Origin of the sequence: Methanobacterium formicicum DSM 3637, assembly GCF_000302455.1 — an archaeon.
GTDB lineage: Archaea > Methanobacteriota > Methanobacteria > Methanobacteriales > Methanobacteriaceae > Methanobacterium > Methanobacterium formicicum_A.
In genome coordinates, this window is record NZ_AMPO01000001.1 from 65,001 (window position 1) to 122,671 (window position 57,671).

Sequence of the window (57,671 nt, forward strand, 5' to 3'; positions counted from 1 at the left end):
TCGCCAAAGGTGCTCTACGAGAATTCCTGCCTGGCGGAGAAAGGGACTTAATCATCCCTGCTTTATAAGCAGATTGATAAAAAACCTAGAACAATGTGGATTAATATCCACAATCTTATTTTATTTTTTTAGATTAATTTTAGTTTTATTTCAGCATTTAAGCAAAATTCTTTCTTTAAAATGAATAATCATTTCAATAGAATTACGTTTTTTTATGTAATTAAATCAAATTTTAATGTAATTAAACCAAAGCTTATTATTTCAAAGTTTATTATTTCAACACCACTTCTCAACCTGAACACAACATTTATAACCCATGGTAACCACTGGTTATTAATATAAATAATGGTTATATTTTTTAAAATCATATAAAACATGTTTTTGAGGTGAGGATTTATGATAGTTAAAGAATGGTGCATGTACTGCGGGGAATGTGCAGGGGTTTGCCCCCGGAACCTCATTCAGGTACGAGAACTAACACTGGAATTCAACAACGAAGAATGTAACAATTGTAAGATTTGTATTCAGGTATGTCCGGTTAAGGCCCTGGAGGAAGAGGTGGTTTAATGTTGGAAACAGATATTCTAATCATAGGAGCTGGGCCTGCCGGCTCCATGGCAGCCAAACACGCAGCTTTAAACGGAGCAAAAGTACTCCTGGTCGATAAAAAATCAGAAATTGGTGCTCCTAAAAGATGTGCAGAAGGAGTATCCAAAGATGGACTAAAGAGGTTAGGAGTAACTCCAAATCCTAGATGGATAGCCAGTGACATTAACAAAGTGCGTCTGGTTTCACCCAATGGAACCGACGTACTGCTGGACGAAGATAAGGTTAAATTATCTGAGGTGGGTTATGTTCTGGAGAGAAAAGTCTTCGACAAACACCTGGCCATGGATGCAGCCCGTGCCGGTGCCCAGATCATGGTTAAAACCATAGCCACTGGCATGAGCAAAGAAAATGATGGGATCGTTGTCCAGCTGGAACACATGGGAACTCCCTTTGAAATAAAAGCCAGAATAGTCATAGGTGCCGATGGCCCAGAATCAAGAGTAGGTAGATGGGCCGGTCTTAAAACCGGTTTAAAACCAGGTAACATGGAATCATGCGCCCAGTTTGAAATGGTGGGCGTGGATATGAAACAACCTGGCTGCCTCGAACTCATATTTGGAAGCATAGCTCCGGGCGGTTACGCCTGGATATTCCCAAAAGGCGAAGATATAGCCAACGTGGGTTTAGGAATTATCAGCAACAAAACCGATAAAACAGCTTACCAGCACCTTCTGGAATTTGTGGACAAATACCCCGGGACCCAGAATGCCCAGCCTGTGGAACTGAATGTGGGTGGTGACCCGGTGGGAGGACTCCACAAAGAATTAATCACTGACAACGTCCTCATCACTGGAGACGCAGCAGGAATGGTAAATCCCCTTGATGGTGGAGGTATCATCAGTGGAATGACCGGAGGACGTATAGCAGGTGAGGTGGCTGCACAGGCCATTGCAGATGGAGATTACTCTAAAAAGAACCTTAAAGAATACCAGAAACGCTGCCAAAAAGAGATAGGGGACTCATTTAAGAAATATCTTAAGGCCAAAGAGTATCTCTTAAGCCTTTCTGATAAAGAGCTGGATTCCATTGCAGATGCCTTCAATGAAAGTGATTTTGACCGGATAAGCCCTACTGATCTGTTAAAAGTGCTGGTTAAGGTATCCCCCAAAGCAATGCTCAAGTTAGGTAAATTATTCTAATTAATTCCATTACCTAACTTTTTTGAAGAATTCTAAGGGCAGATGTAAGTGTGAATGGTTACGGTGATGTCAATTGTCAATCAAAGAAATAAGAAAACGTGAAAAAAAACAGCGACGTGACTATATCCTCAACGTGGCGGAAGAATTATTCTTCTCCAGAGGTTATGATGATGTCTCCATGAACCAGATTGCCCAGGATGTTGGCCTTAACAAAGCCACCCTTTACCTCTATTTTAAAAATAAGGAATCACTTTATTTTGCCATTGTACTTCGAGGAGTTCGAATTTTCAAGGAAATTCTCAAAAACAGGGTTGAAGTTGGAGTAACCGGGATAGACAAACTTGAAGAAGCAGGCCGTGCTTACTTTGCATTTTATAAGGATTACCCTGATTACCACGACGCTTACCTTTACTATAAATCAAAAAGGTTCCAAAACAGTGCCGATGAATATGCAATTCAAATAGAATCTGTTACTGCAAACATTATGATAATCATCTGTAATGCCATCCAGGAAGGGATTGGAGATGGAACTGTACGTGAAGGTGTTAAACCCATTGAGGTAGCTGTTTTTGTGGCGATAACTGCAGAAAGGATTGTGGGATTGGGCCCAACCACTTTAAAAGTACTGGAAAGTCAGGGCATTACTCATGAACAGTTCATTGAGGACTCCATGGACCTGTGGAAGCACATGGTTATGGAGACCATCAGGAAATAACCGATTTTCGCACCTATTGTATCCCCCAAGAGAGGTTTATACTTAATTATTAAAGTTCTAAAAACAAAACTATCATTAGTGTGATTAGTATACCTTTAAACTGATTATATTTAAGTTAGGTGAGATTCAATGTCAACAGCGGCCAGGAGGATGCGAGAGAAGGAACAGAGAAAACAGTCCATCATTGACGCTGCTGAGAAGTTATTTTTCACCAAAGGTTATGATAACGTTTCCATGAACGATATCGCCAAAGAAGTGGAGTTGAACCGAGCGACACTTTATATCTATTTTAAAAATAAAGAAGCACTATGTTTTGCAGTTATTTTACGTGGAGTTAAAATACTGAATGAAATGGTTAAAAATAACGTGAAATCAGCAATCGATACTCAAAAAATCAATGCTATGGGGAAATCATATTACACATTCTTCAGTTTATATCCCCAATACTTTGAGGTTTATACTTATTTTCAATCAGGAAGATTTGGATCAGATGTTGTTGGTTTAAGACGTCCCGCATGGGATGATGTAAGGGAAATAACCCGGTTGCAAAAAGAAATATTTGATATGCTTCATCTGGCCATAAAAAATGGAATTAAAATGGGGAAATTCTCTTCCAAACTTGATTCTTTATACGCAACCTTTTTGGTAATGAATGCCCTGGATACTATTTTAAACCCCCCTCCAATGATAATGAAGGAACTCAAAGATAGAGAAATTAATTTATATGAATTTGAAGCAGATTTCATGTATTTTGTTAATGAATTACTAAAAAACAAAGAATCATAAATATTTTTTTCTTTTTAAGCATTAATTTATTGTTTATATCATTAAATTACTTTTTCGAGTATTATTATTTTCATATTTATGACCCTACACCTATTTTCAAATAATTTAAAGGCTTTTTAACAAATTTATCCTTATCGGGTAGTTTATTTCCTTATCCTGTAGTTTAGTTCTTTATCGGGTAGTTAGTTCTAGGAAATTCAGTTCTAGATAATTCCAATAGATCATTGATCTTAACCGCAAAGTTTATATTTAATAATAACACCATGTTATTAAATAACAGACTGTTATAAAATTACGATGTGTTACAAAATAACAGCCTGTTGTAATATATGAATCAGAATTTCAGGAAAAAGTCATAAAAATGACAAAAAGCTCCCCCATCTGGAGGAAGAATAATATGCCTAAGGTTAAGGTTAATGATATAAACATCTATTACAAAATACACGGAGAAGGAGAACCTTTTATAGTAATCTGGGGAATAGGGGGAGAGATACTCCAGTTTACTCATCAACTGACTAACCTGATGAGTAAAAAATATAAGATTATTCTTTTTGACAGTAGAGGCACCGGCAGAACCGACAAACCAGACCATCCATATTCTATTGAGATGATGGCTGAAGACACTGTAATACTTATGGATGTACTTGGTGTCAAAAGTGCCCACATATTAGGAATATCCATGGGGTCACGTATTGCACTGTCAATTGCAGCGAAATACCCTGAAAAAGTGAAAAGTTTAATTTTAAACGTTGCTGCTGCCAGGTCCCCCCATAAAGATGACCCACAACCTGCAATTTCCTACAAACGTTTACACACTGCAATGACTCAACCAGGATTTCTGGACACTGTGAGTGAACATCCTCCCACCGTTGAATCATTTTTAAGACAGTTTAAGGCACTTAAAAATTTTGATGGTCGAAAAAGCTGGGAAAAATTACATCACCCACCCTCATAGTCAACAGCACCAAAGACGCGTCCACACCAGTAAAATTTGCCAGCGAACTTTCTAATGGGATAACTAATTCCAGATTGATCTTGGTTGAAGAGGACCACTTATTCATCAGGAACAAACCAGATTTACTGCTCAAACCTGTTAGAGAATTTTTAGAAGAAATTGAAAATAATGAAGGTTAATTAACATCTTTCAATTAAAAAGGAGAAGAATATTATGTCCGTGGTAAAAGATGATAGTAATACTGCCCATAACGGAGCAGAACACAATGTTTGCAATGATGATGTCTCTCGACATATCCGTAAAGTTAATAATCTTGAACGAGTTTATTTCTGGACTCCTTACAGTAATGTGTCACTGATTACAAGGATTAATGGTGATATTTCCCCAGAAAAACTGCGTTTGGCAATAAACACTGCTTGTAAAATGCACCCACTTCTTGGTGCCAAGATAGTGTTTGATGAGGATAACAATGCATGGTTTTCATCGGACAATGTTCCCCAACCTCCTTTTAAAATAATTCAACGAGTTTCAAACATACAATGGTTTGACAAATTCCAGCATGAAATCACCATACCTTTTGATTTGGAGAAAGGCCCAATGATAAGGTTTATGTTAATACATTCAGAGAAAGTTTCTGAATTAGTTATAATATGTAACCACTGCATTTGTGATGGTATGTCACTGACCTATTTGGTTCGGGATGTGCTCAATTACTGCGTGAATCCTGAAAAAGAGATTGAAATGATTCCCCCACAGAATATGATTGATTTTTTTCCAAAAAAAGGTTTTTCGATTTCCTCCATTATGATGCGTCTTTTCATATCTCAAGCTAATAGAAAATGGAAAAAAAAACCTTATACTTTTGAATATGAAGATTCTGTTGCCCTACAGAATACATACTGGGATAAAAATAGATTTAACACGGTTCTTCTGGAACTTGACCCCAACCAGACCAGAGGTCTTTCAAACAGATGCCGAGAAAATGGGGTAACAGTTGGATCTGCTGTCACCACCGCATTCATTGCAGCACGTGAAGAAATTAATGGGCCGTTTAAAAAGAATCAGAAACAAATCTGGATCCCATTTGACCTACGCAGACATGCCAAGGAAGAAATAGGGGATGTATTTTGCCTCTGTGTAGGAGCACCAAGTTTTTCCTATACATATAACTCCAAAAAACCATTCTGGGAGAATGTTTCCATATTACATGAAGAAATCCATAAAAGGGTGGAAAAATTGGATTCTGAGGCCCTTGAAGTTCTGAACTTTCACCCCACACTCACCGATGCATTATCATCTTTTGCACCATTTGCAAAGGTTGTTCCAGAGGCCTATACTCAGACCGAGAATTTAAAACAGTTTTTAAACGATGAAAAGAACATTGCTTTTTCATTTGCAAAAAAAGCAGAGCACATGGTACCCGGCACGATTGCATCAAATCTAGGCAGGCTGAACATACCCGAGATTTACGGGGACCTTAAAATTGATCAAATGATTTTTCTCCCGGTAATGAGCAATTCTGTTCCATTAACCATGGGAGGAGTCAGTATAGGTGATAAATTGGTATTTTCACTTATTTATCCTGAGCCAAAAAACAGTGCTGGTTCGGTGACCCTGGAGATGATCCAGATACGCAACAAAGCACTGGAATGCCTTGGATTCCCAGATAAAATCAGCAAAATTGCTTTTTGATTAAGATCATGTTATTTAGCTCAGTTATTCTAATTAAAATATGAAATTAGGTGGAAATTTGCAGGTAGAACAAATTTTAGGTGGAAAAATGCCAAAAAATGATAATTACGTGGTTTTAGAAAAATTTGCTCTGGATTTAGGGGTTACCTCTACAAAGATCATCCCTGCTGAAAAAGTAGTAGTCGAAGATAGAGTACGCCTCAAGTGCATGGTCTGTCCTTACTATGGGAAGAACCTGAAATGTCCCCCCTATACTCCAAGCATAGAGGAATTCAAGAGGATGCTGAATGATTACAGTACTGCCATGATTGTTAAGCTCAAACCTCCGGAAATATCCGGAAAAATAGAAAAATATGAGCAAATAAAAGGAGAAAAATCTCGGCTGTGGAATCAGGACTTAAACAATTTATCACCCACAATATGGGCAGATATATCCAATATTTACAAAACCATGTTAACTGATTTACTGGAAATCGAAAGAGCAGCCTTCAATCAGGGATATTCCTTTGCTATAGCATTTTTTGGTGGAAAATGCCTGTTATGTGAAAATTGTGACCTGGATAATGGTTGCCAGAACGCGTTGATGGCACGTTTTTCAGCTGAAGCCATGGGCATCAATGTGTTGAAAACAGCAGAAAATGTAGGAATAGAACTTAAGTTTCCAAGTGAGGGCAATCGAACCCCAATAACTCCAATTGGCTTATTACTAATAGATTAATGAGAATTAATGATTTATGACGAATTAATGATGTGACCAATGAGGGTGATTTCATGAGTGAAATTGTTTTGAATACAGATTACGTGGAAAAAGTATTGGAAGAGAATAGTTACGTTCCAGACGATACCATCGTTAACGTGGTGTTTCTGGCATTATCACTTAAAAAACCCATTCTAATTGAAGGTCCTCCCGGAACTGGTAAAACTGAGCTTTCCAAGGCCGTGTCAAGGGCATTTATGAGGGATTTTTTTAGGGTGCAGTGTTACGAAGGTATAACTTTTGAACAGATCATAGGAGAATGGAACTACCAAAAACAGTTACTGCATCTTGAAATGTCAAAAATAAAGGATAATCAGCAGGATAATGTGGAGAATGATGTTTTTCAGGGAGATTTTTTCATTAAAAGACCACTTCTTTCTGCATTCATGAACGATAAATCCTCGGTTATCCTGATTGACGAGATTGATAAGGCAGATGAAGAGGTGGAGAGTTTTCTTCTGCAAGCACTGGGGGAAAAACAGATCACAGTGAATGATCTGGGGACATTTGATCTTAAAAATGATCTTCTGGTGATTTTGACTTCGAACTCCCAGCGGCAGCTACTGGATGAGACCAAAGATCGTTGCCTCTATCTCTATATTGATTATCCCTCCTTCAAAAGAGAGGTGGAGATCGTGAAGACTCATTTACCGGATGCTTCCCCCCATTTAGTGGAAGATGTGGTTCATGCTATGCAGAAGATCCGGAGGATGAACCTCACAAAAATACCCTCCATCCGGGCCACTGTAGACTGGATTAAAGGCGTGATTATGTTTGATGGAAATAAATTAAACGAAGATTCCCTTAAAAAAACCATCAACGTGGTCATAAAAAACGAAGAAGACCGGGAAAAAGTTTTGGAATCATTCTATAAGTGAAAATTTCTTTGAGTGAAAAAGTGAAAAAAAATGAAAAAAGATCTCATTAGATTCTCAGGAATTCTAAGGGAAAATGGAATTCCTGCCAGTCTTAGATGTACCATGAGTGCTTATGAAGCCATTCCACTAATTGAAGAAGGTAATGGAGATTTAAAAGAAGCATTTGCATCAATTTATCTTAAAGACCATCTTAAAAGGAAAAAATTTGACGAAATTTACGAATCATTTTTTGAAGGGAAAGGAGATGTTCCCCAAGGCAATATCCATAAAACTCAGATTGATTCTAAAAATAGAACACAATCCCAATACCGTGCAACCACTAACCCGGATGAATCTTTCCACTCTAAAACCAAGTACATCCCATTTGCACACAGCATGGAACACATTAAAGATAGTCTTGATGATGATATAAAATTGGACTACATCGAAAATACCATGGGAGGAAGCAGTGATGAGAATTCTAAAAGTAATGCAGATAATAATTCACTTAAACGCAACCTTACGGAGTTAAATTCACTAGACCCAAAATTAATAGATTTATGCCAGAAATTAGGGAGAAAAATAGCCACCAAAAGATCAAGACGACTCAAACAATCAAAAAAACAAAAACCGGATATCAGACGGACCATCCGGAAAAATATGAAACATGGCGGGACCCTTCTGGAGATGGTGAAAAGCAAACCCCCTATAAAAAAGCACAACCATTACTTCTTAAACGATGTCAGCATTTCCTGTGACTGGATCAGTCTCTGGTTCTTCTGTATGGTATACGCAGCCCAACATTCTTTTAGCAATCTAAGGGCTTTTGAATTTGACAATAAAACCACAGAAATATCAGCTGCCCTCCAGGAAGACGAAGTGATCAATGCTTTTCTTAAAGTCCTGGAGATCAGGAAGCAAAATCAGATGATCCAAGGCAAATCCAATATGTTCACTGCCTTTGAAGGATTTCTCAGCCAGTCCAATTTAAACAACAGATCTTATGTTATAATTTTAAGTGACTGCAGGGACTGGGCTGGACCAAAACATGACAATCCATCCATGAAAACTGGACTTTTAACAAAATACGGACGTAAACCATTGAGTGCGGATCTGATTAAAGAAATGTCAAGAAATTCCAAAAAAGTTATAATCCTAAATCCTGAACCGAAAGCAAAATGGAATGTGGCAGATAGCTGTGTTTCATATTATGAAGATGCTGGTGCAGATTGCTTTGAGGTGAGGGATTTAGAACAACTGGAAAGCATTGTAAGCCAAATTTAACTGCTATATTTGATGGCAAAACATAATAAATTCCATTCACAATCGGTTAATTAAGAAGTTAAAACTGAGTTTTACGGGGTAAATTTAAATTACAAGTTAAAAGTAAGTTTATAACATGTCTACCTCAGACCGCAATGTGCGTAAAAAAGAAAAACGGCGAAACGAAATAATCAACGCCGCCGAGACTCTTTTCTTCTCCAAAGGTTATGAAAACGTTTCTTTGGATGAGATTGCCCGAAAGGTTGATTTAGGTAGATCCACCCTTTATCTATACTTTGAGAATAAAGAAGAACTATTTTTTGCAATTGTACTTCGAGGAACTATTATTTTATATTCATTGATTGAAGAAGAAACTCAGAAAGTAAAAATAGGTGTTGAAAAACTTGCTGCCTTCAGAAAAGCCTATTACACATTTGCAAAAACATATCCTGACTATTTGAAGAGTTATAATTATTTTCTCTCTGGAAGATTTGATCTTTCCAACATAAATATAAATAATAAACATAAAATTGGACAGATTGAGCACAGTAAATACTATTTAGAGTATAAAAAACTCATTGAGGATACTAATAGCTTAGCTAATTTTCCAATACCTAAATTCACCACAGGAGAGTACCTTAAGGAAATCCTAAATTTACGCAGCGACATGTTAAATATACTCTGTGACGCCATTAAACATGGAATAAATGAAGGAAACATCCGTTCTGATGTTAATCCTGTTGAGGCAACTGCACTCTTGACACTAATAGCCAATAGTTTGGATAATATGCCACCGGACTTGAGTAATTTGCTTGAAAGCCAGAATATCAGTCATGATCAATTTTTAATGGATGTTGGGGACTTTATAGGTTATATGGTTAGCAGTAAAGTTAGTAAAAAGCTAGAATAAACTTTAATTTTCTTTAATATCTTTCTCTTTAGTTTTTTTCAAGGAAGGGAAAACTATTTATATATAATGACACCATGTCATTAAATGACATTATGTCATTTTATCAAAGGTGAAGATTTATGGAAAAAAATCAAATTAAGGCCAATAGAGAAGGGCCCAGCCAAATGGCAGAAGGCATTGCCATGCAGAGATTTGGAGAATCATCCAAAGGGGAAAATGAGCGTATCTGTTACGATCCGTATGCTATACATTTCATTAGGCCAGAAATAATAGAATTTGGAAAGAAACACCCGGAAGAAGCAAAAAAACTTATTGAAAATACTGAACGCCTTTTTCCAGGATTAAGTAGTTCAATAATGGCCAGAGTCAGATATTTCGATGATTTCGTTAAAAAATCAGTAGCAGATGGCCTGAAACAGTTAGTCATACTTGGTGCTGGCTATGATACACGAGCATATCGAATTGAAGAATTAAAAAAGAATGTGAATATCTTTGAAATGGATCACCCCAACACTCAGGGTTTTAAAATAGAAAAAATCAAGGAAATATTCGGTTCTACTCCCGAAAATGTAGTTTATGTGCCAGTAGATTTTGAAAAAGAGAAAATTGGCGAAAAATTATTTGAAAATGGATTTATTAGTTCAAAAAAGACTCTTTTTATATTAGAAGGCCTGGTTATGTACATCCCTCCAGAATCTGTTGCAGAAATATTTTCATTCATAACTGAAAATTCAGCCAAAGGAAGTGGGGTTATTTTCGATTATTATCCTCAATCAGTAATTGATGGGACCTGTAAGCTGGAAATAGGACAAAACATCAGGAATCATCTGATAAAAATAGGAGAACCATTACAATTTGGAATCAAAGAAGGAGAGATCGAAAATTTCCTTAAGGAATTTGGATTTTCCAGTATCGAAAACGTGACCAGTGAAGACTATAAAAAAGCATATTTCCAAGGTAAAAATGAAAACAGAGATGTATGTGAGCTTTTATACTTTGCCCATGCAGTGGTTTAAACTAGATTATAATTTAAAAACATCGGGGAATGTATCTTAAAAGATCTGTAGCAGAAAAATTAAAGCCATATTCTCCTACTGCCATATCCCCCGCCCTTCCATTAATGTACGCCCCTAAAAAAGCTGCTTCAAATGCATTTTGACCCTGGGCAAGTAGTGCACCTATTAAACCAGCCAAACAATCCCCAGTTCCACCTACACTCATCCCGGGATTTCCAGTGCTGTTCAATTTAAGTTTGTCATTACCAGCTATGATATCCACTGCTCCCTTTAAAATTACCGTGGTATCAGACTCTCTTGAAACCTCACCAACCACCTTAATTTTATCCTGCAGATCCTGAGGAGCGGTTATGCCTGAAAATTCACGAAACTCTCCGGCATGGGGTGTGATTACAGTTTCATAGATTCTACGGGGTAAAACTCCAGGACCCAACATTTTCAGAGCATCAGCATCTATTACCATTGGTTTTTCAATTTCAACTGCCAGATCATTAACTGCTATAGCAGTTTCCTCTTCTCTCCCTATTCCACAACCCAGTACTACTGAATCAAAGTTTTCTGAGAGTTTAATCAACTCCTCAGTGTCTTTGGGATTAATAAAATCATCTGATAATCCATGGACAATCAAATCAGGAGAGTAAGATCTGATGACCGATGACAACTGTTGTGGACAGGCTACAACCGCCAAATCTGCACCTGCAGCAAGCGATGACAGGGCTGCTAGAGCCGGTGCACCAGAATACTCTTTACTTCCCCCAATTATCAGAACTTTTCCATTTTGACCCTTATGAGATTTTTGATCCCTTTTTTCAATACGCAGAAGATCGCCAGGTCCTGTGAATAATTCTGCTTCTTTGGGGATTCCAATGTCAAAAAGTTCAATACTCCCAACATAATCCACACTGGCAATGTTCAAGCCCACCTTAACCTTATGAAAGGTCACAGTTACATCAGCATGAACCGCCTTATCCGCAACCATACCTGAACCTGGATCAACACCGGTAGGCACATCCACTGCTACAGTGAATCCTTCGGACTGGTTGATTATATCCACTGCAGTAGATATCGGCTCACGGAGATTTCCCCTGACACCGGTGCCCAGAAGAGCATCAACTATCACTTCTGCATCTGTTTTGCGGAGATATGAAGAGTCCTTAACAATATTAAGTGATAGTGGGTTAGTTCCATTACTCATTCTCTCCAGAACTTCCCAGTTCAGCCTGGTTTCGGGTGATTTGATAAGGGCAGGGTCGGATAAAAATAATACTTCAACTTCAAAACCATGGTTTATGAGGTACCTGGCAGCTACAAATCCATCACCACCATTTCCCCCATTTCCAGCAAATATTGCCACTTTACAAGGGTTCCTGTTATTGATAATTCTTCTGGCCAGGCAGCTTCCAGCATTTTCCATTAGAGAGGTTTGTGGAATGCCCATGGCCTCAGAGTTGGCATCTGCAACCATCATATCCTTAGGAGTCATGTTATCACTAGTTATAATTATAAGAAAGATGATATTTAACCATACCCATAACATTTAGGGATTCCAGATAGTAAAAATCATTAAAATTGATTATAATAAAACTAAAATTGATTAAAATAAATAATGGTTGCATCACGGTGATGACTTGCAGACCCCTAGCCCTTCAATTCCCATAGTTCCTTCAATTCCTTTTTCAGTAATTAAATATCCAATAATTGCTGTGGTGGGATTGTTAATCTATGGAATAATCGGATCAACTGTTATAATGCAACTTGACCCCATAAATGCCGTTTATTTCACGGTTATCACCACTGCCACTGTAGGTTATGGTGATATAAGCCCACATTCACCCTTACAAAAATTTTTCGTAATCACCCTGGTACTGGGAGGAGCCAGTTTAATTGCTTATGCCTTTACTTTAATAATTATGGTGGTTTCCATGACTGTAGAAGATATTACATCAGGAGCAAGACACAGGCGGATGTTAAAATCCGTTAAAAATCATTTCGTCCTTTGCGGCTACGGGAGAGTAGGTAGCGCAGTTCATAACGAACTGTTAAAAAGAAAACAAGACGTTGTTATCATTGAAAAGGATCAAAAAATCGTTGAACAGGAGCTCTGGGAGGAACCGGATGTTCTTGCTATTCCAGGTGATGCAACCGACGAAAATATAATGAAAGATGCTGGTATTGAAAGGGCCAGGGGAGTTATAATAACCACCGGTGAAGATGTGGATAACCTTTTCATAACCCTCACTGCCCGAGAAATACACCCTGAAATATGGATCGTCACTCGAGCCAGCAAAAAAGTAAATATCAAACGATTATATCGTTCAGGGGCTAATAAAGTCATTTCACCCGAAAGTAGTGGTGCTGAAGACATATACTTCGCAGCTATCCAACCAACCATCATGAAGATCACCATGATGCATGATGTGAGACAAATCAGGAAAGAAGCTGAAATAATCTTAAAACACGGCTGCACCCTTGAAAACATCGAGTATCACCTACCAGAATTCAAAGAACCCCTGGCCAGGAAAATTGGGGTAAGTGAGATGGACCAGCTAGACCATTTTCTGGATAGTCTGGATAAATCCCCTGAAAGAAAAAAATCCTTAGAGCGGATTTATGAATCAGTAAGTGGCATACACTCCCACTGGATATCAGGACCGGATAAAGAAACCCTGGAAAAAGTGGCAGAAGATCTTAAGAAGGAAGGTTTGCTTTTGGGTGTGGACCTTGATGAAGAAGAAATTAAGGAAGTGGCTCGTAAGTACGGGAGATTGGTGGAAGTGGTTATCAAACCAGAAATAAAGATCACCGAAAGCCACGATGTCCGGGATATTAGGGAAGAAGCAGAGATCATCTTAAAACACGGCTGCACCCTTGAAGATATAGAATACTATTTACCCGGATTTCACGAACCCTTAAAAAGGAAAGTTGAGTTAAAAGACACTCAGGAGATGGATAGATTCCTTAAACGATTAGAGGAAGATTCTGCCAGGATGGAAGCCATGGAACGGCTTTACATTCTTTCAGGCGGGGGAATACACTCCCACCGCATAACTGGCCCTGACACTAAAAGCCTTAGTAATGTGGAAAGAGAGCTTAAGAGGAAAGGGTTCCTTTTAGGAGTTAATCTAAGTCAGGAAGAGATTTTCCAAAAGATCAAAGAATATGGAAGGGTGAGTGAACTTTTACTCAGACACGAGCCCGGTGTTACCACTGACAAGAAGATTATAATCAGTAATGGGGGAAGAATACTGGATTCAAAACACTACCTTCCAGGTTTAGAACAGGTTGTCACGAGGAAACTCTACCTAAAAGATAATGATGACCTTAAAAGATGTGAAGAGGAGTATAAGAAACCAGATGCCAGAAGATCATTAGATGCTCTGTCTCATATCTCTCGAAATATACACTCCCACACTGTCTCTGCCGCGGATGTTAAAACCATTAAAAAGATTATAAAAATGCTGGATAAATCAGGTTTACTTTTAGGGGCGGATCTGCCTGAAAAAGAAATTTGGGAGATAGTAGAAAGTGCAGAACCGGCTGGTTTCTGTATAGAATAAATATTTCGATGCAGAACAAAAATAGTACGAATAAAAAAACCCCTTAATGATCCCAAATCACATAAGGAACACGTGATTAATATCAAAATGAATGTTTAAGAATTTAAAGTGTTTATTGAAGTTGTTTGAATTGAAAGGTTAATTAAATTTGTTTAATAAAAAAATAAAGGGAAAAATCCCTTTAAACTATATTTTCAGGTTAATTAGAACAGATCTTGCAGGCTTATTTTGAAAGCGCCCAGGTCTCCACCGAAGTTACCTGCACTCATTTTCAGAACACCAGGAACCTGTACTGCTGCTTCTATACCTGCTTTCATGGCTGCTTTGACTGCTTCTTCATCCACACCATCAATAACGATTTCGTAAACTCCGTCTACGTTGGTGGGGATCTGGCATCCTTCCACATCATCCTTGAGGGTTACACACATTTTCTCGTTGGTGGATGCACCCAGGAATTTGTACTTGTTGGAGCCTACTTTGGAACCTGATGCAACTATTCCTCCAGGGAATGGTGTGATGGTTCCAGGAATTGATTCTATGGCATTTACAACTGCTTCTGCAGCCAGTAATCCTGATGCCGGAGTATCAGCCATTATAAATAAGTTTCCTCCAGCAACACCGGATTTGATTCCCAGTTCTTCTTCTACCAGGAAGTCGCCAGCCATGAGTGGGATGGAGTGTATGGTTCTTCCATCAATTTCAGTAACTTTCTCATAACCGTCACCGTAGAATTTGAGTTTTTTACCGGTGGTCATTTTTTCATCAGGGTCTTCCATGGCATCGAAAACTGCGGTGGTTGCTGCGGTGAGGATGCACATTCCCACACGTTCCAGTAATTCGTGGTCCAGTTTCTTCTTGCTCATGTTACAGATCATGATGATGTAACCCGGCCTGCCATCAGGGGTTTCTTCTGGTGGGACGTAACAGTCAATTCCTGCCTCTGCTGGGCAACCAATTACTGATGTTCCGTATCCAGTGGCTTCAGTAGCTGCGATCTTCGCCAGTTTTTTGGTTGCTGCGGTTACCAGCAGTCGGGATACCTGTATACCGAATGCTTCTGCAAAAGTGTCTTGTATTTCTACTCCGTTTATTTCCATGATAATCACCGACTTGATCTAGTGCTGGAGGTTTTATATATTTTTCCATTTGTTCTTAGGACAATACAGCTGATTTAAAAGATTTTAAGAGTAAAAATAGTTTGAATTTGACATATACCCTAGTTAAACCAATTCCAGACTATAATAAATCATATATTAATTACTTACCCGCAATGAGATAGCATGTTGATGTGTCCACAGGATAGGTTACAGTTTTTTAGTCATTTTATCCACTGCATCGGCACCGAAGTAGGGTAAAACTGCCACTCCTAAAATGGTAGTCATCCAGAAGGATATCAACCGTTCCACCAGAGTGGCGGCCGCACTAATCGATGCAGGTATGCCTGCGTAGGAGTAGAGGAGGATCATCATACCATCCACAGCACCTAAACCCCCTGGAAGTAATGGAATCATTCCTATAAGGGTGGAAATGACAAAAACTGCTGCTATGATCTCCAGAGGCGCGTTTATATTTAATGCCAGGAATACAACGTAAACCCGCATGATTTCAAGGCCCCATATTACAAAAGAAATTGGTATTCCATAGAGGAGAACCTTACGATCAGTGATCATAACTCTCATACTATCTTGAAACCCTCCAACCGCATTAATAGCCCTTTGTTCTACTCGATTGTGCATTTTACTGGAAATTCTTTTTAAAATATTTAAAAACCATCGCACAGCCCTGTCACCAAATTCACGGTTTATGGACATGTAAAGTGCCAGGAAGAAAACAACTATCAATATTATAAGGCCTATTACCAAGGTGATAACCATCCACTGGGGTAGGTTTATGTACAAGATAGCGGTTATTATGGTTATTATGGCTAGAGCTATGAAAGGAAAAGTATCAAGGCCTCTATCAGCAATAACCGTTGCAAAAGCATTTTCAAATGGTGACTGTGAATATTTACTGAGTAAATATGCCCTTACTGGTTCTCCACCCCCTCTTCCACTGGGGGTGATGTTGTTAATGGCCAGCCCCACCATGAGCATCGGGAGGAGGTGTCTTCGTTTAATGGATATATCCAGTGAAGAAGTGGTAATTGACCATCTTTCAGTCCAGAGACCGTATATAGCCAGTTGAATGATAACTGCCAGTGCCAAATACCATGGATTGGACTGTTGAAGGGCAGTTTCAATCTTTTCCGGGCCGATAAATAGCACCATTAAAGCCAGTACTCCAACACCTGCCAGCATCAGAATCAGCGTCTTATGCTTCATACCGATTCACCCGTTGTGCATTAATTTTTATCAACCATCACCACTCCACTGGATACAGATTTAACTAAATTAATAAGCATAAATTTCAGTGAATAAACGAAATCATAGCTTATAGCGAATTTATTTTTTTAAATTAAATTATGATACCAAATTACTGTCAAGTGAATCACTACAATCCAGTAATAATTGAATCAATTATTAAATCTGAATCGACTGCAATACACAGGAATCCACTAGTCTATTAAAATAACTATTTAAACTTTTAAAATGGATTAAAGTTGCACTGTTTCCCAGCTGAGATCAATGGTGTTCAGGAGTATCACTGTTTTCACCCCAGATACATATCCACAGGTTTCACCGGGATTGATAATCATTGTTTCGCCCTCTTCTACTTCCATTTGATGAGTGTGGCCACGTATAACCAGGTCATATTTTCGGCTTTCGGTTAAGGCATCCACCAGTGCTTGGTTTGTTCCATGGATTACCGCTATTTTTCTACCATCAACTTCTAATTCCTTGAAATCTTCCAGTGCACATAGTTTTGCATATGCTGCCCTTAATCCGCGCCTTTCACCATCGTTATTACCAAAAATTGCCTCTAATGGAGCTTGAAGTTTTTCAAATTCTCTTGATGTGAATGGAGCTATGAGATCACCAGCATGTACCACCATGTCAACCTTTGACTGGTTAAATACTTCCACTGCAGCCCTGATTGCTTTCAGATGGTCATGGCTGTCTGACATTATACCTATCATTTTCATCCCTCAAAACAATAACATCAAATGAAAAATCAGTTAATTAAAATCATTATAAGGTTAGGTTTGGAGATCATATATAACTTTCCATAAATGATAAAAATGGAAAATAAACCATCATCGCCAATTATTAACTTTTTTAGTTGATATTAAATTTAAATTAATTTTTTTAGGGAAAAATTCAATGTCTCGATAAGTTTAAAGAAATAACTTTAACTATTTAACATTAAAAATTGTAATAGTTATTACCCTTAATGTTTGGGCTCAATTTTCTCAGAGATTAAACTCATTTTCCATTATTTATTAAGAAAAATCGATTTATAACCTATTTTAAGCTCATTATTTACAAAAAAGTGATTCTCACTACTTTTTTATGATTTCCCCCATTTATTAATCATTACACCCTTCATATTATTTTATTAGACACTTGGACACATTATATTAATGAACAAATGAGTATTCAATCAAAGTACCGGAGGTTTTAAAAATGGATTTATTTACCCTTATCATAATTGGAATAGTGATATTAATTGTACTGGGACTTTCCATACGGATCGTGAACCAGTACGAAAGAGGAGTTGTTTTTAGATTAGGAAAGGTTATTGGTGTCAGAGATCCAGGACTTCGCATTATAATTCCACTGGTAGACCGGATGGTTAAACCATCACTGCAGATCGTTACCATGCCTATCCCTTCCCAGAAGATCATAACCCAGGACAACATATCCATTGATGTGGCAGCAGTAGCTTACTTCAAGGTGATAGATGCTTACAAGGCAGTGGTTGAAATTGAAAATTACAACCGTGCAGTTAACCAGATATCACAGACCACTGTTCGTAGTGTGGTGGGACAGTTCACCCTGGATGAGGTGCTCTCAGAAACACCAAAAATCAACCAGAAGATACAGGAAATCATAGACGGCCACAGTGAACCATGGGGTATTAAAGTTACCAACGTGGAGATCAAAGATATTAAATTACCCGACAGCATGCAAAGAGCCATTGCACTCCAGGCAGAGGCTGAAAGGGAGAAAAGGGCTAAGATTATATCTGCTGAAGGTGAATACTTGGCTGCAGGTAAACTGGGAGAAGCTGCAGACATCATCACTGAACACCCTGTGGCATTGCAGTTGAGGATCATGCAGGTTTTAAGTAACATTGCTGCAGAGAAAAACTCCACCATAGTGTTCCCAGCCCAGTTACTTAACAGTATAAGGGATATTAAAGATTTCCTGGGATCTGAACTGGAAGTCATGGAAAAAGATAAGAAATAATCCAATTAGCGAAATGGATATTTTTAACTGCCCCTCCTGTATCAAGAGTGATCCAATGTGAGTGATCTTGATGATCACTGGCAGTAAGTCCATTTTCTCCTTTTTATATTTTCCATGGAAAGCACATAATACACAACCCCATCTGAACATCCCAATATTTTTTTATTAAAGCCATGAAACCTTTTCATAAGAATACACTTCATATGAATATTTTTTTTAAATTTTAAACCATTTAAAGACAATTTAATTCTAAATCTGTCCTTAGTGAGATTTATATATAAGATTGACCATCTTCTGATTATATGAGAAATTATCTGGGGAAGAAGGATCTAATTTTAATTGCCAATCCTTTAGGAATGATAATGCAGGGCACCGGCATAGTAGTACTCATACCCATAATAATAGCCCTAATCTATGGTGAAAATGACTACGTTGGTTTTTTAGCCTTCGGAGCCTTTTCAATTTTAGTAGGAGCATTCTTAAGAAGGTTACCTGCTAATTTTAACCTGTTAAAACTCAAACACGGGATGATCATTGCATCCCTGGCCTGGCTTTGGGCCGCCCTTATTGGTAGTTTCTGTTTGATGTATTCAACCAACATAGATTTTTTGAATGCTTATTTTGAAAGTATGTCTGCCTGGAGTGGAAGTGGATTCACCATTTACGCCAACGTGGAAATCCTACCCAAATCAATCCTATTTTTAAGGAGCCTTATGCAGTGGGTTGGTGGGCTTGGAGTTGTTATTGTGGTCATAGGAGTTTTAATACGACCCGGAACTGCAGCAGCCCGATTATATAAATCAGAAGCACGTGAAGAAAAAATAAAACCCAGTATAACCGGTACCGTGAAAACTATCTGGTGGATATACCTTTTATACACCATTTTAGGTATTGTGCTCTACGTGATCGTGGGGATGAACCTGTTCGATGCCATTAACAATACCTTCACCAACCTTTCCACCGGAGGTATGTCCATTAAAAATGATAGTATTGGGGCCTATGGCAGCAATGCCATCTATATTGTAACCATGTTCCTGATGATTCTGGGAGGTACCAGCTTCCTGGTGCATTACAAAGCATTGAAGGGACGGGTTATTGACGTGTTTCACGATATCCAGTTCCAAGCAATGATAATTATAATTAGTGTATTTTACATTCTTTTAATTGTTAACGCTCACTTTACATCCATGGATTCTGCCTTTTTTGTAATATCCGCCCTTAGCTGTACAGGATCAAATATTCAACCAATAAGCACCATGATCAACTGGTCAGACTATGCCAAGGTGATTATTTTAGCCGCTATGATCATTGGAATGTCCGCCGGTTCCACCACCGGAGCCCTTAAACTGATAAGGGTAGTTACCCTGGTTAAAGGACTTTACTGGGAGATAAAAAAAATATTATCACCCCAAGGTTCAATCATCCCCCGTAAGATTAGTGGAAAACCCGTGGGAGATGTGGAAATCAGGGAAGCTGGAAGTTACACATTCATATACCTGTTTTTTATGTTTATAAGCTGGTTGGTGCTTATGAGTTATGGTTACGGTGGGATTGATTCATTGTTTGAAGTTGCATCAGCCCAGGGAAATGTGGGACTTTCCATGGGGATAGTATCTTACAACATGCCAGATGTTGCAGAACTTTTCATGATATTCAACATGTGGATTGGTCGAATTGAAATTATACCCGCACTGGTACTGTTAAAAGGCTTATGGGATGTTTTTAAGGGATAACTTTTTAAAGAATAATACAGTTTTAAAAGATAATACAATTTTAAAAGGATAATACAGAATATCTAATGGATAACTGATCTATGAGATTTTTTAGGATTAATAACCTGGGAAAGGTAGTATTATGGATTTTTTCACTCACTTCATCGTGCCCTTTGCTATTTTGACCCTTCTCAAGGTCAAAGGTTTTACTGTTAAAGACCGGCTTTCAGGGGGTTTTGGAGGGATATCTGTTGATTTTGATGTGATTTTCTTTGCAGTTGGTTTCCTGGCCCCTGAACTTTTCATTTTCACCCACAGAGGAATCACCCATAGTTTCATCTTTGGACTTGTAACTGCCATCATATTCATTTACATCATCTCTAGACCCTCTATAAATGGTTTTATCAGCCATTTAATCCGAAGAGATATTAAAATCAAATTCAATAAGCGAAACGTGATATTAGCATATTTTGGAGTTCTCACTCATCTTTTCCTGGACTTTCTGACCACCGGAGGCATACCCCTATTTTATCCATTTTCCCTGACCCGTTACAGTGCCAATCTTTATTATTATACTGATCTGGTCACTGCAATTGTTGCCCTGGCTGTTCTCATCATTCTTTACCTGCGTCTGGATCCCAAATACAAAAAAATTGCCCTGGTGGGATTTATGATTATGCTTATCTCCTTTGGTGGGATTCGTGCCGATGCAAAAATGGATACCCTCCAGAGTCAGACCCTGAGTGATGGTTACAATCAGATAACTGCTTATCCCACCTCAGACATGTTCACCTGGACTGTGGTGGAAAGTGACGGAGGTAATAAATATAAGGTTTTCACCTACAACACCCTGCAAAAAGAGTCTTCCAATTTAAGAGAGGTTAACAACCTCACCGTTAATAACGGGAGCTATGAATCTGCACAGGAGGCCATAAAATATGCAAATACCCTCCCTGAGGTGGAAAAGTTCCACTGGAATTTTCCTCATGCAACCATAAACGCGACTAAGACTGATTCTGGGTGGAATTTGACCTACTCTGATCTTATCGGGAACCATTATGAGCCTGGTGAGTTATCAGTGGTTGTATCTTAAAAATAATAAAAAAATATAATTCAGAAATGTTACATTAATTTAAGGATAATTATACCAATCTAATTCTCTAAGTATACCAATTTCTTTTAAAAATAAATTTTATTTTGAAATAAATCCTTAATAATATCCTGTTGACATTTCACGGGCCAGTTGAACATGGCGGGACCCATCATCTACAGCCGGACCATGGCCCGGTAAAAGATAGTGTATATCAAGTTTACTGAGTCTTTCCAGGGATTTTCTCATGTCATCCATATTTCCGCCCAGATCCACACGGCCAAAACCCCCACCAGAAAACACTGTGTCCCCTGAGATCAGGGTTTCACCATCATAGAGGCATATACTGCCCGAGGTATGACCAGGGGTGAGTAACACTTCAAAATCATGAATTTTATCCCCTTCATTTAGTTTACGGCTTACTTCCATTTTTTCCATGGTCTTTCCAAACATGGTGGCCAGAAGAACATCTTCATCCCCTTCTTCTAAGGCCCGTGCATCATTTGGGTGCATGGCCACTTCCAGATTCAGGTAACGATTGCCACCTATATGATCGTAGTGGTTGTGGGTGTTCACAATAAGGGATAGATCATCAACACTTGATCCTGCTTCTTTAATGGATTTTAAGATGTAATCCATGTTCTGACCGGTTCCAGTATCCACGATGATATCTTCAAATACATAGACATTGGAGTCATTTCCCCTTCCTTCAATTACAATGATGTCATTGATTTTAGGCAACAGCTTCACATCCTGATAATATTTTATCCTGATATAATGTTTGAGATGTTAAAATGGTTTTTAAGACAGTTAATAGAAAAAAAGTGAATGGGGTCACCGGGATTTGAACCCAGATCCTAGGATTTCTCTTGTCTCAGTACTCCAATCGATCATCATCCGATTGTATATACCTAACGTCAGAGCGCGCGTTTCTTCAAAGACAACTGGAGTCCCAGATGATAGCCAGATTACACTATGACCCCTATGGATTGGCCTTCTTAAAAGACCTTTTAAATGATTTAAAGCCAAGGGAGAGATTTGAACTCCCGTGTAATGGATCTGCAGTCCACCGCTTCGCCTCTAAGCTACCTTGGCGCATTAGATACGTATTGTATTGTTGCTATTTAAACCTTACGGAGGAAACTGTTCAACAATGGAAAACTGGCCGGTTACTAAAATGCTCAGAAAAGGTTGTAATTTAATTAATTTCAATTAACAACATCCTATTGTCAATAACAGAAATATTTTCAAAAATTTAGCTTATATTCCCTATTAATTAAATGAGATCATGAAAAAAAATTATAATTTGGAAACATTTGTGGTTAAGATGGAGTTATGATAATTTCTTTGGCTGTGGTTTGGGGTGGGTAGGAATCAACGAAGGGTCCGGTGAACATTACTGCCACGTTATCACCAGTTTTTAGATCGGTTGAAGAGGCATTTTCACGTTGGTTTCCATTCTTTTTGACCACTACTGTTTCTTTGTTGATTTTAACAGATAAATTATGGGTTTGGCTATTTCCACTGATCAATCCTTCAACTAAAATAGAATCCTGAGTGTTATTTTCATCCTGAGGATCAGCGTGACATATACCTATTATTTTACCATTCATATCGGCTTTTTCTCCGCCAGTTGCAAACATAACCCCGTATACGACCCCCATCATTAACACGACTAATATTGCAAATAAGGTTATGATCTTCATCTTCTCAAATCCTATTCTTTGACGATTACTGGCACCTTATCCCAGTTCTAAGAAATGTATAAGTTAATTCTACTATAAATGATTTATTACTCATCATCCACTTTCTAGGTTATCAAAAAACTTATTAACATTTCCAGAGATAGAAATAATTCGCATAGGAGGTTCCATCATGACAATAATCCTGGATCCAGTAACTATTTTGAACCTATTTTTCTGCATAATAATTGTTGGCTTAGGTTACTGGGAATATCGTAAAAAAGAGAGTTTAATTGCCCTATATATAGCCATAACTTTTTGTCTGTTTGGTATAGCTCATTTAGGTATCATACTAGGAGTTAAGAGCTCTAATATTTTCCTTCTGACCATTAGATCCCTTGCTTACCTGGTGATTATATACGCACTTTATAAAACTGCATTAGGACACTGGAATAAAGAATAAATCCCTGAAATGATATAATCGGAATGATATAATAATAAATCCAGTTAAATGTTATAATAATATTTTCTAGTTCAATTCGCTCTTAAACTTTAAAAACCATATTTTTAATCAAATCAACCACGACCAAAACCCAGCAAAACAATCAACAACAACCGTAGTTTACCAATCCACCAAATCTCCTTGTCAATCTAATCTATTCAATTGGACATATTCTGTGTGTAATTCATTCTCAAACTTTTCATATTTTTTCAGGGTGATATCAAAGAGTTCATCAAATACAGGAGGTAATTCACGGTCCAGCACGTCCAGTCCTTCTTCGGTGATGCCACCCCGGGTTGCCACCTTGGTGATAACATCCTCAAATGTCATATCAGTTTTCTGGAGAAGTTTGGCTGTTCCGTAGAGTGTTTCTATAACCATTTCCTCCGCCTCTTTTTGGGTGAAAAGACCTTCTTTTAAGGCAGATTCGGTAAATTTCATCAGGATTGATGATATGAATGCAGGGGCAGAGCTAGTTAAATTAGCTCCCAGTCCAAACTGGTCTTCTTTGACTATTTTTATTTCTCCAATGGCTTTGAAGGTTTGTTCAACAAACTCAGCATCAACGTCTTCCACCTGCTTATTATGGGCTACCAGAGAGATTCCTTCCCCCACTTCAGAGGTTAAACTGGGAATTACCTTACTTATCCTTCCTGGAAAAATCTTTTCAACATTTTCCATGGTTAAACCCGCAGCAATGTAAATGATGTGGGTTTTATGCGAGAGATGATCCTTTATTTCTTCCAGTAATTCTTTAACCCTGCCTGTATTAACGAATATGAATAGTTTCTGTGATTTTCGTGCTACAGTTACGTTGTCTGGAGCTATTTCCACCAGGGGATATGATTCCTTTAAATCTTTTAATTTATGGGGGGTGCGGGTGGTGATAATGAGGTCAGATTCTGCTAAAACTCCAGATGAAAGGATACCTCTGATGATCATACTTCCCATGGCACCGTAGCCAATGCATCCAATTTTTTCCATGTATTTTCTTCCCTTTTTTCGATTAATTTATTAAATGGAATGTTGATTCACTTTCTTTTAATTAATCCATTAATTCTAAATCTATGATTTGATTATAATTTTTAATTCTATGATTTCATATTAATCTATGATTTGTAAACTTAATTAAAAAAAATAATATTCAATTATGGCCAGTTTTCAGTTGATACCTGGATTTATTGTTTCATTCCCCCGTAGATGGAAAATATTCCATACTTGTAATAACAATCCACACGGGAGAATCCAACTGATTCCAGTGCATCTAACTGGATTTTCAGTGTGTCAGGGTGATTGTCGGGGTTATCCTTGTACTGTTCTGGTAAATATTCAAAACTCTTCTTGGTATTAAGTTTATCCTGGTTTTCGCGTATCCATTCACTCCAAAGTACACGATACCACTGTTCCAGTTCATCTACCGGGGCTTTTACAGTTTCAATATTCAAAAAGAATCCCCCTGATTTCAGATGGTTATATATGTACTGGAAAAGTGATTTTTTTTCTTCAGTAGAAATATGGTGAATAGCCAGGGAGGAAACAACCAGATCAAATTCATCGGGTAGGAGATTTTTATCCTGTGATCCATTATTCTGCGATTCATTATCTTGGGATTTTATATCATGCGATCCATTCTCCAGCAATTCCTGAAATGTTTTATGTATGAAATTCATCCCTTCATAGTTTTCTAGGTTTTCCCTGGCATTTTTAAGCATTTCCAGTGATCCATCCACCAGAGTGGCATTGATTTTATTATCTTCCTTTAATAACTCCAGGGTAATTGCTGCATTACCACATCCAAGATCCAAAATCTTAACTGGCTTTTGTGATCCATTGTTGCCTAAAAAATACCTATAAAATGATTTTAAGATTTCAAATAGCCTTTTTCGTTCCAGTATATAGATATCTGCATTTTCCATGAATTCCTGTGCATGTTCTCTTTCAGACCATTCTGATTTCTCAAATTTGCTCATGTTAATCGCCTTCTACATTATTAGAATATGATGAATCAGAGATATGAACTTTGATCTAGTTTATCGAAAAATGATAATTAATGGAAACATCTTGATTAAAAATATTTAGATCTTGATTTAATAATTAATGGAAAAATTAGAAATCTAACAGAAAGGGCATTTTAAAAAAATGATTAAAATACTAAAAAAATGAGGATTTAACCTGATGATTAACTGATTTGTAGCCATTTGTTAGTCATAATCTACTTTTTAGCCGTTCCCTTAAAGAAATTATAGAAAAAGGTTCCAGATGGTTCTGCAGACCTGTGCAGGTCCTGAATTCCTTTATCCCATGTTTCTGGAGTTATAAATCCAGAATCGATGGACTGGTCTTTAACGCCCTCCACCATAGCAATTATGGTCTTTTTAATGAATCCATCCACCAGTTCTCCTTTGCTTTCATCCACATAAACCACCCGTGGGTCTATCTGTATATCTTCAAAACCAGCTTCATTTAAGAGGGGGTAAAGTTCCCTTCCCATTAATGGATTGCAGTTTAAGTCTGTTTGAACCTTGATAAGACATTGCCATGCTTTAACTGCCTCTTCAGTTTCAGGATGAAAATAACATGACCCATGGTCCCCTTCAATAACTGTGATGGAACCTCCTTTTTTGAGGACCCTCTTCAAACTCAATAGAGCCCCTACCGGGTTCGGGAGATGTTCCAGAACAAAGCATATAAACACATGATCAAAGGTTTCATCTTCATATGGGAGTTCCATGATGTCTGCAGTTTGGAACTGGACGTTTGAAATTCCTTCACTTTGAATTAAAGCTTTAGCATGATTTAGGGATGGTTTTGATATGTCTACCGAAGTTATCTCTGCCTGAGGACTGTTTCTAGCCAGGGTTATGGTCTGAGCACCCACACCACAGCCAGCTTCCAACACTCTACTCCCTTCAGGATAACTGGTGTCGTGGTGCATGAGGGGAGCCAGTGTTTTTGCCTGATCAACCAGTCTTACTGCTTCTCTTTCTGAATAGCCATGAACGTAATCATCTCTCATTTGAAATAACCTCTGAAAAATTACCTCTCATTAAATAACATCTAAATAATTACCTCTCGAATTAATTTGATATCTGAAATATCTCCAGAATAATTATAGTTCTACAATAATTTAACGTTGGGGTACTATTTAAAACTTCATAGGATAAATCTGTACATTTAATGGTGGATAATCAAAAAAAAGAAAATCTAAAAAAGACCAAATCTAATGACCAAATTTAACAAAAGAAGTCATGATAAGAGAATTCAATAAAAAAAAATCATTTATCAGTTTAATCAGCTAAAGGGTAGTAGGGATAATGTTCATGACCTCATCAACACTCTTTGAGGTACTTAATACATTTACAACCCGTTTATCTGGTTTAGAAAATATATGTGAATAATCAACTTCTCCTTCTTCTAGGGCATAGAAAGCCAGTTTCTCTTTATCCATGGAAAACTGGGCATCCACATCTGCACGGTTTCAACGGGAATCCAATCTGAACCATTCACCACTTAAGTAAACTGCGTTTAAATCATGAAGAACCAAACCATCTTCATGAGTCAGTGTCTGATAACAGAATCCAGTTGGGATCTCCATGAATCTTAAAAGAGCAGCTAATAAATTTGATTTTGCAAAACATAAGCCATGACCTTTTTTTAAAACATCTGATGCCCGGCAGGTCACTTCATCACTTCCATATCCAGAAAGTGGTCAATTTCATCCCTTACAAAGTGATAAATAGTTTTTGCTATTTCAACCTTTTCCAGACCATGGGCCAGTTCACTAGCTTTCAACTGAATTTCGGGATTATCGTAATCCACTACTTCTGAAAGTTCCAGATAATCATTTAAATCATCTTTTTGTATTAAATAAAGCATTTTAAGTACCCATATCATTTAATATTCATATTCAATTTTTCTCATATTATTGTTTACAAACCACCTAAAATTCTATACCATTATCTAAACAATCCACTGAAGATTCATTAACATCATTTAAACATCCCATTGAAGATTCTGTACCTGAGATAGATGATATCATCCTTAATTTTCTCCACACCCTCCAGAGATAATTTGATGGGAGTTTCTTCCCTAGTAAGAGTCTCTCCCCCCTCCAATTTCGATTCCTGAAAAATGGAATTGATTGCAGTTCCACCCACCAGTTCAGGGTGTATCAGGAGGTGTAATTCATCCACCAAGCCCTTCCGGAGTAATATTCCATTTAAAACGCCACCACTATCGACTCTTACCTTTTTAACCCCAAATTTGGTGTTGAGTTCTTCCAGGGCATTTTCTAGGTCCACGTGCTGGTACCCTACCACCAGATAATGTATGTAACGTTCATCTAAGAAGTCCAGGTACTCTTGAGGTGTGGATCTGCTGCATAATACCAGAACATCCTTGATATAGGGCATTTTTAAAATTTCATTCCAGACACGAATCTGTCCTCGGCTATCTGGAACTACCAGTAAAGGCATATCATCCTCAGGATCCCTCACCCTTGGTTGGAAGGCATCCTCCGATTCTGGAAGTGTTTCTCCGGGTTTGACCCCAAATCCAGTTAGTACAGTGTTGCTTCCCATTAAAACTGCGTCCACATTCCACTTAGAAGCTAACTCATAATAAAGCTCCACATCCGCATTGAAGCCTGTTATTCTCCCGTCTAAACTCACTGCATTATAGATAGTAACCAGTGGTAGCATGATAAAGCCCCTTTTGATTTTTTCCATTTCTGATTATTATTATAATTTATTTTATAATTAGTTGTCAATAAATCTACTTGATTTAAACAAGTTTCAGACATTATCCCCCTATACCTGTTATTAACTTGCTTGGTTCGATATGAACACCAATAAAACTAGTAAAATCCATTTTCCGGGAAATAATTATTGACAATTTTTTGAACTTCATTTAACCATAATTGACGCTCTTTTTGGGTGCTACTGGCTACTACGCGGAACATTTTCCGGTGGAAATTCTTTATTCCACAGAAATCAAATACACAGTCCTTCCATATTCTCTCCAGTGGGTCGCCAAAAATTAGTTTCTCCCTTTCTTCAGGGGTGTTGGAAGTGTTAAATACAATGGCTGCTTCTGCTACCAGTAAACCTTTTGGTACTCCTGAACCATCATCTCCTTCTTCAAACTGGTAGGCCACACCTGATCTAAGCACCCGGTCTGTCCACCCTTTTAATATTGCTGGGGGCTGACCCCACCAGTTAGGATGAATTATGATAATACCATCGGCCTTAGTTATTTCCTGACGATGCTTTAAGACCATTGGATCGGATGTTTCCCCAGTGACAAGTTCAGGACCTTCAAGGAGAGGGTTGAACCCTTCTTCATAAAGATTGTGGGCATGAACCTGGTATCCGTTTTCCTTCAAACAATCCAGAACTGTCTGATAAATGGCATGGTTGAAGCTTTCTGGATATGGATGGGCCAGTATAACTGAAATTTCCATGATATCTTCCTTCATTAAAGTTTTGTATGTATGTTCCATTTATTATTCCCTTGTTATCTTAACCAGTATAGATAGTGCCACTAGTTGCACCAGGTTAATCAAAAATAGAGGGAGTCTTGGACCATGCAATTCCGAAATGTGAACATCCATAGGAATTACAAGTAGTAAAGCAATGAAAATAGTGGATACTATGTTCTGGAGGATGAGAAAGGATGAAAAATACACCAAACCTACGGTGAATCCTGATTTTATTTGTTTATATGTTTTCCAGTATGTTTTGAGTAAAAACATTAACAGAATAATGTTTGCAATTCCAATTGCAACTGCCACAATAATCAGTGCTAAGCCAATTTCTCCGGTTATCATTGTATCAACCATGAATCATGAACTGTAAATAAAAAAATTGAGGTGAATTCCATTGGAGGCAGAAATTCACCTTTTTAAAAGTTATTCTAATTTTAGTTTTGTATCTTCCCATCAAGCACGTTTACAATCCTTTCAGCCATTTTCCCCACGTAGGGTTCATGGGTTACCATGACCAGGGTAACGTTTTCCTTTTCATGCAGGTCACGCAGGAGTTTCAGGATCACATCCCCGGTCTGGGAGTCCAGAGACCCGGTGGGTTCATCAGCCAGGATGATGGAGGGGCGGTTCACCAGTGCCCTGGCAATGGCCACTCTCTGGCGCTGTCCACCTGAGAGCTTGGTAGGTATCTGATCTGCCCGATCCTCCAGACCTACTGCCTTTAAAAGTTCCAGTGCCCTTTCCCTCATCTGGTCACTGGATAGATCTGTTTCATACATGGGTATTTCCACGTTTTCCAGAACAGTGAGGTTGGGTATCAGGTTGTGCATCTGGAAGACAAATCCAATCTCTTTGGAACGGAATTCACTCAGTTCCTTGGTCTTCATGAGGTCAATGCCAGCCACATGAATCGATCCTTCATCAGCCACATCCAGTGCTCCAATCATGTTGAGGAGTGTTGATTTTCCAGAACCAGAGGGACCCATTATGGATAGAAATTCTCCCTCCTTCACTTCCAGGTTCAGACCGTTTAATGCTTTAATCGTTCCATCATCGTAGCTTTTTTTAAGATCGTGGATTTCGATGACGTTCTTCCCATTATCCATATTTTTCTCCCCATGATGTTGATTATTCATAGCGCAACGCCTCGGTTGGTGATAGTCGGGATGCTCTGTAAGCAGGGTACAATCCACCGATTATTCCCACGACAAATGCAACCGCGAATGCTTCCAGGAATATTTCCGGTGCAAAGGATGGTTGTATAACTCCTTCAAAGGAAAATGCCAGTAACGCTACCACTCCAACCACTGCGATTATGGTTCCAATTACTGCAGCGATGAGGGTTAAAACCACTGATTCACCCAAGATCATTCCTAGAATTCTCTTTTCTTTCCAGCCTACTGCTTTTAAGACGCCTATTTCTCTTGTTCTTTCAAACACTGACATTATCATGGTGTTTATCACTCCCACGGCACCAATTATAATTGCCAGTAGGGAGATGGCCCAGGTGGCTGCATCGATGGTACTGAGTGCACTGTTCATTCTGTTAGCCGTTGCTTCGGCAGTGGTTGTAGACAGCTCATTGGGATAGGACGTTTCAATTGATTTACTTACCTCAATGGTGTTGGCATTTTCATTGAGCTTCACCGCTATGGTACTAACTGTGTTGTTGTTGCTGGTGAGGTTCTGCAATGTGGTGAGGGACATGAACACTCCCCCATCAGTCATGAAGCTTCCAGTCTCGTAAATTCCGGTGATGGTGAAATCTTTCCCGAATAAGTTTATTGTGTCTCCCACAGTTTTGTTTAGATTTGTGGAAGCAGTTTTACCAATTATAACTTCATTTTCACTGTTAGTAGAATATAAAGATCCAGTTACGTTCTCAATTCCAGCAAGGCTCAGTTTATCCGGATTCATACCCGTCACTGAAAGGCCCCCGAAACTGTTCGGACCTCCAGATCCTGAGCTGGTAGTTCCAGTGGATGTCCCAGTAGAACTAGTGGATACTGATGATCCGCTGGTGGATGTGTTGGTTGCCTTCAGTAATCCAGCAGTTTCCTTAACTCCAGCTATGTTTTGTAAATCTGTGACCCTGGTCTCATTGACCCTTCCTGATCCAAAGTTACCTGAACCAGTCTGCATTACATTGATTTCAGCAGCTCCTGCTTTGAGGGTGGTGGTTGTTGACGCTTTAAGACCACCTGCAACCATGCCCAGGGCCACTATGACCATGATTCCAATTGCAATTCCCACAATTGCAAGGGCACCTCTTGTTTTATTCCTAAAGGGGTTTTTTAGGATCAGCTTTAAGTACGACATAGTTCTTTCTATTTAAGTTGTTTATTAAATGATTATGCCGAATTCAGGCAATAAAGAGGGGAAAATTATGCACAAATTATGCACAAATTCACTAAAATCTACCATTCCACTAACTAAAAATCATTCCATGAGATTGGCTCTAAATCTTCTATTCACGAGTAATTTTGAAGAGGATTGATAGTGCGATGAGCTGGACTATGTTGATTAAAAATAAAGGCAATCTGGGCCCACCAATTTCAGATCCATGGAATTCTATCGATACAAAAAGGGGCAATGCCAAGAATATGGTGGATAAAATGTTCTGTAATAGAAGGAAAGTGGCAAAATACAATAATCCTATTGTGAATTTGGATTTAACCTGGCGATATGTTTTCCAGTAGGAATACAATAATCCAAAGAGCAGGCAAACATTTGCAATTCCAATTGCCACCGCTATGAAGATTACTACCCCACCAAACTGCCCGTATTCCGCTAAAGTCATATTTTCCTCTTAAAGCAATTTTAAGCTTAAATCCTTAAAATATTTATATACTAAAATTTGTAATAAAAAATCTCTATTTTCCAACTGAGTTTTGTTCCAGTTCTTCCCAGATATCCTGGAATGTGTTATAATTTCTTTCCATCTCATCAGAAAGGAAGTACATTTCACCGTACTTCTTCTTACCCGCAGATGTGATGACGTTATTCTCTTCCAGAACTTTAATATGATGTCTTACAGTCTTATAATTTAAATTCAGAGATTCTGATAGTTGATTAGCATTGTAAGGCCTTTTGTGTAATGTCATGATGATCTTAGCCCGATTTGGGCCTCCTGTTGAGCCAGCTATCAACCACCAGAGCAGTTTTCTCATAAGATCACACAGTTCCTTGGATTAAGAAAAACTATTAGTTAAATTTATGTAATTAAATTTATGATTTCAATAACTAAAATAACATTCTATGTTAATCCCTAGCATGTTCATTCGTCATAAAAGGCCAATAATATCCTTATGACTGATTATGATCACATAACGTGCTATAAATACATTTACCTGATTAAATAAATTAGGAGTTTAGCTGATTTGGTTTCTGACTCCCCTTAAAAATAGGGTTAAAACTATGAATTCACAACCCAAAAATAAAAGAGGTCCAATTATATCAATGCAATTTTTAGGCAAATATAATAAGAAATAAACTGTAAAAATGAAGTTCTGGACCATGAACACTAGGAATAAAAGTATTAGACTAAGGGTGATTTTTGATTTAATTTCCCTGTACTGTCCCCAGTAGTTGTGAATTATCATGGTTAAACAGATCATGTTTGCAACACTGGTGACTATGATAGCAAACTGGAATATGCGTGGTGAAATTAGCACTTTCTGGAAAATCATCACAAAAATAGTGTTAAAAACTGAATGTAATAAATTTAGATACATATTTTAACCTGAAACTTTAAATTGTGAAAGATTACGAGAATAGATATCCAGATCGATTCTTTTTATTAGACTTTTATTTTAGAGCAAAAAAATATTTGAAAAGTTTAATAATTGCCATTAGTGCAACTAAAAACTTTTTTTCCTATTTTCTATCTACTTTAACCATTTTACCATCCTGCATATGGATTATTTCATCAGCAAAATCAGCAGATGCCTGGTTGTGAGTTACGATTACAATGCTCACCCCATCATTACGGTTTAGATCCTGTAATACCTGCATTATGGAATTGGCATTGGCAGTATCAAGTTCTCCAGTTGGTTCATCAGCCAGAATTATCGATGGATCGTTTATAAGAGCTCTGGCTATTGCTACTCGCTGCTGTTCTCCACCGGAAAGCTGGTTGGGGAATTTATGGTACTTATCATGCAATCCCATTTTATCCAGGATCATTTTTGCTTTTTCAGAATCCTCATTGATCATGGGTAACGTGACATTTTCCAGGGCAGAAAGCTGAGACAAGAGATTGAATCTCTGGAATATGAATCCAATCTCATTTCTCCTAAGAATTGCCTGTTCTTTGACTGATAATTCGCTGGTTTGCCTTCCGTTTATCCGAAATAAACCTTTAGAAGGAGTATCCAGTATCCCTGCCACGTGCAGGAATGTGGATTTACCAGACCCAGAGGGACCCATGACTGCAGTGAATGAACCTTCTTCCAGAGTCAGGTTTAAACCTGCAAGGGCATTCACATCCGAATCACCCATGTGATAGGTTTTCCAAACATCTTTAAATTCAAGTATATGATTAGTCATTCCTTAACGCCTCCACAACCTGTAATTTTGAAGCTTTAGTGGCAGGGTAAAGTCCTGCTAGTACGCTTAAAATGGTAGCACCAGCAATAACCCCTAAAATTAACCATATGGGCATCATTCCAGGAATATAGTCTGCTAGCTTCAGTGCATTGGCAACCCCGTATATTCCAATAATTCCCAGGATTACACCGATAACTCCTCCGAAAAATCCTAAAAGGCCTGATTCAAACAGTATGCTTCCTTTTATTTCCCAGTTAGTAAAACCAATGGCTTTTAATACTCCCAGTTCCCTGGTTCGTTCCATGACACTGATTAGCATGGTATTGATCACACTTATGATTCCCACCAACAGGGCAATACTGGCTATGAATCCCATGAATAAGAGAGCTTGATCAGTCATTTCCTGGATTTCCTTCACCTTATCAGATTTGGTTTCCACTGAAACCCCATTTACCTGTTTTTTAACCTGATCAGCAACGGTTTTTGGGTCCCCGTCAGTACTGGCATAGATAACAGCTACCTGATCACCAGCCATTTGCCTGGCTGTTGTCTGGTCTATATAAACGTAAGGAGCCTGTGCTTCTTTAGATATTCCAGTCACAGTTAATTCCTTGCCTTTGACTGTTATTTTACTTCCAATACCGTAACCTAACTTTGCAACCGCTTCCTGGTTAACCACAACACCTTGCGTTCCGTTTATTATTTTAGCATCCTTCCAGTTATTGACTCCCTCGAAAAACAGTTTGGTGTTATTCATATCCTCCGAGAAAGCAGTTACCTCACGGAAATCGTGAAGATTTGACAGTTTCTCTACCTTGGATATGGTTTGACTATCCATTAAATAATTTCCAGAGGTAGATTCTGGAGAAATTGCTATATCATACATGTAAGCATTTGTTTCATCTTTAATAGCCGTGGTTGTCCCGGCAGTTAGCCCTAAAAGCACCATGAGCATTGCGGCACCGATTATTATCCCCAGCATGGTCAGGGCACTTCTGAGTTTTCTTCTTCTAATGTTGTTTAATGCCAATTTATAGAGATCCATCATTTCACCTCCAAATAATAGAATAACAATAAGGCCAAGATATCGGACCTAGATTTTGTTAGAGATTATATGAAATTTAAATAGATTTTAAAGCTATTTAATCCATTAAAACAATTTAGTCACATATTTATTCATAAGTTCAATGTCCCTCCAGCAGGATTATATGAGGCGGTAAAATGCGAATTTATATGATTTTTTAATAAATCCTAAATCCCCACTTTCATCGGGACCAGCATCTTTAGAAATTCTGTATTATACCCAAACTTTCAAGATTACCTCCTTTTGAATAATTTCTCGTTATCTGTTAATTTAATAGTAGTTTAAACCTTTAAAAATAGTTATTCCAGAATTTAGTCCTAATTCCCCCGTTTTTAATTCTATTTCACCCTTAATTTCCTAAAAATTACACCCAAATTCACCCCTAATAGGAAACATACAAATAGTAACAAAATCAAGGACAATGGTAAAAATTCATTAAAAATTAGTTATTTAAAAAAAATAAGCCTGTTGAATGTTAAGGATGTGTAAAAAAGATTCATTGTTTTAACTTGTAAGAAAATAAGAATGAACTGGAAGTTAAACTAATGTAAAAATAAGACGTAAAGTAGAAAAGATCAAATACCTTAGAGAAATAATGAGAAGGAAAACAAGAGCTTTATGGATTGTTCATACTTTATAATCAGTGATGAACTACTCCTGCTGGAACATTATCAACCATGTGATAAACATTAGCACGAGATCCGCTAAATTGTTCCCATATTTCCAAAAAAATGTCGAAATTTTCTTCCATTTTATCTGAAAGGAAATATAATGTGCCGTACCCGTTACCGGTGGAAGTCACTATCCCATTTTTATCTAAAACTTCAATATGGTACTTTATGGTTTTGTAGTTAAGAGAAAGCCTTTCAGCGAGCTGATTTGCATTATAAGGCCTGTTTCTTAACTCATCTATGATCCTAGCACGGTTCAATCCACCCTTAGTACCAGCCAGTAACTCCCAAAGAAATTTTCTCATAGATCTAACCCCCTGTTGCAATTTATCATGTTAAAAATCCCTTTCCCGTCCTTTAATAATTCTTAAATTCAGTTTTAGGTATTTGATCATTAATTCATAGAACCATTTAGTAATGTACGCCATTAACACTACTAAAATAATTCCTCCAGCTGTCAGGCCGATTCCACTTAACACTACCACCAGAATATTCAAAATTCCATTACCTGGCGAATTGATAAAGGTAGGGATAGCTAATTGAGGAATAATAAGATGTAAAAAGGGCACTAAAACCCAATATATCCCTGTGAAGATAATGATAATTCCAGCCACAAATAAGATCAAAATAATTACTGCAACCACCAGGACTGGGATTGCCACAAATATCAGATTAAAAAGACCTAATCCCATTGTTGCCAATATCGCCCCAATTATACTACCAATTGAGGGTTTATCTTGAGCTTTTTTAACCAAATTGTCTGCTTTAATCTGTTTAGCAACGTTTTTAGGGTTTCCAAGTGCCCTTGAAATTTCTTCTTCAGTTCTACCTTTCTCCAAACCAATGGCAAAGTGTTCCTGGTAATCTGAGATAATATCTTCTCTGTCCTCCTTTGGAAGTGTTCTCAGAAGTTTGCTGAGCTGGTCAAGATATTCTTTCTTATTCATCCTTAATAGCCCCCGAATTATTCTTAATTTCAAAATTCAATAAATTATTTACACCTATAGAGAAGTTTTTCCATTCTTCAACTAATTTTTCCTTTTTTCCTTTTCCCAATTCAGTTAACCGGTAATATTTTCTAGGCGGACCATCTTGGGATTCTTTTAAGTATGAAATCACAAACTTCTCCTTTTTTAACCTTTTAAGAAGAGGATAGATGGTTCCTTCGGAAATGGATATGTTCTTCGAGATTTCATCCACCATCTCGTAACCGTAACAGTCTTTTCTGTCAAGGAGAACCAGGACACACAGTTCCAGTACTCCTTTTTTAAATTGAGTGTTCATGATGATCACTGCATCTTACAAGGTACTGTATAATGCAAGGTACTATTTATAGTTTTAGACATGATTCTGTCAAGGCATGATTTTCATCTCGAATAGGATTTAAACACCCAGAAAAGGGTATTGTAAAACAAAAAGAAGAATAATCAAAAAAAATTAAGATTATGAAAAAATATTATATACCAATTTGTGATCGGATATTCATTTAGAAGACACTTGGCATATCACCTGATTAGCCCATGTTAAATTATCTCAGATATTCTATGTTTATATCTGGATTTGAGGCAACACCCGGTTTTGCCAATAGCTCCACAAATCTGAAGCCCTTTGAAGGGTGGAAGAGATTAGCTGATGCGCAGCTTTTAAGAACCCATAAAGTATCCAAACCCATTTCTGTCCCAGCACAGGCCAGTACCAGTTCATCTTCCCTAATCACCCCTGCATCAGTTGCCATCAAAACAGCTTCCATTGATACCAGTGTACCGGGAGATATTAGTTCCAGTGTTTTGGCCATTACATCCAGGGAACTGGGTCTTTGCAAATGCAGGCGCATGGAAAAAGTTGGTCCAAAAAGGGGTATGGTCCCACGAACAATTTCAACATTCAATCGATCCAGTTGAACCCGATTTTCGGATGTTATGTTCATAGGCACCTTTTTTAAACCTTTCTTAACCCATTCATCACGCGCTTTACTGAGTTCTGGTATTTCAGCGAAGAGATCCTTATCCATCTCCTCCACTTCCCAGTACATGCCCTGAGGACAGGTGACACAGACTATCTTCTTATCTTTCAGGGTTTTTGCAATCTTAACTGCACTACTCCCAGTGACCGATGCAACCACCACTGTTTCGTATTCAGATGATGCATTTTTAAGGATTTCTATCACTTCATCAGTGTTTACTGGACCCGGTCGTTTGAAAACTTTCATATTACACCCCCGTTATACATAAAATTATCATTAATTTCAAAGATGGTTTTTAAAGTAAATTAATAAACTGCAAATGTAATTCCCTACTCCCTGAAGTTAATCCCATTCGCAAATGCTCATCTTTCAAAAGCATCTATTGCAATTTTAATTTCAGGATTACTGAGTCATCCTTACGTTGAAATATCTTGAAATTATTCTTCTCCAATACTCTAATTGATGAATTATTATCCGCTTCAGTTTCGGCCCGGATTACTTTAACTTTATCATCTGTTTTAAGCCAATGAATCAATCCAGCTATGGTTTCCGTCATTATACCTTTGTTTCTATACCCGTAGTCTGTTCCATATCCGATTTCAACTTCCCCATTTACATCGGGTTCACCATGAAAACATATACCCCCAACAATTGCCCGTTCACTTTTCTCTATAACTATCCACATGGTATAAAACAAAGGATCTTTATTTGAATCTTCTATGTTAGGCAGCAGATCATTTAATATTGCTTCTTGGGTATTTTTATCCATCAATGTTTGTGAAGGTACCAAACCAATGCATTTAGCAAATTCCTGGGGCGAATCAATGTGTTTTTTTAATTCATCACCAGTCAATGGCCTTATTAATAATCGTTTAGTTTTAATCATACTAATTTGTGGGGGTTTAAAAACTGGCACTTTTTTCCTTAAAATGTGATTTCCATACGCTAAAAAAGAGTGAAAATGTTGTTTAAGGAAGTTGTTTGTTTAAGGAAGTGTTGGTTCAATGTATTAAATTAAAAAAGTTCATCTCCACTTTTATGGTCGAAGGCAGGGTGCAAATCAAAACGTACCACCCCTACAACTGCTTTTCCCTTCACGGCTCTGGCAATTCGGGCTGTTCCTTCACTTCCGAACCCGGCACACAGTTCTATGGCTGTTATGCCTTCTGAAACAAGGTCCAGGGCAACCTTTTCTGCTTCATCATAGTTTTTCACACCCACCACTGAAAGTTCAATCACCGGTGAATCAATTACTGCGCGATGCTGTTCGGGATCGTTTCCTGGTGCAATGAATATGAATGCGGCTTTAGTTGACATGATCTTTATTTAATCAAACATATACTAAATAATGTTATTCTAATATGATTCTGAAGTTACACAACCAATTTTGTTAATTATCAATTTACTCTTAATTTATCAACTCACCATCAAGAAATTTTTATAAATACTTTAATGAAATTTCATTGTTTATCAGGAGGACTCATTACTCATGTTATACCGAAACTTTGGAAAAACCGGCCAGGAAGTTTCAATACTTGGCTTTGGTTGTATGCGCCTTCCCATACTGGAGGGCAACCCTGAAAAAATAAACGAACCACTGGCAACCCAGATGCTTCATTACGCCATAGACTCGGGTGTGAACTACGTGGACACTGCCTATCCCTACCATGGTGCCACTGCCACCCAGGGAGGTATGAGTGAGATCCTAGTTGGAAATGCCCTGAAAGATAGTTACCGGGATCAAGTTTATTTATCCACCAAATTACCAAGCTGGCTCATCCAGAAAAAGGAAGATATGGATTATTATTTAAATGAACAGCTCCGGAGACTTCAAACCGACAGAATTGATTTTTATCTCCTGCACGGTCTCGGCCACAGTACCTGGGAAAACCTTAAAGAACTGGAGGTTTTTCAGTTCCTGGACTCTGCCATAGATGATGGTAGGATCGGATACGCTGGCTTTTCATTCCACGATGAACTTAAACTTTACAAGGAAATTGTGGACGCATACCCCTGGAGTTTTTCCCAGATACAATACAACTACATGGATCAGAACTTCCAGGCTGGAAGACCCGGACTGAAATACGCAGCATCCAGGGGCATGGGAATGGTGATCATGGAACCATTAAGGGGTGGTTGCCTGGCAAAAAACATTCCCACTGATATTCAGGCCATATGGAACAGGGCACCGGTTAAAAGAACACCCGCAGAATGGGCATTACGGTTCCTCTGGGACCAAAGCGAAGTCAATGTGGTTTTAAGTGGTATGAGTACCATGGAACAGGTTAAGGAGAATCTATTAATTGCAGAGGAAGGCCTTGCCCATAGTTTAACTGATCATGAGAGGGATCTGATCCAGGAAGTTCGAGAGGCATATCAAGAAGGGACACACGTTAGTTGCACTGCCTGTAATTACTGCATGCCCTGTCCAGAGGGTGTGGACATTCCCCTGAATTTGAACCTGTTAAATGATGTTTATCTATACCAGAATATGGAAAAACCTTCTGGAAATTACAAATTCCTGAAAGCTAAAAGGGGCAGTGCATCATTCTGCACAGAATGTGGTGAATGTGAAGAAAAATGCACCCAGAACATAGATATACGCAGGTATCTCCAGGAGACCGCGGAAACATTTGAATAAAAGTTGTGAAAAACATATAATGAATTAATGAATATAAAATGAAATAAAAAGGGATAATGTGGATTAATTGAGAGTGAGGGGAGGACATGGTTGAAAATTACCATATTGATCTTAAAAAATTTCCTTTGGAGAAATTTAAAGGAGAAATCTGGGATTCAAACCCGTTACCAAGTAGGAAGATGCTAAAAGACCATCTTGATGAGAGATTCAAAATTTTAAAGGAGAATAAAGTTGATAATCTCCAGGATCTTGCTAGTTTATTGAAAAATCCTAAAAAAGCCAGGGAATTTGCTGAAAAATCAGGTTTACCTGAAGATTATCTCCTGATTTTAAGAAGAGAAGTTAACAGTTACACTCCAAATCCAGTTAATCTCGATAAATTTCCCGGTGTTGAAGAAGGAACTCTCATTGAATTGAAGAGTGCCGGAATTAAAAACAGTCTTCATCTTTTTAAACGGGTAAAAACATTAGATGATCGGGAAAAGTTAGCTAACGAGCTTGGAATAGATGAGGGCGATCTTCTTGAATTAACAAAATTAACCGACCTGGTGAGGATTAAATGGGTGGGACCTGTTTTTGCAAGGATTTTCCTGGATTCTGAAACTGATACTTCACAGAAAGTTTCAGAAGCTGATGCAAAAACATTTTATCAAAAACTGGTTGATATTAACAGCAAAAAACATTACACTAAAAGTAAGTTCACATTAAGTAACGTTGAACTGTGTGTCAAGATTGCAGGTATGGTTCCTAAAGTAATAGAATACTAGAATAAAAATACTACTCAAAAGACATGGATTACGCTGAAACCTTTGTAAATGATTTTTGAAAATAAAGGGGGATGTAATTATAGAATGAGTTATGTAATGTCATGATTTAGAAAATTATATGATAATTAATGGATCTTAATTAAATTTCAGTAACCATCTCGGCAAATTCATTATCAGTCCATGCCCTGAGGGTTTTAATGGTTATATATCGTGCTTCATAAGCTTTAAAGAGATATTTTACCATGCTTTCCTCATCAGGCATGTCAATGATGGCAACAAAATCATATTCCCCCATGGTAAAGAAAAAGTCTATACTCCCCTTAAGTTCTCCTATTATATTTTTTGTTAATTTAACTCTTTCTGGGATTTCTAAAAAAGTTTCACGTGCTCTATCTGTCCAATTTCCTAAAAGAACATATTTTTGCATGTATATCACCTTATTTTATGTGAATTTTACTTAAAATTTTATTAAATGGAAGTAATATAAAAATTCTGTCATATTTCACACATCCCAAAATTAATTTAACTAGAAGCCACCCTATGCTAAGGATATAGGAGGTTTAAATAAAGGAAGAACAGATGACGCGGACCTTCAAAATGCTAGGAATTTTGTTAACCCCCTAAAAAAATAGAAACTAAATAATATTTTATTTATTTTAGGATTTTCAGGACCGTGCCCCAGCTCCGGGTAGTTAAATTCGATCCATACTCTTTTTCGAGAAAATTCATTAATTCCGGTGTCCCTCTCCCCTTAGAAATGTCTACAGTGCTGAAAACTTCCATTGAAGTTTCATTAAGGATAGTGAAAGCCTTCTGAGGAGAAGTATAGGGAACTGTAATTGTGTGTGGTTGTGCTTTTTTGGAAAAAAACGTCACATACATCCGAATATCTGGAGTCACTTCAATTCCTTCGAAGGGTTTTAATGACTGAAGCTTCTTTAGATGGTCAATACTCCGTAATATCACTGCAATGTCCCTATTAAACACATTTTTCAAACCCGATTCTATTTTCTCGGTTAAAATTTTTTCACTCTCATCTTCAGAGTCAAAAACTACATTTCCACTGGCAAGTAATGTTCGAACGTTTTTAAATCCCATTGATTCAAAAGCATCCTTTAGATCTACCATTTTAATGCGGGTTTTCCCACTAACATTGATCCCCCTTAAAAAAGCAGCATAGCAAATGGTGTTCATCATAAACCTCTTTTTACCCCGGTATTGGAAATTTAAAGAAAATGTATCCAATTTAAAATTATCAATTCCATATGGTGCGAATAATCCTAATATGGTATAATTACTCCTAAGGATACGAATAATCACTAATAATATCCATATTCAGACCCCTAATTTCAACTTGTACCATTTATTCATCTTAAGAAAGTAACAAACTAAACTGTTTGACAAGTTCATTAATCTCTTTTGAGCGACTACCCCTCCAAACTATGATCCCGGTTCCCATGACTGTTCCACCTTTAGACTGGCAGAGCTTTTTCATCTGGGATATGGCCTGGTTCCCACCGGTCCGGTGAAATGGTAATCCCTTAGTCACATAGCAGGCTACCTTTTTATCCTGAAGTGATGGTATCTGTTCCAGATATGCTTTCATTGCCGGGGCAAGGTTAAAGGCATGAACTGGAGAACCGAATATCAAGGCATCATATGCATCAATATTGGGACGAATTTCAAAGGTGATATCCTTTTTTCCAGGGTGTACTTCACCTTCAGGTATTACATTCTCAATTTTAACCCTGTTTCCAAGCTCAATTAGCTTCTCCTGAAGTTTTTCCGCCACTAGATAGGTATGTTCAGTTTGGGAGTATACAATAATTCCGATTTCCATCAATTTATCCCCCTTTTGTTTTCCCATAATAATCCTTAAACAAGGATAGGTGTTAACTGTTAATTTAATTGTTAAGTTAGTAATGAATTAATTTTTTGGTTTGTTTATCATCAGGATGTTCATCCCAATTACCTAGTAAATCTCATTATCCATCAAAAAAAAGCCATTCAATATTAAAAAAAATATTTAAAGGACCCTTAGGGTCCTGTTTTTCCACGTACTATTAAACTTCATCTGAATCAACCATCATCATCGGGACTGATTTTGATTACCTCCATCTCATGGATGTATTTCTTCCCACGTAGGGCAGATAATAGGGCGGATAGGCCACAAAATACTGCTCCAATGTAGAATGAAATCTGAAGAGAAGGCATGAAAGCTTCAGACAGTGTTGATGGGAACCAGGTGGTTCCAGTTAGTGTGGTTAATGTTGCAGGGGGTATCTGACTAACCACTGCTGATGGAACACTGCTTAAGATGGTTTCGACCGGGTTGTAACCTAAAAAGGCCGAGAATAATGCCCCTGTTGGTGGTATGTTACTGAGGATTGGGGTCAATTGTGCTGCACCTATACCTGCAAGAGAGGATGCCATAGCATCAGGGAAGCGTTGAGTGATTCCCACAATTACTATGGTGAAGAAAATGGCCATACTCGCGGTGAATGCGGTGTTCATTATAGTGGTTAACATTCCTGAAGCCACACCCCTTTCCTGTGGAGGTACTGAATTCATTATGGAAGCACTGTTTGGTGAACCGAACATTCCACTTCCCAATCCCATAAAGAACAGGGTTAAACCCAATTCCCAGTAGTTGAAATTGGCAGGTAGTGATGCCAGTATAATGAATCCTATCGTGTTCATTACCATCCCTATAGTGGCAATCCAGCGGGGCCCATATTTATCCGAGAGTATTCCAGATATGGGTCCCATTATAATCACCCCAATAGTAAGGGGTAGCATGTAAACTCCTGCCCAGAACGGTGTGGATTCATAGCTGTATCCATGTAATGGGAGCCATATTCCCTGTAGGAGAAGTATGAGCATGAACATCATCCCTCCCCTGCTGAGCGCACTGAGGAAACCTGCAACATTAGCGTAGGTAAACATTTTTATCCTGAATAGGTCCAGCCGGAACATGGGATTTTCCACCTTACTTTCCACCACTGGGAACAGTACAAGGAGGAGGAATCCAACTACCATTGATGCAATTACCCATGGATTGTTCCATCCCATGGCATCGCTACCGTAGGGCATGAGACCGTAAGTTACTCCTAGAAGTAGGAGGGTTATACCGGAGACGAAAGTTACGTTTCCCCAGATATCGAGTTTGGTCTTAGGAGCACGTAATGATAGTTCTTTGAGCTTTAAAGTGGACCAAACTGTTCCAAGAATACCGAATGGTACACTTACCAGGAATATGTATCTCCAATCAAAGACAGCTAATATTCCACCCAGTAAAAGCCCTATAAATTGGCCAGACATGAGTGCCACCATGTTGATACCCAGAGCCTTTCCTCTTTCACTTACCGGGAATGCATCGGTGAGTATTGCAGAACTATTGGCCATGGTGAGGGCACTACCCACTGCCTGAACTATTCTGAAGATGATGATCTCCATGGCCCCTGCATCACCCGTGGATGGAGTGAGGTAAAGCAGGATGGACCCTATGGTAAATACCAAGAATCCCAGCTTAAATAACCTGACTCTACCGTACATATCCGACAGACGTCCGAAACTTAAAAGCAGGGTTGCAGTTACCAGACCGTATCCCATCAGTATCCACAGCAGGTACTGGAAAGACGTTAAAGGGTCAATGTGAATGCCGTTGAAGATAGCGGGAAGGGAAATCAAGGTTATACTACCATTGATAGTTCCCATCATGGATGCGATTAGCACATTAGATAGAGCTATCCATTTATAATCAATTCCACGCCCTTTTTTACCTTCTGACGGGTTGAGAGGCGAATTGCCCCCTTTAGAAACAGTATTACTCATTCAGGTTTTCCTCCGTATCATATAGCTTGTTCAAACTTTTAATGGTTAATTTCTTTAGAATCTCCCTAATTCGTTCTTTTTCTTCTTTAGAAAAGTCTTCATTGATTGAATCTTCCCAAGATTTAATTATACTAATAATATCCGGCATTAAGGCCGTTCCATCTTCTGTTAAGTAAAGAAGGTACCTTCGGCGATTGTCTGGATCGATTCGCCGGCATATGAGTCCATTATCCTCCAGTTTCTTAACTGCACGGGCCACTGTTCCCTTGTCCACAAAAAGATGATTGGCCAGATCTTCCTGTGTCTGACCTCCCTTCCTGTAAAGCTTGATCAAATAAATGAACTGGCTGGAAGTGACGTTCAATGTTTTCAGTTGGTTGTTTAGATACATCATCCGAGCTCTGTGGATTATAGAGGCAAAAAGGCCCAATGGGATATCATTAAGGTCATCTTCACGTATTTTCTTACATTTACCCATAATTAACACCAGAATAAAACGTTTTGATATGAATTGAAATTATCCAATGGAAGTTAAAAATCAATCACAAAACTTGTAGTTAACTATGATCCTACCCCTTTATAAATATGTTGGCTATGCAACAATTGTTATTGCAACAGTTGGCAATCCAACCAAACATAATAAAAAATCAATTATAATAAAATTTCAGCTTAATTAAAAAACGATTATTGGGGAACAACATCATTTTACCTTTGATTTTGTATATTATAAGTTAATCCAACTATTATAACGAATTTAATGTCCTAAAAATAATCTGTTATCAAACATTCATTAAAACGGTTAATTAAATCGTTTTAACCATAACTGTTCTTTTTTCATTATTGTAAAATCCGTTTTTAAGATAAAAGGTCTCAGCAGGTATATTCTTATTGGTTAAAAGAGTTAAACGAGTGTATCCATCTTCTCTAAGGATTTCAACCAGATAATCTACTGTTTTTGTTCCAATTCCATTCCCCTGTCTTCCATTTTCCACAAAAAATTCATCCACGAAGAACTCTTTCCCCATCCACCATGATCTCCGGTGCCCTAAACATACCGCCACGATTTTAGAGCCCTCGCACATTAGGAATCCTTCAAAAACCGGGTTTTGAATGAGTTCCTTTAAATACTTTCTGGATTGATCCAGGGATACCCATTCATCAAACCAGGGATCAGCAGAAAACACTTTTTTAAACAGGGCAGCACATTCGTCCAGATCTTTCCAATTAAATCTCCTGAAAACCAGATCTCCTTTTAATTTGGAACCATCCTCAAAATAGTTCTGATTTGAATAAAGTTCAGGGTTATCCTGGAAGAAATAATCCCAATGATTTTTAAAAGAAGCATTTTCAAAATGATTTATTAGATTCAAATGATTATTAGTGAAATGTTCCCTTATTGAGGTTTTTATAGACATTTCCAGCCACCTTCAATTTAATTCCAATGAAATATTTAAAATTTACTTAACAATAACTGTTATTTACAATACTGCTTAAAATCTATTGAATAATGCTTAAAATCTATTATAATACTTTAAATCCATTTAAATAGTGAATATCTCCTAGCAAACTTATTACATCTCATTCATGGCCATTTTTCAAACACCATGAATAACTGGTCCGGTAAAAAATCATATTTTTCCTGAAGGGAGAACCCTGCCTGTTTCATAATATCCAAAAGAACAATTTCAGGCGTGTAATGTCCAAAAAGGCCTGTGAAACTGAGTTTTCTTTTGTTGTAATCAATGATGGCTATTTTCCCATCCTCTTTTAGTAATTTTTCAAGGCCTTTAAAATATTCTGCCTGATTGGGGATGTGATGGAAAACGTTTCTTAAAAAGAATAGATCCACACTCTCCTCAGGTAAATTTATCCCATTTGGATTAACCCGGAGTGTTTCCACATTCTGAATGTCTTCGGTTAGAGGATGATTCTTTATAAAATCAAGAGCCTTTTCATCGGTGTCAATGGCATAAACCTGACCATCCCTTCCCACTTTTCTGGAAAATTCGTGGGTGAAATACCCTCCACCAGACCCAATATCCCCCACTACCATCTCATCATACAGATTAAGATTTTCTATAATTTCTAAGGGTTTGTTTTTTGGTGAAGAAGCCTCTCGGTTTAACATTTTATACCTGAATTCATTTAGCATTTCTATTCATCCCCTTAAAGCAGCTTCAATTTCGTAGTTTTTTATTAAATTGGATTTTATTAATCAATTTAATGTTAAATAATTTAAATGGGGGCGTTGGTAAGTATAGTCCCCCAGTTAACCCTTGATCCTACTTCTGGGGTCACCAGTAGATTTTTTTCTATTTTCCCCAGATCGGCCAGATTAGCCACCATTTCATGGAAGGAAATTTCAGGCACATCATTCATTTTTCGGGCTTTAGGCATGGCCAGTGCGTGGTATCCCTCCTGTTCGATAAGCTGACTTAAATGTAATGTGATGGATTTTAATTGGCAATTTGTCACATCATAGGGCTGTTTTTTAGTTATTGACATCTTATCAGGAATTTTATAGGGAAAAGTTATTCCTATGGAGATTGCTCGTGGGTATTGGTCAATTAATGATCCATATTTTTCAATTAGGGAGTTTTCAACCCGGGATAAATCTACCATACCCAAATAATAATCCTCACACTCGGTTTCAATAACGTTTCTGATTGCATTCTCACATTTCATGATACTTTCACCTCTTTAAATTTTTTAAAGTCGTTTATGGTTTTTAAATCCATTAAGATCAATTGAGGTTTCTTTAAATCCAATAGGCCAACAATTTCATGAATTTATTCAACATTTCTTGACATTTCTTGACATTTTTCAGGTAGTTCTATGACATTTTTCAGGATGGAAATGAAATGGGTACAGTGAGCAGAATTAATCCCTTTTACTGCTTATATTCTTCTATTAACCCATTTCTTCCTATTATCCATTTCAATCCATTGTAGGTTCATTATTTAGGAACTTAACCGGTTTCATTATCAGGTCATCGTTTATCTGGTCGTTGTTTACCGGGTCATTGATTTCCTGAAGAGTGGCACGGCAATGGCCATGGTAACCACTCCAAATGCTACCAGTATGATTATCTGATTCATCACATCCCCCACACCTGCGTTTAAGAGCATTATCTTACGCATTGCATCAGCAGCGTAAGTCAGGGGGATTACCTGTGAAATGGCCTGCATGAACCAGGGCATCTGTTGAATAGGGTAAAAAATCCCTCCCAGAAACATCATGGGGAACATCAGCAGGTTCACAATCATGGTACTTGAAGCCTGATCTCCAGACATGGAAATTGCCATTATTCCTATTCCTATGAAGCTGAATATGCCCAGAAGGAGCATGAAGAATGCCAGCAGGATGCTTCCCTGGATGGTAACTCCGAACAGGACTATGGCAATGGCCAGTATTATCACACACTGGATTAAACCTCGAGTACACAGTGCTGCAGTTTTACCAATGATAACCGAGAGCTGGCTGATTGGTGCAGATAACATTCCATCAAATGTGCCCATTTCCTTCTCTTTGGAGATGGCCTCGGGAATACCGGTCATTACACTCATCATCACGATCATGATCATGAGCCCTGGTGCCAGGAAGTTAAAGTAATTTGTTTGGCCAGGTATTGTGGTCTGAATACTGGGGATGTAAGGGAAGATCATGGCCTGTGGATTAACAGACAGATTTGTTGCCTTACCAATACCCACTACATTAGCTTCGGCCTTCATATTGTTCATTCCACTTACTGTGCTGGATAGTACCTGCTGGATTTGCATGGAAATCTGGGGGTTGCTGTTATCAATGTATACTGTGAAATCAGCGGATTGTCCATTGGTTAGATTTTCAGAGAATCCAGGAGGTATGATGAACACTCCATACAGTTTTCCTTTGTTAATTGCAGTTTTAGCATCATCTACACTGGAATAATTTTGAAACTGCATGTAGCTGGTATTTTTATTCATGGCCTCCAGCTGTGCTACGAATTCATTGCTTCCCTGGCCCTGGTCAAGGTTAACCAGCCCCATGGGCATGTTCTGCTGGGTGCTGCCACTGGGAAAAATGAATCCAAACATGACCAGGAAGAGTAATGGCATCATAAACAGGGCTGCCAGTGACATTCGGTTTCGTTTAAGTTCCAGCATGTCCTTTGCCATTACATGGTAACTATCCTTTAAAATTTTAATAAAATCCATAATATCACCTTCCCCTCGCTTTGGGTGCTGGTCCATGGCCATGATGAGTGTTAACTGGTTTTTCAGTGGCCTGATCACGCATCTGTTTACCAGTCACTGCCAGGAACACATCTTCCAGTGTGGATTCATTGCTGTTGGTAAGGGAGGCTATATCTCCACCTTCACCACGGATGGTATCAATGATCTGGTTAAGGGCATCATCCCCCCTAGCACTTACCTTTAGATTGTAATCATCCTGCTGTGCCACTGCAGTAACCATTTCCAGGGATCTGATTTTTTCAATGAGTTCCCGGGTCAGGTTGTCAATCTTAATACCGAAAACCGTAATATCACCGTGAGATATCATGTTTTTAAGGTTTTGTGGCGTGTCCAAAGCTGCAATTTTACCGTGATCAATAATGGCAACCCGATCACTGAGTACTTCTGCCTCGGTCATGGCATGGGTGGTTAATATAATGGTCATCCCGCTCTGGTTGATTTCTCTGGTTATATCCCTTATGGAAAAGGTGGTCTGTGGATCCAGGCCCAGTGTGGGTTCATCCATGAACAGTATCTCTGGTTCAGGTAGAAGTGCCCTTATTACATTGATCCTCTGCTTCATACCGGTTGAAAACTTGCTGATCTGGGTGTTCTTCCATTCCTGCATGTCCACCAGTTCCAGTAATTCATCGATCCGTTCTTCCAGCTTCTGTTTAGGCATGGAATAAAGTTTTCCGAAGAACCTTAGGTTTTCTGCTGCAGTTAGGCGGTCGTACATGATCATCTTTTCAGCCACCAGGCCAATATTCTGGCGAACCTGATCAGATTCTTTAATTAAATCAAATCCGGCAACCCTGGCCGATCCTGATGTTGGCTGGGCAAGTGTGCACAGCATTCTGATAGTGGTACTCTTACCCGCACCGTTGGGGCCCAAAAATCCAAATATTTCCCCTTCCTCCACTGCCAGTGACAGGTCATCCACTGCTGTGAAATCACCGAACTTTTTAGTAAGGTTATTAAGTTCTATAGCATTTTTTGTCATTTTTCCCTCTATTTCAATTAATAATTTGGACAATGATAGCCCAAGCTAAGCAAGTAACTAATTTAAATTATTCTAACATTCAGAAGCGTTTAAATCTGAATTATTCATAGGGAAATGATTCTTATTCATCAGGGAGTGATTCTTCCATTTTTTTTAGTCTTTCGCCCAGTTCCCCTATTATTTCCTTGTGTGGTGCGAGTTTCTCTTTTCTTATGTCTTCCATAAAGGCCACGTAACTGCTAATCTCTCTTAACACATTTTCCACAACAAAATTTCCCCGGTCCATTTGCTGCCCTTCTGGTCCGCGTAGACCACCGAAAAGATCAAAGATTATCTCCCTGCCTTCTTCGGTTAAATCATATTTTCCGTCTTCTATTTTTTCTATTAAACCTTCATCAACCATTTTCTTAAGCATAGGGTATACTGAACCCGGTGAAGGGCGGCAGGGGACACGTCTCATTGTTCTATGAAAGTGCTGACCGTAATGATCACCTCCAAACTGCTGTCTTCGCTTTTGGTAAATGTCATTTACAATATCGTAATGTTCCTGAATTGCATCCATTACTTCAACACCGTTTTTTGGGCCATGATCAAGGACATGGAGTATCCACACTCTCAAACCTCCCAGTTTATTCAGTTTGTCTATTTTTTCGTGGATATTTCTCCAGTTATCCCATTTATCTCTCCACTCATCCCACATTTTAGAATTCTCTCCTATCTTATAATCGATACATTATCGTTAATTTGATATTGAATAATTGTTATAACATCTTTAAATTGTTATATTAGAATTTTTTCATCAAACAATATCAAGTTATCGATATCGACTAATCGATATTAAGAAGATTATTATATAAATAGTTTGTGGTTCAGGTAGAGTAGTTACTAAAATAATGACTCAGAATACAATTAAAAAGATTAAAAAAAGCAGTGATGGAACACTTATAATCCATTACTTAAAGTTTCAAGCACACTTGGAAGAGATTTTCCAGTGATAAAATTCCTTAAAACATGATTAAATAGTTCAGGTGACTCCATATTCCAAACATGGCCCACTTTAGGGACAATATAAGCAGAAGAATTGGGAAGAGCATTAACTAAATCCAGGGCAGATTCCTTAATGACTTTATAATCTTTTTCTCCCATCATAACCAGCACCGGGACATTTGCTTTCTCCAGACCAGAGGGTAATTTGAAGAACAAATTCTCTTGTAGTATCCTGTGCAATGAATCCGCCTTAATTTGTAGCGTGGCTTCCTTGAACTTGTGGAAATAGCTTTTAGAAATATTATAAGTCCTCATGTTGGCTTTTATAAAGAAATCCGTGTCTTTCACCGGTTCATAAACTTTAAAAGTATAATCTAGAAGTTTTAAAAGCACATCTTCATGGGGGATGCCACGGATCAAGGTTCCACTGATGATGGCATGGTCAACTACCTCCGGGTGAGTGGCCAGTATCTGGACTATGATTTGTGCTCCCAGAGACAAACCCACCATGTGGGCTTTTCCATTATGAGCCCTGGTTCGGATAAGATCAACCACCATTTCAGCAGCACCTTCAATTGAGAAGGGCTTTACTTCTGCACTCTGCCCGTGCTCAGGGAGGTCTGGAATCAGGCAATGGTAATCATTGAAGTCTTTTACCTGTTCATCCCATATCCAACCCGCCATTCCCCCACCGTGGAGGAAAACTATGGTTTCACTGTTTTGGTGACCTGTTTCTTGAATAAATAAGCCCATAATTAAATCTTTTAATCTAGATTGGTATTATAATTTTTAGTTACAGTACACAATTATTTACTTATTGATACACTGCTTTTATTTATTATACACGAATTTCACTTGTCCAATTTAATGGGATAATTTTGTAATTTGTTATCTCTTGTAATTTTTTATCTCGAATAATCTTTAGAACAACCCACTCTCCTTTAATTTCTCTTCAGCAGATTCTGCACGCCCATCTAACTTCCCTTTTACCAGTAACGTTAACAAGAAAGTGGAAATAGGGAACAATGCCAGGATTCCCAAGCAATACCAGTAATTACTCCATGAAACTCCGGCAATGACCTCCCTTAATAAGGTAATGGCATAGGTTAAGGGGATGTATGGATTTAGGGCCTGGGAAAAGGATGATAGGAGTTCCACTGGGAATGTTCCTCCTGCTGCGGTGATCTGTACAACCAGCAGTATAACTGAAAGCAGTTTTCCTGCGTTTCCAAAGGCTGAAGTTAAGGAGTACACTATTATCATGAAGCTCAATCCAATTAACATGCTGGTTAAGATGAGAAGTGCAGTTGAGGAAGTTTGAACACCCAATGCCAAAACAGCCAGTGCCACTAAAAGTCCCTGAAATAAACTTATTATCACGAATAATCCCATTCTTCCCAGATAAACACTTATTCCCCTGTATTGTTTCTTTGATTTTACTCGCATGGAAATGAGGGCAATTGCCATGATTCCTCCTATCCACAGGGATAATGCCATGTAAAATGGTGCAAGAGCCGAACCATAATTATCCACCGGGTACATGCTTCTCTTTTCGACAGTTACCGGACCTTCAAAGTAACTTTCCACTCCATCCATGTCCAGATCAGAATAAGATGCTAAACTATCAATATCTTCTTCACTTATAGAATTGATTTTAGCTGCTGCCAGGGGTATTGAACTTCTTAATTCTGGCCATTTAGAGTTAACCATGTTCAGTTCTGCCGTGGCACCGTTGATCTTCTGGTTTATGGTTTGTTTGTTATTTACCAGTAGATTGATAGCATCATCCATCTGGTCAATTAAAGTTTTAAGCTGCGTGAGTTTGCTCTGGGGATCCCTGCTATTTTTAATATCTCCTTCAATATCCTTTAAAAGAGCCAGTACCTTGTTTGCTTTGCCTATGTTATCTTCAATTTCATTGATAATTGGTATTAGCTGGGTATCTCCAGTGGCATTGTACAGGCTGGTTAAAACTGCATCCTGGTACTCCAGGGTAATGAGGGTTTCCTGTACCTGGGATTCCATATTCTGCACCATGGTCAAAGCACCTTCCGGATCGGCCACGATCTGAGCATACAATGAATCGTAGTTTGCACGAATTCCATTGGAATTTTCCTGAATTTTAGGTAAATATGCGCTTATTTTCGGCCATATCTCGTTTACAGTACCCATCATCGAATTTGCTTCAGCTATTTTGGAATCAATTGCACCTAAATTTCCATTTAAGGTGTTTACAAATGTTTTTAATTTGAGGATCTGGGGCTTGTTTTCCTTTACCAATTCTCCAACATCTTTAACTTTACCGAAAATAACATTATCAATGGTTTTAACCACTACAGTGTTGATTTTCACCTGCAATGCATCTGCACCGGATCCAGTGATCTTGGATGCAATGGGATTAAGTTTCTCATTGTCAATGTACTCGATCTGGGCCTTATGAGGAGCGGTTGTGTCAATTGAAAGGATGTTTTCGGTGAAATTTCCTGGAATTATTAAAGCAGCGTAGTATTTACCTGTTTTAACACCATCCAATGCAGTTTCGCGGTCTGTAAACTGCCAGCTGAAATTTTTATTGTTCTTCAGTTCTCGAACAAAATGATCCCCAATCTGGTATTGAGTTCCGTTTAGAACGTACCCTGCATCCTCGTTAACCACCGCGATCTTCATATTTGAGGTTTGAGTGTAGGGATCCCAGGTGGATTGAACTGTGAGTAGAGTATACAGTGAAGGTATGCATATAAGTACTATCAACACCATTATGACCATTGGGTTATTTTTAACGACCCTTAAATCATTTTTGAAGATTTTAATTGCCTTTTTTATCATTAGAACTCCCCTTACAGATAATAAATTTTTTTAAACGTCTAATTCATTCAATAATATTAGTAGTTTTATCCATAACTACCATTACTAGGAGTGATGACTATATAAATTTTACGTTAAGTAGTTTTTAACATAACTACCAATGCCATAGTTGAAAAAAGCCCCATAAAAACAAAAATAGTGATAGTAGCACCACCCCCTTAAGAATTGAATTCATGAAAAATAAGGAAATAGGAAAGTTCAAAAAAAGGTTTAATAAGGAAAAGGGATTTGATTAAAAAATATTGAAAATTAAAGAGATTTCAATACTTTAGAACTGCAATTTAACATTATAAACTAAAAATCCATAGTGAGAACTTAAATTCAATAGTAAGAACAAAAATCCAATAGTAAGAATTGAAATTTAATATTGAAAAAGACATTAAAATAGCAATACTAAATTTTATTTATTTTCATTTCTGGGGTGTGTTCCCATACTGCACCAAATATCAAATTAACCATGTTAATTAAATATGGATTTTTAGAAGTTACCCCTGATTTTGTATTTTCAGGGAATGCCGGCACGTACATCATTTCTTCATCATCGATTAAAACCAGCGTAAACTCGGAATATTGTTCTGAAGGCAGTGTATTTTTTTTTTCAAAATACTCAGAAAGACTGCCAAAATCTGAGATATCCAGTTTATAACCATTGTGCACCGCTATATTCTTCAGATCAAGACGATTCAAAGATATATCATCTCCAAAAAACATTAACTGGATCTCCAGATCAGGATCACTGACAAAATCAAGATAATTTAAGTAGTTTGAAGGTAGTATTAGCTTCATTGATGTGTGAGCCTTGCGTATTAACTCTTCCAAACTGTGTTCCACGTTATTTTCACCAAAAAGAGTCCATATAATATTTGGATTTTCAGTTTCAACTACGTTTTCTTCCAGATACTCCAGTTCGCTTAAAGCAGTTTTTTCTGCATTTTCATGAACTTCAGAAAGGTGTTTGATGGCTATCTTAGGGGAAACAGCCCGGTAAATAGCTGGTTTTGAACTGACTAACATGACCAATCCTTTATCCATTAAACCTTTCAAACTTTGATATACACTGGGTTTAGGCATTCCCAAATATTCATAAATCTTTTTGGCTTCTGCGCGGTCAAATAATACCAGCACAGAGTATACCTTGGCCTCGTACTCAGTAAGCCCCATGATCTTTAAGGACTCAACCAGGTTGTTTGATATTTCAGTCATGTTTAGGGATCCATCTAATTTTGCAACATTTAATATCGTAATTACGAATCAATTTACTTCTTTAGATGTTGAAGCTGCATGTATGATCTTATTGAACAGTATATCTTAATATTCATTTCTAATATCCGGTTGACTTTTAATATCCAATTGACAAATCTATAGTTGACAATATCTATTCTTTCAGGATGTATTCCATATTAAAAGCTCCCTTTTTCCACCCAGGGAGAGATATAATTCTTTCCTTAAATTTTCTAAAACCAAACCTTTCATAAAGCCGTAAAGCACCCTCATTTTCAATATCAACATCCAGTACTGCTCTTTTAGATCCTTTTTCCCTGGCCAGCTTTATTCCTTCTTCCAGAATAAATGAACCTATTCCCTGCCCCCTGAAGTGTTCATCCACTGCCACTATGGCGTAATAAAAGTCATCCTTCTCCAGACGAGATAAGAAAATGCTGTCAACTAATTCAATCATTAAGAATCTTAAAGAATCCAGGATGCTAAAATTATGTAAGAGAACCTTTAATTCCTGCATAGTTCCCCTCTTATCCCCAGCAGAATACACCATAACTCCCATGATCTGGTGGTTGTCATTGGTTACCACGTAGATCTGCTGGTATCCCAGGTTGTTATCCCCTGTACTGACCAGCTTCCCCAATTTCTGCGAGGCATTCTCCTTGTTACCAAAGAAAAAATCAAAAGTTTCAGCATCAGCTTCATAAATAATTTCAGACACATGGACGGAGTTGTGCTTATTTTTATCCATTTTTTTAAAGTACATTTATTATTTAGCTCCTTAAATATCTTGAATTGTCTAAAATAGAGTTTGAATAAATTTTGGTAAAACAGATATTAATAATTCCCGGTTAATTAAACCTTGTTGCTCATCACTATCAATATTTATCAAGTATTTACACTTGAAATATATGGCTAAATAAACAGTATAGTATTACTTCGATGTATATCATCACATGTTATGTCATTCATACCAAGTAACCCCTGTCAAATAAATCCAATGAATCCAGGTCAAATTAATATCCATGTCAAATTAATCCATAATTTCACCAAATTTTTTCACTTGCAATGTAGGCCGGAGTTAGAGAATGAGTATGAACATATGTACCCACCATCACCGGTTACGTGTCCCCCATTATTATAGTCAGATCAGGGTTTTAATGACAAATAACGGATGAATTTGCGGGCATTAGATTTAACAAATTATATACCCTGATTCATATAAATTAAAAATCGTATGGAAACCAAAAGAATGGTGCTCCTGGACATTGATTACATCACCCGGGACGATAAAGCAGTGGTAAGGCTCTTCGGAAGAGAAAAAAACGATCCGACTGGAAATTCTATCATAGTACTGGATAAAGGATTCAAACCCTACATATACGTGGTGCCACATGACCTGGATCCCTGCCGGGAGCAACTGGAAGAATTAGACGTTCTTAATGTAGAAAAAGTTGAAATGAAAGATTTAGGACGGGAAAAAGAATTTTTGAAAGTCACACTAAAACATCCTCAGGATGTTCCTAAATTAAGAGATACAATAAGAGATTTATCCCAGGTTGAAGACATCAGAGAGCATGATATCCCCTTTTACCGCCGATATCTCATTGATAAGGGATTGTTCCCCATGGGGGAGGTGGAAGTGGAAGTTGAGACCGCATCACCTGAAATGAATTGTGTTTCCTCAGATAAAGGTGCTTCTATTGTGGAGTTAAAAGGCCAAATTCGACCAGTTAACTCTGATTTTCCAGAACTTAAAATTCTCAGCCTGGATATTGAGGTTTACAATCCCAAGGGCATGCCTAATGCAGAAGATGACCCTATCATCATGATCAGTCTCTCCAGTAACCAGGGATTGCGAATGGTGATTTCCACTGCAGAATCCCCCCTGGATTTTGCTGAAACTGTAGAAGACGAGGCAGCCATGATACAGAAATTTGTGGAAATTGTGGAAGATGAAAATCCCGATATTCTCATAGGTTACAACTCTGACAACTTTGATTTCCCCTATATCAAGGACAGGGCAGCTATCCTAGATATTCCCCTGAACCTGGGTACCGATGGTTCCTGTCTTAAATTTATGAAAAGAGGGTTTACCAACGCTGCCCTGGTAAAGGGCAGAATCCATCTGGATCTTTACCTCATCATGCGCCGTTACCTCCAACTGGATCGTTACACCCTGGAAAGAGTTTATCTGGAGCTATTCGGCCAGGAAAAATATGATATTCCAGGGGATGAAATACACCAGTACTGGAGTGATGGTGGGGAAAGGCTGGAAAAACTTTTCAGGTACTCTCTGGATGATGCAGTGGCTGTCACCGAGATTGCCGAGAAAATGATACCCTTAACTCTGGAACTCACCCGTATTGTAGGGCAACCATTTTTCGATGTGGCCAGGATGACCACCGGCCAGCAGGTGGAATGGTACCTTATACGCAAGGCCAATGAACAGGGCGAAGTGGTACCTAACAAGCCCTCTGCATCACAGTACTCCAACCGACGAGGAAAAAGAGCCAGTGGAGGTTATGTGAAGGATCCGGTTAAGGGATTGCATGAGAACATCGTTTACTTCGATTTCCGTAGCCTGTACCCCAGTATCATCATCTCCAAAAACGTTTCCCCCGACACCCTGGTGGATGAATGCAACCCCGAAAAGTGCCATATCTCCCCGGAAGGAGGTTACATGTTTCTCAAGGAACCCCCAGGCTTCGTCCCATCCATCATAGGTAACATCCTAACCGAAAGGGTACGTCTTAAAACCCTGATGAAGGAATCAACAGATGATGAAGAGAAGAAGATC

Annotated in this window: 64 protein-coding genes and 2 tRNA genes (2 of these 66 cut by a window edge); 21 read left to right on the forward strand and 45 right to left on the reverse strand. The window is 38.1% G+C overall.

Translation table 11 applies throughout. The features are described 5' to 3' along the window. The 13 genes from mcrA to A994_RS00425 form a co-directional block, all read left to right on the forward strand. A protein-coding gene (mcrA, locus tag A994_RS00365) for a coenzyme-B sulfoethylthiotransferase subunit alpha (protein ID WP_004029250.1) crosses the window boundary here: on the forward strand, window positions 1–68 show its 3' end. It extends 1,585 nt beyond the left edge of the window; the window shows 68 of its 1,653 coding nt (coding positions 1,586–1,653); its start codon lies beyond the left edge, outside the window; the stop codon is at window positions 66–68. 328 nt (window positions 69–396) lie between these two features. Then, window positions 397–567, forward strand: coding sequence for a 4Fe-4S binding protein (locus A994_RS00375; protein WP_004029251.1), 171 nt, complete (start codon window positions 397–399; stop codon window positions 565–567). Beyond that, a complete protein-coding gene (locus tag A994_RS00380; RefSeq protein WP_004029252.1) occupies window positions 567–1,748 on the forward strand; it encodes an NAD(P)/FAD-dependent oxidoreductase in 1,182 nt (393 codons plus the stop codon). The genes A994_RS00375 and A994_RS00380 overlap by 1 nt, the downstream gene beginning before the upstream one ends. A gap of 73 nt (window positions 1,749–1,821) precedes the next feature. After that, window positions 1,822–2,463: a TetR/AcrR family transcriptional regulator gene (locus A994_RS00385; RefSeq protein WP_004029253.1), complete on the forward strand. Its 642-nt coding sequence runs from the start codon at window positions 1,822–1,824 to the stop codon at window positions 2,461–2,463. Between the two features lie 129 nt (window positions 2,464–2,592). After that, window positions 2,593–3,249 carry a TetR/AcrR family transcriptional regulator gene (locus A994_RS00390; RefSeq protein WP_004029254.1) on the forward strand — a complete coding sequence of 219 codons (657 nt, stop codon included), beginning with the start codon at window positions 2,593–2,595 and terminating at the stop codon, window positions 3,247–3,249. A gap of 397 nt (window positions 3,250–3,646) precedes the next feature. After that, window positions 3,647–4,204, forward strand: coding sequence for an alpha/beta fold hydrolase (locus A994_RS12780; protein ID WP_004029255.1), 558 nt, complete (start codon window positions 3,647–3,649; stop codon window positions 4,202–4,204). Next, window positions 4,201–4,383: a hypothetical protein gene (locus A994_RS13005; RefSeq protein WP_237739682.1), complete on the forward strand. Its 183-nt coding sequence runs from the start codon at window positions 4,201–4,203 to the stop codon at window positions 4,381–4,383. The genes A994_RS12780 and A994_RS13005 overlap by 4 nt, the downstream gene beginning before the upstream one ends. 34 nt (window positions 4,384–4,417) lie before the next feature. After that, a complete protein-coding gene (locus A994_RS00400) occupies window positions 4,418–5,896 on the forward strand; it encodes a condensation domain-containing protein (protein WP_004029256.1) in 1,479 nt (492 codons plus the stop codon). 58 nt (window positions 5,897–5,954) lie between these two features. Then, window positions 5,955–6,614 (forward strand): DUF2284 domain-containing protein, encoded by a 660-nt coding sequence (locus A994_RS00405; RefSeq protein WP_004029257.1) that lies wholly within the window; start codon window positions 5,955–5,957, stop codon window positions 6,612–6,614. A gap of 53 nt (window positions 6,615–6,667) precedes the next feature. Then, window positions 6,668–7,531, forward strand: a complete 864-nt coding sequence (locus A994_RS00410; protein ID WP_004029258.1) for an AAA family ATPase — start codon at window positions 6,668–6,670, stop codon at window positions 7,529–7,531. Between the two features lie 30 nt (window positions 7,532–7,561). Then, window positions 7,562–8,794, forward strand: a complete 1,233-nt coding sequence (locus A994_RS00415) for a VWA domain-containing protein (protein ID WP_004029259.1) — start codon at window positions 7,562–7,564, stop codon at window positions 8,792–8,794. A 115-nt stretch (window positions 8,795–8,909) separates the two neighbouring features. Beyond that, entirely contained in the window at window positions 8,910–9,683 is a 774-nt protein-coding gene (locus A994_RS00420) for a TetR/AcrR family transcriptional regulator (RefSeq protein ID WP_004029260.1), read from the forward strand. Between the two features lie 119 nt (window positions 9,684–9,802). Continuing rightward, entirely contained in the window at window positions 9,803–10,699 is an 897-nt protein-coding gene (locus A994_RS00425) for an SAM-dependent methyltransferase (RefSeq protein ID WP_004029261.1), read from the forward strand. A gap of 13 nt (window positions 10,700–10,712) precedes the next feature. Here the strand turns inward: A994_RS00425 and A994_RS00430 are convergent, their stop codons facing one another. Beyond that, on the reverse strand, window positions 10,713–12,182 hold the full coding sequence (locus A994_RS00430) for a bifunctional ADP-dependent NAD(P)H-hydrate dehydratase/NAD(P)H-hydrate epimerase (RefSeq protein ID WP_004029262.1): 1,470 nt from the start codon (window positions 12,180–12,182) through the stop codon (window positions 10,713–10,715). 145 nt (window positions 12,183–12,327) lie between these two features. Here A994_RS00430 and A994_RS00435 point away from each other — a divergent pair, with 145 nt between their 5' ends. Then, window positions 12,328–14,256, forward strand: a complete 1,929-nt coding sequence (locus A994_RS00435) for a 3H domain-containing protein (RefSeq protein ID WP_004029263.1) — start codon at window positions 12,328–12,330, stop codon at window positions 14,254–14,256. A gap of 203 nt (window positions 14,257–14,459) precedes the next feature. Here A994_RS00435 and fhcD read toward each other — a convergent pair whose 3' ends face one another. From fhcD to A994_RS00450, 3 genes are all read right to left on the reverse strand, one after another. Further along, entirely contained in the window at window positions 14,460–15,353 is an 894-nt protein-coding gene (gene fhcD, locus A994_RS00440) for a formylmethanofuran--tetrahydromethanopterin N-formyltransferase (protein WP_004029264.1), read from the reverse strand. A 207-nt stretch (window positions 15,354–15,560) separates the two neighbouring features. Beyond that, window positions 15,561–16,577, reverse strand: a complete 1,017-nt coding sequence (locus tag A994_RS00445) for a UPF0104 family protein (RefSeq protein WP_048203979.1) — start codon at window positions 16,575–16,577, stop codon at window positions 15,561–15,563. A gap of 272 nt (window positions 16,578–16,849) precedes the next feature. Then, on the reverse strand, window positions 16,850–17,332 hold the full coding sequence (locus A994_RS00450) for a metallophosphoesterase (RefSeq protein WP_004029266.1): 483 nt from the start codon (window positions 17,330–17,332) through the stop codon (window positions 16,850–16,852). A gap of 487 nt (window positions 17,333–17,819) precedes the next feature. Between A994_RS00450 and A994_RS00455 the strand changes: the two genes are divergently transcribed. The 3 genes from A994_RS00455 (at window position 17,820) to A994_RS00465 (ending at window position 21,410) form a co-directional block, all read left to right on the forward strand. Continuing rightward, window positions 17,820–18,605, forward strand: coding sequence for a slipin family protein (locus A994_RS00455; RefSeq protein ID WP_004029267.1), 786 nt, complete (start codon window positions 17,820–17,822; stop codon window positions 18,603–18,605). Window positions 18,606–18,907: 302 nt separating this feature from the next. After that, window positions 18,908–20,338, forward strand: a complete 1,431-nt coding sequence (locus A994_RS00460) for a TrkH family potassium uptake protein (RefSeq protein WP_004029268.1) — start codon at window positions 18,908–18,910, stop codon at window positions 20,336–20,338. A gap of 121 nt (window positions 20,339–20,459) precedes the next feature. Next, window positions 20,460–21,410, forward strand: a complete 951-nt coding sequence (locus A994_RS00465) for a metal-dependent hydrolase (protein ID WP_004029269.1) — start codon at window positions 20,460–20,462, stop codon at window positions 21,408–21,410. Window positions 21,411–21,527: 117 nt separating this feature from the next. On the opposite strand, the gene A994_RS00470 is transcribed toward A994_RS00465, so the two are convergent. From A994_RS00470 to A994_RS00485, 4 genes are all read right to left on the reverse strand, one after another. Continuing rightward, the gene (locus A994_RS00470) at window positions 21,528–22,148 is read right to left on the reverse strand and encodes an MBL fold metallo-hydrolase (protein WP_004029270.1); all 621 of its coding nucleotides are present in this window, start codon (window positions 22,146–22,148) and stop codon (window positions 21,528–21,530) included. Between the two features lie 88 nt (window positions 22,149–22,236). Next, window positions 22,237–22,390: transfer RNA gene (locus A994_RS00475), tRNA-Trp, on the reverse strand. A gap of 40 nt (window positions 22,391–22,430) precedes the next feature. Next, a tRNA-Cys gene (locus A994_RS00480) sits at window positions 22,431–22,502 on the reverse strand. A gap of 227 nt (window positions 22,503–22,729) precedes the next feature. Then, the gene (locus A994_RS00485) at window positions 22,730–23,113 is read right to left on the reverse strand and encodes a DUF3221 domain-containing protein (protein WP_048203980.1); all 384 of its coding nucleotides are present in this window, start codon (window positions 23,111–23,113) and stop codon (window positions 22,730–22,732) included. Between the two features lie 169 nt (window positions 23,114–23,282). Between A994_RS00485 and A994_RS00490 the strand changes: the two genes are divergently transcribed. After that, window positions 23,283–23,552: a hypothetical protein gene (locus A994_RS00490; protein ID WP_004029272.1), complete on the forward strand. Its 270-nt coding sequence runs from the start codon at window positions 23,283–23,285 to the stop codon at window positions 23,550–23,552. 183 nt (window positions 23,553–23,735) lie between these two features. Here the strand turns inward: A994_RS00490 and A994_RS00495 are convergent, their stop codons facing one another. The 22 genes from A994_RS00495 to A994_RS00590 form a co-directional block, all read right to left on the reverse strand. After that, window positions 23,736–24,575 (reverse strand): pyrroline-5-carboxylate reductase dimerization domain-containing protein, encoded by an 840-nt coding sequence (locus A994_RS00495; protein ID WP_004029273.1) that lies wholly within the window; start codon window positions 24,573–24,575, stop codon window positions 23,736–23,738. 194 nt (window positions 24,576–24,769) lie between these two features. Further along, complete coding sequence (locus A994_RS00500) at window positions 24,770–25,561, reverse strand: class I SAM-dependent methyltransferase (RefSeq protein ID WP_004029274.1); 792 nt, start codon at window positions 25,559–25,561, stop codon at window positions 24,770–24,772. A gap of 242 nt (window positions 25,562–25,803) precedes the next feature. Next, window positions 25,804–26,607 (reverse strand): methyltransferase domain-containing protein, encoded by an 804-nt coding sequence (locus A994_RS00505; protein ID WP_004029275.1) that lies wholly within the window; start codon window positions 26,605–26,607, stop codon window positions 25,804–25,806. A gap of 279 nt (window positions 26,608–26,886) precedes the next feature. Beyond that, the gene (locus A994_RS13490; protein ID WP_004029276.1) at window positions 26,887–27,057 is read right to left on the reverse strand and encodes a hypothetical protein; all 171 of its coding nucleotides are present in this window, start codon (window positions 27,055–27,057) and stop codon (window positions 26,887–26,889) included. 12 nt (window positions 27,058–27,069) lie between these two features. Beyond that, window positions 27,070–27,273 carry a transglutaminase-like domain-containing protein gene (locus A994_RS13495; protein WP_004029277.1) on the reverse strand — a complete coding sequence of 68 codons (204 nt, stop codon included), beginning with the start codon at window positions 27,271–27,273 and terminating at the stop codon, window positions 27,070–27,072. Continuing rightward, complete coding sequence (locus A994_RS13500; RefSeq protein WP_004029278.1) at window positions 27,270–27,467, reverse strand: hypothetical protein; 198 nt, start codon at window positions 27,465–27,467, stop codon at window positions 27,270–27,272. The genes A994_RS13495 and A994_RS13500 overlap by 4 nt, the downstream gene beginning before the upstream one ends. A gap of 113 nt (window positions 27,468–27,580) precedes the next feature. Continuing rightward, the gene (locus tag A994_RS00515; protein WP_004029279.1) at window positions 27,581–28,291 is read right to left on the reverse strand and encodes a RibD family protein; all 711 of its coding nucleotides are present in this window, start codon (window positions 28,289–28,291) and stop codon (window positions 27,581–27,583) included. A gap of 155 nt (window positions 28,292–28,446) precedes the next feature. Further along, window positions 28,447–29,091: an NAD(P)H-dependent oxidoreductase gene (locus A994_RS00520; RefSeq protein ID WP_004029280.1), complete on the reverse strand. Its 645-nt coding sequence runs from the start codon at window positions 29,089–29,091 to the stop codon at window positions 28,447–28,449. A gap of 3 nt (window positions 29,092–29,094) precedes the next feature. Then, window positions 29,095–29,418 carry a hypothetical protein gene (locus A994_RS00525; protein WP_004029281.1) on the reverse strand — a complete coding sequence of 108 codons (324 nt, stop codon included), beginning with the start codon at window positions 29,416–29,418 and terminating at the stop codon, window positions 29,095–29,097. Window positions 29,419–29,510: 92 nt separating this feature from the next. Beyond that, entirely contained in the window at window positions 29,511–30,182 is a 672-nt protein-coding gene (locus A994_RS00530; protein ID WP_004029282.1) for an ABC transporter ATP-binding protein, read from the reverse strand. A gap of 22 nt (window positions 30,183–30,204) precedes the next feature. Continuing rightward, window positions 30,205–31,395 (reverse strand): ABC transporter permease, encoded by a 1,191-nt coding sequence (locus A994_RS00535; RefSeq protein WP_004029283.1) that lies wholly within the window; start codon window positions 31,393–31,395, stop codon window positions 30,205–30,207. A 148-nt stretch (window positions 31,396–31,543) separates the two neighbouring features. Then, complete coding sequence (locus tag A994_RS00540) at window positions 31,544–31,876, reverse strand: hypothetical protein (RefSeq protein ID WP_004029284.1); 333 nt, start codon at window positions 31,874–31,876, stop codon at window positions 31,544–31,546. 73 nt (window positions 31,877–31,949) lie between these two features. Then, window positions 31,950–32,246, reverse strand: a complete 297-nt coding sequence (locus tag A994_RS00545; RefSeq protein ID WP_004029285.1) for an ArsR/SmtB family transcription factor — start codon at window positions 32,244–32,246, stop codon at window positions 31,950–31,952. 201 nt (window positions 32,247–32,447) lie between these two features. Next, the gene (locus A994_RS13505) at window positions 32,448–32,750 is read right to left on the reverse strand and encodes a hypothetical protein (RefSeq protein ID WP_237739670.1); all 303 of its coding nucleotides are present in this window, start codon (window positions 32,748–32,750) and stop codon (window positions 32,448–32,450) included. 202 nt (window positions 32,751–32,952) lie between these two features. Next, complete coding sequence (locus A994_RS00555; protein ID WP_004029288.1) at window positions 32,953–33,624, reverse strand: ABC transporter ATP-binding protein; 672 nt, start codon at window positions 33,622–33,624, stop codon at window positions 32,953–32,955. Beyond that, the gene (locus A994_RS00560) at window positions 33,617–34,669 is read right to left on the reverse strand and encodes an ABC transporter permease (protein WP_004029289.1); all 1,053 of its coding nucleotides are present in this window, start codon (window positions 34,667–34,669) and stop codon (window positions 33,617–33,619) included. The genes A994_RS00555 and A994_RS00560 overlap by 8 nt, the downstream gene beginning before the upstream one ends. A 679-nt stretch (window positions 34,670–35,348) precedes the next feature. Then, window positions 35,349–35,684 (reverse strand): ArsR/SmtB family transcription factor, encoded by a 336-nt coding sequence (locus A994_RS00565; protein WP_004029290.1) that lies wholly within the window; start codon window positions 35,682–35,684, stop codon window positions 35,349–35,351. A 30-nt stretch (window positions 35,685–35,714) separates the two neighbouring features. Continuing rightward, window positions 35,715–36,326, reverse strand: a complete 612-nt coding sequence (locus A994_RS00570) for an HAAS signaling domain-containing protein (RefSeq protein WP_004029291.1) — start codon at window positions 36,324–36,326, stop codon at window positions 35,715–35,717. Next, complete coding sequence (locus tag A994_RS00575) at window positions 36,319–36,663, reverse strand: PadR family transcriptional regulator (protein WP_004029292.1); 345 nt, start codon at window positions 36,661–36,663, stop codon at window positions 36,319–36,321. Before A994_RS00575 ends, A994_RS00570 begins: the two co-directional genes overlap by 8 nt. 244 nt (window positions 36,664–36,907) lie before the next feature. Then, entirely contained in the window at window positions 36,908–37,588 is a 681-nt protein-coding gene (locus A994_RS12785) for a pyruvate kinase alpha/beta domain-containing protein (RefSeq protein ID WP_004029294.1), read from the reverse strand. 133 nt (window positions 37,589–37,721) lie between these two features. Next, window positions 37,722–38,228 (reverse strand): GNAT family N-acetyltransferase, encoded by a 507-nt coding sequence (locus A994_RS00585; protein WP_048204013.1) that lies wholly within the window; start codon window positions 38,226–38,228, stop codon window positions 37,722–37,724. A 128-nt stretch (window positions 38,229–38,356) separates the two neighbouring features. After that, entirely contained in the window at window positions 38,357–38,659 is a 303-nt protein-coding gene (locus A994_RS00590; RefSeq protein ID WP_004029296.1) for a DUF6506 family protein, read from the reverse strand. Between the two features lie 172 nt (window positions 38,660–38,831). Between A994_RS00590 and A994_RS00595 the strand changes: the two genes are divergently transcribed. Next, complete coding sequence (locus A994_RS00595) at window positions 38,832–39,983, forward strand: aldo/keto reductase (protein ID WP_004029297.1); 1,152 nt, start codon at window positions 38,832–38,834, stop codon at window positions 39,981–39,983. Window positions 39,984–40,069: 86 nt separating this feature from the next. Beyond that, entirely contained in the window at window positions 40,070–40,750 is a 681-nt protein-coding gene (locus tag A994_RS00600) for a DUF4332 domain-containing protein (RefSeq protein WP_004029298.1), read from the forward strand. 139 nt (window positions 40,751–40,889) lie between these two features. Here the strand turns inward: A994_RS00600 and A994_RS00605 are convergent, their stop codons facing one another. The 15 genes from A994_RS00605 to A994_RS00675 all read right to left on the reverse strand — a co-directional run bounded on the left by A994_RS00605 (window position 40,890) and on the right by A994_RS00675 (window position 55,637). After that, window positions 40,890–41,177: a GYD domain-containing protein gene (locus tag A994_RS00605; RefSeq protein ID WP_004029299.1), complete on the reverse strand. Its 288-nt coding sequence runs from the start codon at window positions 41,175–41,177 to the stop codon at window positions 40,890–40,892. A 224-nt stretch (window positions 41,178–41,401) separates the two neighbouring features. Beyond that, the gene (locus tag A994_RS00610; RefSeq protein ID WP_004029300.1) at window positions 41,402–41,944 is read right to left on the reverse strand and encodes a DUF1697 domain-containing protein; all 543 of its coding nucleotides are present in this window, start codon (window positions 41,942–41,944) and stop codon (window positions 41,402–41,404) included. Window positions 41,945–42,122: 178 nt separating this feature from the next. Then, complete coding sequence (locus A994_RS00615) at window positions 42,123–42,590, reverse strand: flavodoxin family protein (protein ID WP_004029301.1); 468 nt, start codon at window positions 42,588–42,590, stop codon at window positions 42,123–42,125. 239 nt (window positions 42,591–42,829) lie between these two features. Then, entirely contained in the window at window positions 42,830–44,584 is a 1,755-nt protein-coding gene (locus tag A994_RS00620) for an MFS transporter (protein ID WP_004029302.1), read from the reverse strand. Beyond that, window positions 44,577–45,062: a MarR family winged helix-turn-helix transcriptional regulator gene (locus A994_RS00625; protein WP_004029303.1), complete on the reverse strand. Its 486-nt coding sequence runs from the start codon at window positions 45,060–45,062 to the stop codon at window positions 44,577–44,579. The genes A994_RS00620 and A994_RS00625 overlap by 8 nt, the downstream gene beginning before the upstream one ends. 325 nt (window positions 45,063–45,387) lie before the next feature. Beyond that, window positions 45,388–45,999, reverse strand: coding sequence for a GNAT family N-acetyltransferase (locus tag A994_RS00630; RefSeq protein WP_004029304.1), 612 nt, complete (start codon window positions 45,997–45,999; stop codon window positions 45,388–45,390). Window positions 46,000–46,166: 167 nt separating this feature from the next. Then, window positions 46,167–46,736, reverse strand: a complete 570-nt coding sequence (locus A994_RS00635) for a class I SAM-dependent methyltransferase (protein ID WP_004029305.1) — start codon at window positions 46,734–46,736, stop codon at window positions 46,167–46,169. A gap of 83 nt (window positions 46,737–46,819) precedes the next feature. Then, a complete protein-coding gene (locus A994_RS00640) occupies window positions 46,820–47,269 on the reverse strand; it encodes a hypothetical protein (RefSeq protein ID WP_004029306.1) in 450 nt (149 codons plus the stop codon). 326 nt (window positions 47,270–47,595) lie between these two features. Further along, entirely contained in the window at window positions 47,596–48,858 is a 1,263-nt protein-coding gene (locus A994_RS00645) for an ABC transporter permease (protein WP_237739672.1), read from the reverse strand. Further along, window positions 48,785–49,801, reverse strand: a complete 1,017-nt coding sequence (locus A994_RS00650; RefSeq protein ID WP_048203981.1) for an ABC transporter ATP-binding protein — start codon at window positions 49,799–49,801, stop codon at window positions 48,785–48,787. Before A994_RS00650 ends, A994_RS00645 begins: the two co-directional genes overlap by 74 nt. A 121-nt stretch (window positions 49,802–49,922) precedes the next feature. After that, on the reverse strand, window positions 49,923–50,501 hold the full coding sequence (locus A994_RS12790; protein WP_004029309.1) for a PadR family transcriptional regulator: 579 nt from the start codon (window positions 50,499–50,501) through the stop codon (window positions 49,923–49,925). Between the two features lie 242 nt (window positions 50,502–50,743). Further along, the gene (locus A994_RS00660) at window positions 50,744–51,541 is read right to left on the reverse strand and encodes an alpha/beta fold hydrolase (protein ID WP_004029310.1); all 798 of its coding nucleotides are present in this window, start codon (window positions 51,539–51,541) and stop codon (window positions 50,744–50,746) included. Window positions 51,542–51,709: 168 nt separating this feature from the next. After that, window positions 51,710–53,614, reverse strand: coding sequence for a YhgE/Pip domain-containing protein (locus A994_RS00665; RefSeq protein ID WP_004029311.1), 1,905 nt, complete (start codon window positions 53,612–53,614; stop codon window positions 51,710–51,712). Window positions 53,615–54,046: 432 nt separating this feature from the next. Continuing rightward, a complete protein-coding gene (locus A994_RS00670; RefSeq protein WP_004029312.1) occupies window positions 54,047–54,856 on the reverse strand; it encodes a TrmB family transcriptional regulator in 810 nt (269 codons plus the stop codon). Window positions 54,857–55,028: 172 nt separating this feature from the next. Then, window positions 55,029–55,637: a GNAT family N-acetyltransferase gene (locus A994_RS00675; protein WP_004029313.1), complete on the reverse strand. Its 609-nt coding sequence runs from the start codon at window positions 55,635–55,637 to the stop codon at window positions 55,029–55,031. Window positions 55,638–56,108: 471 nt separating this feature from the next. On the opposite strand from A994_RS00675, the gene A994_RS00680 reads away from it, so the two are divergent. After that, window positions 56,109–57,671, forward strand: partial view of a DNA-directed DNA polymerase gene (locus tag A994_RS00680; RefSeq protein WP_048203982.1) — the 5' portion only. The gene runs 228 nt beyond the window's last position; only the first 1,563 of its 1,791 coding nucleotides appear in the window; its start codon is at window positions 56,109–56,111; its stop codon lies off the right edge, out of view.

Coding starts and splice junctions, on each gene's coding strand:
- A994_RS00520 (WP_004029280.1), bottom strand. CDS start 29,091: ATGGAACATACATACAAAACTTTAATGAAGGAAGATATCATGGAAATT.
- A994_RS00415 (WP_004029259.1), top strand. CDS start 7,562: ATGAAAAAAGATCTCATTAGATTCTCAGGAATTCTAAGGGAAAATGGA.
- A994_RS00665 (WP_004029311.1), bottom strand. CDS start 53,614: ATGATAAAAAAGGCAATTAAAATCTTCAAAAATGATTTAAGGGTCGTT.
- A994_RS12790 (WP_004029309.1), bottom strand. CDS start 50,501: ATGTGGGATGAGTGGAGAGATAAATGGGATAACTGGAGAAATATCCAC.
- A994_RS00615 (WP_004029301.1), bottom strand. CDS start 42,590: ATGGAAATCGGAATTATTGTATACTCCCAAACTGAACATACCTATCTA.
- A994_RS00490 (WP_004029272.1), top strand. CDS start 23,283: ATGACAATAATCCTGGATCCAGTAACTATTTTGAACCTATTTTTCTGC.
- A994_RS00500 (WP_004029274.1), bottom strand. CDS start 25,561: ATGAGCAAATTTGAGAAATCAGAATGGTCTGAAAGAGAACATGCACAG.
- A994_RS00455 (WP_004029267.1), top strand. CDS start 17,820: ATGGATTTATTTACCCTTATCATAATTGGAATAGTGATATTAATTGTA.
- A994_RS00630 (WP_004029304.1), bottom strand. CDS start 45,999: ATGTCTATAAAAACCTCAATAAGGGAACATTTCACTAATAATCATTTG.
- A994_RS00400 (WP_004029256.1), top strand. CDS start 4,418: ATGTCCGTGGTAAAAGATGATAGTAATACTGCCCATAACGGAGCAGAA.
- A994_RS00505 (WP_004029275.1), bottom strand. CDS start 26,607: ATGAGAGATGATTACGTTCATGGCTATTCAGAAAGAGAAGCAGTAAGA.
- A994_RS00465 (WP_004029269.1), top strand. CDS start 20,460: ATGGATTTTTTCACTCACTTCATCGTGCCCTTTGCTATTTTGACCCTT.
- A994_RS00485 (WP_048203980.1), bottom strand. CDS start 23,113: ATGAAGATCATAACCTTATTTGCAATATTAGTCGTGTTAATGATGGGG.
- A994_RS00445 (WP_048203979.1), bottom strand. CDS start 16,577: ATGAAGCATAAGACGCTGATTCTGATGCTGGCAGGTGTTGGAGTACTG.
- A994_RS00565 (WP_004029290.1), bottom strand. CDS start 35,684: ATGAGAAAATTTCTTTGGGAGTTACTGGCTGGTACTAAGGGTGGATTG.
- A994_RS12780 (WP_004029255.1), top strand. CDS start 3,647: ATGCCTAAGGTTAAGGTTAATGATATAAACATCTATTACAAAATACAC.
- A994_RS00600 (WP_004029298.1), top strand. CDS start 40,070: ATGGTTGAAAATTACCATATTGATCTTAAAAAATTTCCTTTGGAGAAA.
- A994_RS00380 (WP_004029252.1), top strand. CDS start 567: ATGTTGGAAACAGATATTCTAATCATAGGAGCTGGGCCTGCCGGCTCC.
- A994_RS00410 (WP_004029258.1), top strand. CDS start 6,668: ATGAGTGAAATTGTTTTGAATACAGATTACGTGGAAAAAGTATTGGAA.
- A994_RS00560 (WP_004029289.1), bottom strand. CDS start 34,669: ATGGATCTCTATAAATTGGCATTAAACAACATTAGAAGAAGAAAACTC.
- A994_RS00620 (WP_004029302.1), bottom strand. CDS start 44,584: ATGAGTAATACTGTTTCTAAAGGGGGCAATTCGCCTCTCAACCCGTCA.
- fhcD (WP_004029264.1), bottom strand. CDS start 15,353: ATGGAAATAAACGGAGTAGAAATACAAGACACTTTTGCAGAAGCATTC.
- A994_RS00375 (WP_004029251.1), top strand. CDS start 397: ATGATAGTTAAAGAATGGTGCATGTACTGCGGGGAATGTGCAGGGGTT.
- A994_RS00585 (WP_048204013.1), bottom strand. CDS start 38,228: ATGATTAAAACTAAACGATTATTAATAAGGCCATTGACTGGTGATGAA.
- A994_RS00670 (WP_004029312.1), bottom strand. CDS start 54,856: ATGACTGAAATATCAAACAACCTGGTTGAGTCCTTAAAGATCATGGGG.
- A994_RS12785 (WP_004029294.1), bottom strand. CDS start 37,588: ATGAAAGTTTTCAAACGACCGGGTCCAGTAAACACTGATGAAGTGATA.
- A994_RS00460 (WP_004029268.1), top strand. CDS start 18,908: ATGAGAAATTATCTGGGGAAGAAGGATCTAATTTTAATTGCCAATCCT.
- A994_RS00640 (WP_004029306.1), bottom strand. CDS start 47,269: ATGAAATGTGAGAATGCAATCAGAAACGTTATTGAAACCGAGTGTGAG.
- A994_RS00595 (WP_004029297.1), top strand. CDS start 38,832: ATGTTATACCGAAACTTTGGAAAAACCGGCCAGGAAGTTTCAATACTT.
- A994_RS00545 (WP_004029285.1), bottom strand. CDS start 32,246: ATGAGAAAACTGCTCTGGTGGTTGATAGCTGGCTCAACAGGAGGCCCA.
- A994_RS00570 (WP_004029291.1), bottom strand. CDS start 36,326: ATGAATAAGAAAGAATATCTTGACCAGCTCAGCAAACTTCTGAGAACA.
- A994_RS00610 (WP_004029300.1), bottom strand. CDS start 41,944: ATGAACACCATTTGCTATGCTGCTTTTTTAAGGGGGATCAATGTTAGT.
- A994_RS00555 (WP_004029288.1), bottom strand. CDS start 33,624: ATGACTAATCATATACTTGAATTTAAAGATGTTTGGAAAACCTATCAC.
- A994_RS00390 (WP_004029254.1), top strand. CDS start 2,593: ATGTCAACAGCGGCCAGGAGGATGCGAGAGAAGGAACAGAGAAAACAG.
- A994_RS00430 (WP_004029262.1), bottom strand. CDS start 12,182: ATGACTCCTAAGGATATGATGGTTGCAGATGCCAACTCTGAGGCCATG.
- A994_RS00495 (WP_004029273.1), bottom strand. CDS start 24,575: ATGGAAAAAATTGGATGCATTGGCTACGGTGCCATGGGAAGTATGATC.
- A994_RS00425 (WP_004029261.1), top strand. CDS start 9,803: ATGGAAAAAAATCAAATTAAGGCCAATAGAGAAGGGCCCAGCCAAATG.
- A994_RS00625 (WP_004029303.1), bottom strand. CDS start 45,062: ATGGGTAAATGTAAGAAAATACGTGAAGATGACCTTAATGATATCCCA.
- A994_RS00650 (WP_048203981.1), bottom strand. CDS start 49,801: ATGACAAAAAATGCTATAGAACTTAATAACCTTACTAAAAAGTTCGGT.
- A994_RS00515 (WP_004029279.1), bottom strand. CDS start 28,291: ATGCTACCACTGGTTACTATCTATAATGCAGTGAGTTTAGACGGGAGA.
- A994_RS00575 (WP_004029292.1), bottom strand. CDS start 36,663: ATGAACACTCAATTTAAAAAAGGAGTACTGGAACTGTGTGTCCTGGTT.
- A994_RS00635 (WP_004029305.1), bottom strand. CDS start 46,736: ATGCTAAATGAATTCAGGTATAAAATGTTAAACCGAGAGGCTTCTTCA.
- A994_RS00530 (WP_004029282.1), bottom strand. CDS start 30,182: ATGGATAATGGGAAGAACGTCATCGAAATCCACGATCTTAAAAAAAGC.
- A994_RS00660 (WP_004029310.1), bottom strand. CDS start 51,541: ATGGGCTTATTTATTCAAGAAACAGGTCACCAAAACAGTGAAACCATA.
- A994_RS00675 (WP_004029313.1), bottom strand. CDS start 55,637: ATGTACTTTAAAAAAATGGATAAAAATAAGCACAACTCCGTCCATGTG.
- A994_RS13500 (WP_004029278.1), bottom strand. CDS start 27,467: ATGCTTTATTTAATACAAAAAGATGATTTAAATGATTATCTGGAACTT.
- A994_RS00525 (WP_004029281.1), bottom strand. CDS start 29,418: ATGATAACCGGAGAAATTGGCTTAGCACTGATTATTGTGGCAGTTGCA.
- A994_RS00605 (WP_004029299.1), bottom strand. CDS start 41,177: ATGCAAAAATATGTTCTTTTAGGAAATTGGACAGATAGAGCACGTGAA.
- A994_RS00450 (WP_004029266.1), bottom strand. CDS start 17,332: ATGATAGGTATAATGTCAGACAGCCATGACCATCTGAAAGCAATCAGG.
- A994_RS00535 (WP_004029283.1), bottom strand. CDS start 31,395: ATGTCGTACTTAAAGCTGATCCTAAAAAACCCCTTTAGGAATAAAACA.
- A994_RS00540 (WP_004029284.1), bottom strand. CDS start 31,876: ATGACTTTAGCGGAATACGGGCAGTTTGGTGGGGTAGTAATCTTCATA.
- A994_RS00590 (WP_004029296.1), bottom strand. CDS start 38,659: ATGTCAACTAAAGCCGCATTCATATTCATTGCACCAGGAAACGATCCC.
- A994_RS00420 (WP_004029260.1), top strand. CDS start 8,910: ATGTCTACCTCAGACCGCAATGTGCGTAAAAAAGAAAAACGGCGAAAC.